54 protein-coding genes and 1 tRNA gene (1 of these 55 running past the window's edge) are annotated in these 57,671 nt (G+C 59.7%); 18 read left to right on the forward strand and 37 right to left on the reverse strand.

What is annotated here, in order from left to right; translation table 11 throughout:
* The 5 genes from NZ453_RS12690 to NZ453_RS12710 form a co-directional block, all read right to left on the reverse strand.
* The coding region (locus tag NZ453_RS12690) for an ATP-binding cassette domain-containing protein (protein WP_263770988.1) at positions 1-220 on the reverse strand (220 nt) is incomplete at its 3' end.
* Between the two features lies 1 nt (position 221).
* Positions 222-1,313, reverse strand: a complete 1,092-nt coding sequence (locus tag NZ453_RS12695; protein ID WP_263770989.1) for an ABC transporter ATP-binding protein — start codon at positions 1,311-1,313, stop codon at positions 222-224.
* 617 nt (positions 1,314-1,930) lie between these two features.
* Positions 1,931-2,920, reverse strand: a complete 990-nt coding sequence (gene dhaK, locus NZ453_RS12700; protein ID WP_263770990.1) for a dihydroxyacetone kinase subunit DhaK — start codon at positions 2,918-2,920, stop codon at positions 1,931-1,933.
* A 56-nt stretch (positions 2,921-2,976) separates the two neighbouring features.
* Positions 2,977-4,014: a LacI family DNA-binding transcriptional regulator gene (locus NZ453_RS12705; RefSeq protein ID WP_263770991.1), complete on the reverse strand. Its 1,038-nt coding sequence runs from the start codon at positions 4,012-4,014 to the stop codon at positions 2,977-2,979.
* A 26-nt stretch (positions 4,015-4,040) separates the two neighbouring features.
* On the reverse strand, positions 4,041-4,436 hold the full coding sequence (locus tag NZ453_RS12710; RefSeq protein ID WP_263770992.1) for a hypothetical protein: 396 nt from the start codon (positions 4,434-4,436) through the stop codon (positions 4,041-4,043).
* A gap of 221 nt (positions 4,437-4,657) precedes the next feature.
* On the opposite strand from NZ453_RS12710, the gene glpK reads away from it, so the two are divergent.
* A complete protein-coding gene (glpK, locus tag NZ453_RS12715) occupies positions 4,658-6,163 on the forward strand; it encodes a glycerol kinase GlpK (RefSeq protein WP_263770993.1) in 1,506 nt (501 codons plus the stop codon).
* A 77-nt stretch (positions 6,164-6,240) separates the two neighbouring features.
* On the opposite strand, the gene NZ453_RS12720 is transcribed toward glpK, so the two are convergent.
* The 9 genes from NZ453_RS12720 to yihU all read right to left on the reverse strand — a co-directional run bounded on the left by NZ453_RS12720 (position 6,241) and on the right by yihU (position 17,331).
* On the reverse strand, positions 6,241-7,029 hold the full coding sequence (locus NZ453_RS12720) for a DeoR/GlpR family DNA-binding transcription regulator (RefSeq protein WP_263770994.1): 789 nt from the start codon (positions 7,027-7,029) through the stop codon (positions 6,241-6,243).
* 130 nt (positions 7,030-7,159) lie between these two features.
* Entirely contained in the window at positions 7,160-9,553 is a 2,394-nt protein-coding gene (locus NZ453_RS12725; RefSeq protein ID WP_263770995.1) for a TIM-barrel domain-containing protein, read from the reverse strand.
* Positions 9,553-10,632, reverse strand: coding sequence for an ABC transporter ATP-binding protein (locus NZ453_RS12730; RefSeq protein WP_263770996.1), 1,080 nt, complete (start codon positions 10,630-10,632; stop codon positions 9,553-9,555). The genes NZ453_RS12725 and NZ453_RS12730 overlap by 1 nt, the downstream gene beginning before the upstream one ends.
* Positions 10,633-11,682: a carbohydrate ABC transporter permease gene (locus NZ453_RS12735; RefSeq protein ID WP_263770997.1), complete on the reverse strand. Its 1,050-nt coding sequence runs from the start codon at positions 11,680-11,682 to the stop codon at positions 10,633-10,635. It abuts the gene before it with no gap.
* Positions 11,679-12,596: a carbohydrate ABC transporter permease gene (locus NZ453_RS12740; RefSeq protein ID WP_263770998.1), complete on the reverse strand. Its 918-nt coding sequence runs from the start codon at positions 12,594-12,596 to the stop codon at positions 11,679-11,681. The genes NZ453_RS12735 and NZ453_RS12740 overlap by 4 nt, the downstream gene beginning before the upstream one ends.
* 187 nt (positions 12,597-12,783) lie before the next feature.
* Positions 12,784-14,073, reverse strand: coding sequence for an ABC transporter substrate-binding protein (locus NZ453_RS12745; protein WP_263770999.1), 1,290 nt, complete (start codon positions 14,071-14,073; stop codon positions 12,784-12,786).
* 175 nt (positions 14,074-14,248) lie between these two features.
* A complete protein-coding gene (locus tag NZ453_RS12750) occupies positions 14,249-15,595 on the reverse strand; it encodes an L-fucose/L-arabinose isomerase family protein (RefSeq protein WP_263771000.1) in 1,347 nt (448 codons plus the stop codon).
* A 60-nt stretch (positions 15,596-15,655) separates the two neighbouring features.
* A complete protein-coding gene (locus tag NZ453_RS12755) occupies positions 15,656-16,396 on the reverse strand; it encodes a sulfite exporter TauE/SafE family protein (protein ID WP_263771001.1) in 741 nt (246 codons plus the stop codon).
* 35 nt (positions 16,397-16,431) lie between these two features.
* A complete protein-coding gene (yihU, locus tag NZ453_RS12760; protein ID WP_263771002.1) occupies positions 16,432-17,331 on the reverse strand; it encodes a sulfolactaldehyde 3-reductase in 900 nt (299 codons plus the stop codon).
* 447 nt (positions 17,332-17,778) lie between these two features.
* On the opposite strand from yihU, the gene NZ453_RS12765 reads away from it, so the two are divergent.
* The 3 genes from NZ453_RS12765 (at position 17,779) to NZ453_RS12775 (ending at position 21,300) form a co-directional block, all read left to right on the forward strand.
* The gene (locus NZ453_RS12765; RefSeq protein WP_263771003.1) at positions 17,779-18,459 is read left to right on the forward strand and encodes a transaldolase family protein; all 681 of its coding nucleotides are present in this window, start codon (positions 17,779-17,781) and stop codon (positions 18,457-18,459) included.
* A gap of 118 nt (positions 18,460-18,577) precedes the next feature.
* On the forward strand, positions 18,578-19,255 hold the full coding sequence (locus NZ453_RS12770; RefSeq protein ID WP_263771004.1) for a DUF4867 family protein: 678 nt from the start codon (positions 18,578-18,580) through the stop codon (positions 19,253-19,255).
* Positions 19,256-19,275: 20 nt separating this feature from the next.
* The gene (locus NZ453_RS12775) at positions 19,276-21,300 is read left to right on the forward strand and encodes an alpha-glucosidase (RefSeq protein WP_263771005.1); all 2,025 of its coding nucleotides are present in this window, start codon (positions 19,276-19,278) and stop codon (positions 21,298-21,300) included.
* Positions 21,301-21,357: 57 nt separating this feature from the next.
* Here NZ453_RS12775 and phnE (NZ453_RS12780) read toward each other — a convergent pair whose 3' ends face one another.
* From phnE (NZ453_RS12780) to phnD, 4 genes are all read right to left on the reverse strand, one after another.
* The gene (gene phnE / locus NZ453_RS12780; RefSeq protein WP_263771006.1) at positions 21,358-22,173 is read right to left on the reverse strand and encodes a phosphonate ABC transporter, permease protein PhnE; all 816 of its coding nucleotides are present in this window, start codon (positions 22,171-22,173) and stop codon (positions 21,358-21,360) included.
* A complete protein-coding gene (gene phnE, locus NZ453_RS12785; RefSeq protein ID WP_263771191.1) occupies positions 22,166-22,981 on the reverse strand; it encodes a phosphonate ABC transporter, permease protein PhnE in 816 nt (271 codons plus the stop codon). The genes phnE (NZ453_RS12780) and phnE (NZ453_RS12785) overlap by 8 nt, the downstream gene beginning before the upstream one ends.
* Positions 22,978-23,736, reverse strand: a complete 759-nt coding sequence (gene phnC / locus NZ453_RS12790; protein ID WP_263771007.1) for a phosphonate ABC transporter ATP-binding protein — start codon at positions 23,734-23,736, stop codon at positions 22,978-22,980. Before phnC ends, phnE (NZ453_RS12785) begins: the two co-directional genes overlap by 4 nt.
* Before the next feature lie 92 nt (positions 23,737-23,828).
* The gene (phnD, locus tag NZ453_RS12795) at positions 23,829-24,836 is read right to left on the reverse strand and encodes a phosphate/phosphite/phosphonate ABC transporter substrate-binding protein (RefSeq protein ID WP_263771008.1); all 1,008 of its coding nucleotides are present in this window, start codon (positions 24,834-24,836) and stop codon (positions 23,829-23,831) included.
* A gap of 322 nt (positions 24,837-25,158) precedes the next feature.
* Between phnD and NZ453_RS12800 the strand changes: the two genes are divergently transcribed.
* The 6 genes from NZ453_RS12800 (at position 25,159) to NZ453_RS12825 (ending at position 30,347) form a co-directional block, all read left to right on the forward strand.
* Positions 25,159-25,860 (forward strand): response regulator, encoded by a 702-nt coding sequence (locus NZ453_RS12800; RefSeq protein ID WP_263771009.1) that lies wholly within the window; start codon positions 25,159-25,161, stop codon positions 25,858-25,860.
* A 1-nt stretch (position 25,861) separates the two neighbouring features.
* Positions 25,862-27,262, forward strand: coding sequence for a sensor histidine kinase (locus tag NZ453_RS12805; protein WP_263771010.1), 1,401 nt, complete (start codon positions 25,862-25,864; stop codon positions 27,260-27,262).
* 52 nt (positions 27,263-27,314) lie between these two features.
* A complete protein-coding gene (locus NZ453_RS12810; RefSeq protein ID WP_263771012.1) occupies positions 27,315-28,493 on the forward strand; it encodes an MBL fold metallo-hydrolase in 1,179 nt (392 codons plus the stop codon).
* Between the two features lie 117 nt (positions 28,494-28,610).
* Positions 28,611-29,081: a GNAT family N-acetyltransferase gene (locus NZ453_RS12815; RefSeq protein WP_263771013.1), complete on the forward strand. Its 471-nt coding sequence runs from the start codon at positions 28,611-28,613 to the stop codon at positions 29,079-29,081.
* A gap of 13 nt (positions 29,082-29,094) precedes the next feature.
* Positions 29,095-29,940 carry a helix-turn-helix transcriptional regulator gene (locus NZ453_RS12820; protein ID WP_263771014.1) on the forward strand — a complete coding sequence of 282 codons (846 nt, stop codon included), beginning with the start codon at positions 29,095-29,097 and terminating at the stop codon, positions 29,938-29,940.
* Positions 29,941-29,981: 41 nt separating this feature from the next.
* A complete protein-coding gene (locus NZ453_RS12825) occupies positions 29,982-30,347 on the forward strand; it encodes a VOC family protein (RefSeq protein WP_263771015.1) in 366 nt (121 codons plus the stop codon).
* Between the two features lie 182 nt (positions 30,348-30,529).
* Here the strand turns inward: NZ453_RS12825 and greB are convergent, their stop codons facing one another.
* A complete protein-coding gene (gene greB / locus NZ453_RS12830; protein WP_263771016.1) occupies positions 30,530-31,093 on the reverse strand; it encodes a transcription elongation factor GreB in 564 nt (187 codons plus the stop codon).
* Between the two features lie 38 nt (positions 31,094-31,131).
* On the reverse strand, positions 31,132-31,449 hold the full coding sequence (locus NZ453_RS12835; RefSeq protein WP_263771017.1) for a hypothetical protein: 318 nt from the start codon (positions 31,447-31,449) through the stop codon (positions 31,132-31,134).
* A 312-nt stretch (positions 31,450-31,761) separates the two neighbouring features.
* Between NZ453_RS12835 and NZ453_RS12840 the strand changes: the two genes are divergently transcribed.
* A complete protein-coding gene (locus NZ453_RS12840; RefSeq protein WP_263771018.1) occupies positions 31,762-31,977 on the forward strand; it encodes a YdcH family protein in 216 nt (71 codons plus the stop codon).
* Positions 31,978-32,121: 144 nt separating this feature from the next.
* Here NZ453_RS12840 and NZ453_RS12845 read toward each other — a convergent pair whose 3' ends face one another.
* From NZ453_RS12845 to NZ453_RS12865, 5 genes are all read right to left on the reverse strand, one after another.
* Positions 32,122-33,129, reverse strand: a complete 1,008-nt coding sequence (locus NZ453_RS12845; protein WP_263771019.1) for an inorganic phosphate transporter — start codon at positions 33,127-33,129, stop codon at positions 32,122-32,124.
* 12 nt (positions 33,130-33,141) lie between these two features.
* Positions 33,142-33,780, reverse strand: coding sequence for a DUF47 domain-containing protein (locus NZ453_RS12850; protein WP_263771020.1), 639 nt, complete (start codon positions 33,778-33,780; stop codon positions 33,142-33,144).
* A 251-nt stretch (positions 33,781-34,031) separates the two neighbouring features.
* The gene (locus NZ453_RS12855; protein ID WP_263771021.1) at positions 34,032-34,385 is read right to left on the reverse strand and encodes a DUF202 domain-containing protein; all 354 of its coding nucleotides are present in this window, start codon (positions 34,383-34,385) and stop codon (positions 34,032-34,034) included.
* Entirely contained in the window at positions 34,372-34,722 is a 351-nt protein-coding gene (locus tag NZ453_RS22205) for a YidH family protein (RefSeq protein WP_263771022.1), read from the reverse strand. Before NZ453_RS22205 ends, NZ453_RS12855 begins: the two co-directional genes overlap by 14 nt.
* Before the next feature lie 321 nt (positions 34,723-35,043).
* A tRNA-Ser gene (locus NZ453_RS12865) sits at positions 35,044-35,133 on the reverse strand.
* A gap of 34 nt (positions 35,134-35,167) precedes the next feature.
* Here NZ453_RS12865 and mltF point away from each other — a divergent pair.
* Complete coding sequence (gene mltF / locus NZ453_RS12870; protein ID WP_263771023.1) at positions 35,168-36,574, forward strand: membrane-bound lytic murein transglycosylase MltF; 1,407 nt, start codon at positions 35,168-35,170, stop codon at positions 36,572-36,574.
* A gap of 99 nt (positions 36,575-36,673) precedes the next feature.
* On the opposite strand, the gene serS is transcribed toward mltF, so the two are convergent.
* The 5 genes from serS to NZ453_RS12895 form a co-directional block, all read right to left on the reverse strand.
* Positions 36,674-37,954, reverse strand: coding sequence for a serine--tRNA ligase (gene serS / locus NZ453_RS12875; protein WP_263771024.1), 1,281 nt, complete (start codon positions 37,952-37,954; stop codon positions 36,674-36,676).
* Position 37,955: 1 nt separating this feature from the next.
* Complete coding sequence (locus tag NZ453_RS12880) at positions 37,956-39,278, reverse strand: replication-associated recombination protein A (RefSeq protein WP_263771025.1); 1,323 nt, start codon at positions 39,276-39,278, stop codon at positions 37,956-37,958.
* On the reverse strand, positions 39,271-39,906 hold the full coding sequence (gene lolA / locus NZ453_RS12885; protein ID WP_263771026.1) for an outer membrane lipoprotein periplasmic chaperone LolA: 636 nt from the start codon (positions 39,904-39,906) through the stop codon (positions 39,271-39,273). Before lolA ends, NZ453_RS12880 begins: the two co-directional genes overlap by 8 nt.
* The gene (locus NZ453_RS12890) at positions 39,906-42,245 is read right to left on the reverse strand and encodes a DNA translocase FtsK (protein WP_263771028.1); all 2,340 of its coding nucleotides are present in this window, start codon (positions 42,243-42,245) and stop codon (positions 39,906-39,908) included. The genes lolA and NZ453_RS12890 overlap by 1 nt, the downstream gene beginning before the upstream one ends.
* 64 nt (positions 42,246-42,309) lie before the next feature.
* The gene (locus NZ453_RS12895; protein ID WP_263771029.1) at positions 42,310-42,984 is read right to left on the reverse strand and encodes a Crp/Fnr family transcriptional regulator; all 675 of its coding nucleotides are present in this window, start codon (positions 42,982-42,984) and stop codon (positions 42,310-42,312) included.
* Positions 42,985-43,120: 136 nt separating this feature from the next.
* On the opposite strand from NZ453_RS12895, the gene trxB reads away from it, so the two are divergent.
* Positions 43,121-44,083, forward strand: coding sequence for a thioredoxin-disulfide reductase (gene trxB, locus NZ453_RS12900; RefSeq protein ID WP_263771030.1), 963 nt, complete (start codon positions 43,121-43,123; stop codon positions 44,081-44,083).
* A 48-nt stretch (positions 44,084-44,131) separates the two neighbouring features.
* Positions 44,132-44,704: a Smr/MutS family protein gene (locus tag NZ453_RS12905; protein WP_263771031.1), complete on the forward strand. Its 573-nt coding sequence runs from the start codon at positions 44,132-44,134 to the stop codon at positions 44,702-44,704.
* Positions 44,705-44,851: 147 nt separating this feature from the next.
* On the opposite strand, the gene NZ453_RS12910 is transcribed toward NZ453_RS12905, so the two are convergent.
* The 7 genes from NZ453_RS12910 to chvE all read right to left on the reverse strand — a co-directional run bounded on the left by NZ453_RS12910 (position 44,852) and on the right by chvE (position 53,026).
* A complete protein-coding gene (locus NZ453_RS12910) occupies positions 44,852-45,190 on the reverse strand; it encodes a P-II family nitrogen regulator (RefSeq protein WP_263771032.1) in 339 nt (112 codons plus the stop codon).
* A gap of 98 nt (positions 45,191-45,288) precedes the next feature.
* Positions 45,289-46,899 carry an NAD+ synthase gene (locus NZ453_RS12915; RefSeq protein WP_263771033.1) on the reverse strand — a complete coding sequence of 537 codons (1,611 nt, stop codon included), beginning with the start codon at positions 46,897-46,899 and terminating at the stop codon, positions 45,289-45,291.
* A gap of 89 nt (positions 46,900-46,988) precedes the next feature.
* A complete protein-coding gene (gene galM / locus NZ453_RS12920; protein ID WP_263771034.1) occupies positions 46,989-48,023 on the reverse strand; it encodes a galactose-1-epimerase in 1,035 nt (344 codons plus the stop codon).
* 38 nt (positions 48,024-48,061) lie between these two features.
* A complete protein-coding gene (gene araC / locus NZ453_RS12925; RefSeq protein ID WP_263771035.1) occupies positions 48,062-49,012 on the reverse strand; it encodes an arabinose operon transcriptional regulator AraC in 951 nt (316 codons plus the stop codon).
* Positions 49,013-49,135: 123 nt separating this feature from the next.
* Positions 49,136-50,332 (reverse strand): multiple monosaccharide ABC transporter permease, encoded by a 1,197-nt coding sequence (mmsB, locus tag NZ453_RS12930; RefSeq protein WP_263771036.1) that lies wholly within the window; start codon positions 50,330-50,332, stop codon positions 49,136-49,138.
* 1 nt (position 50,333) lies between these two features.
* The gene (gene mmsA / locus NZ453_RS12935) at positions 50,334-51,863 is read right to left on the reverse strand and encodes a multiple monosaccharide ABC transporter ATP-binding protein (protein ID WP_338051165.1); all 1,530 of its coding nucleotides are present in this window, start codon (positions 51,861-51,863) and stop codon (positions 50,334-50,336) included.
* Positions 51,864-51,961: 98 nt separating this feature from the next.
* A complete protein-coding gene (gene chvE, locus NZ453_RS12940; protein ID WP_263771037.1) occupies positions 51,962-53,026 on the reverse strand; it encodes a multiple monosaccharide ABC transporter substrate-binding protein in 1,065 nt (354 codons plus the stop codon).
* Positions 53,027-53,521: 495 nt separating this feature from the next.
* On the opposite strand from chvE, the gene NZ453_RS12945 reads away from it, so the two are divergent.
* The 4 genes from NZ453_RS12945 to NZ453_RS12960 form a co-directional block, all read left to right on the forward strand.
* Entirely contained in the window at positions 53,522-55,198 is a 1,677-nt protein-coding gene (locus NZ453_RS12945; RefSeq protein WP_263771038.1) for a ribulokinase, read from the forward strand.
* 1 nt (position 55,199) lies between these two features.
* Positions 55,200-55,904 carry an L-ribulose-5-phosphate 4-epimerase gene (araD, locus tag NZ453_RS12950; RefSeq protein ID WP_263771039.1) on the forward strand — a complete coding sequence of 235 codons (705 nt, stop codon included), beginning with the start codon at positions 55,200-55,202 and terminating at the stop codon, positions 55,902-55,904.
* A 64-nt stretch (positions 55,905-55,968) separates the two neighbouring features.
* Positions 55,969-57,468 carry an L-arabinose isomerase gene (gene araA / locus NZ453_RS12955; RefSeq protein ID WP_263771041.1) on the forward strand — a complete coding sequence of 500 codons (1,500 nt, stop codon included), beginning with the start codon at positions 55,969-55,971 and terminating at the stop codon, positions 57,466-57,468.
* 124 nt (positions 57,469-57,592) lie between these two features.
* A protein-coding gene (locus tag NZ453_RS12960; protein ID WP_263771042.1) for an ABC transporter substrate-binding protein crosses the window boundary here: on the forward strand, positions 57,593-57,671 show its 5' end (the start). The gene runs 872 nt beyond the window's last position; 79 of the gene's 951 nt are visible here — the first part of the coding sequence; its start codon is at positions 57,593-57,595; its stop codon lies off the right edge, out of view.

Genomic DNA, 57,671 nt, shown 5'->3' on the forward strand with positions numbered 1-57,671 from the left:
GCGTGACGTCGCGACCGTCGAACTTCACGGTGCCCTGCGAGGGCGCCACCAAGCCCGACATGATGTTGAGCATCGTCGTCTTGCCGCAGCCCGACGGCCCGAGCAACGCATACGCTCCCCCGTCTTCAAACGTCATCTTCAAGGGTAGCAAGGCGTAGTCACTGTCCTGCTTGGGGTTGGGCAGATAGGCATGCGCCAGATCGAGTTCAATGCACGCCATATCAGCACCCTCCTCCGCGCCGAGGAGATAACAGGAGTTCTCCCTCCTCGTCGAAAACGTAGATCTGCGCCGGGTCGAAATAAAGCGTGACCGGTGTACCTAGCTCGAAGTAATGAACGCCGGGCAACTGCGCGACCAGTTCCGTTGTTCCGATCAGTTCGCCAGCCAGTGTCTCGAAGTGAACGAAGGTGTCGGACCCAGAGATTTCCGCCAACTCGACCTTGGCGGGCAATGAGATATCGCCGTCCTGGTGGGCCACGCGCACGGCGCTGGCACGCAGGCCGGCGGTGAATTTTTGAGAGTTGGTTTTCGGTAGGCGAAGTGGAATCCGCGGCCCGCATTCCAGCTGTAAGCCTTCGGCGATGCCATTCGCCGCAACCAGATTCATTGGTGGGTCGCTGAATGCGCGTGCCACGCGTAGCGATTTTGGATTGTTGAAAACGTCGGCCGTCGGCCCGTACTGGAGCAACTCCCCTGCGTCGAGTACCGCCGTATAACCGCCCAGCAGCAAGGCTTCGCTGGGCTCCGTCGTCGCATAGACCACTGTCGAGTTGCCTTCAGCGAACAAGGCGGTCAACTCGTCACGCAGTTCTTCGCGCAATTTGTAGTCGAGGTTGACCAGCGGCTCGTCGAGGAGCATTAGAGGCGCGCCCTTCGCCAGCGCCCGTGCTAACGCGACGCGTTGCTGCTGCCCGCCGGAGAGCTCGGCCGGATAGCGGTCGAGAAACATCTCGATGTGCAGTTTTTCCGCAAGCTGCCTCACGCGCTGCCGCGCGTTCTTCTCGCCCCGCAATTTCATCGGCGAAGCAATATTGTCGGAGACTTTTAGGGAGGAGTAATTGATGAACTGCTGGTAAACCATCGACACATTGCGTTCACGTACGGGAACGCCAACCACGCTTTTTCCATCGACCAGCACATCGCCGCTCGACGGCTCGTCCAACCCAGCCATCACCCGCATAAGACTTGTTTTTCCCGCCTGGGTCGCGCCCAGTAAGACCGTCACCGCACCACTGCACGGGGAAATACTCATGTCATACAGCCAAGTTTGCGGGCCAACGATCTTGCTGATGCTATTCAGAGTCAACTGCATGACACCACCCTTTTCTATGATGTTTAAAGTCGAATCACGCTTCCCTTTTCAATTGAAACGGCTCAAATCAAGTACTCTGTCTTGCGGCAGCGGGGTCTAGCAGGGAAATTCACTGACGACGCTGAAAGAGCGCCCATGGCGAAACGTGAAGGCACAATGCGTCATTGAGAAGTACCCTTACCCTGATGTGATGTTTTTTTGATGTTGTTAATCTAACACCGGTTTTAAGTACAAATCAAGAAAATAAATCAATCAAATCAATGCGAGGGAATTTGGTAATTTTTCCATTTAAAATCATCGTGTTATTTTGTTTGGCACCAACCTTTAGTCACCAAGAGAACTCGGTTCTGACTCTTGAAGTACAAAGGCAAGCGCTTTTTTCTTGGTAAAGATGATCCTGTCCGGCGCGAAATGGCACACGGGCAAAGATCGGGAATCGGGCGGGGGACGCGCGGCACCCCGCCTTGAAGCGGGAAAACCCGAGCGCATTTGAAGCGGAGGGAACGTCCCGTCGACCTTCAGGCCGGCGGGACGCAAGGAGCGGGACTATCTACTTTGTCGGATGGCGCGGCCTGCCCTATGAAGGATCATCCAGACGTCAGGCCGGGATATGCGAACTACATCCCCCAACGCAAGGCGGAGGTGTGAACGGGAGCATCCCACAGTTCCAGGATTTCGTCGTCAAAAGCCGATACCGTGATCGAGCATCCGGCCATTTCGAGCGACGTCACGTAGGTTCCCGTCAGATAGCGGACAACATTGATTCCCGCTTTGGCCAGAATGTTACGGGCGCAGTTAACCATCAAGTACAACTCCAGCAGGGGCGTGCCTCCGAATCCATTGACCAGCAATATCACTTGCTGGCCGGATTTCAGGGACAGATCCTTCATGATGGCTCCCGTCAATTCGGCAGCGATTGCATCGGCGCTCGCCAATGGCACACGTTTGAGCCCTGGTTCGCCGTGAATACCGACTCCGATTTCCATGTCTTTCGAGCTGATCTGAAAGGTCGGCTTGCCCACAGCGGGTACCGTACACGACGTGAGGGCGACCCCCATGGATGCGATGGACTTGTTTACTGCATCGCCGAGCGCCTTGAGCTTTCTCAAGGGATAACCGCGTTCCGCAGCCGCCCCCAGGATTTTCTCAACAATCAGCGTCCCGGCAACGCCCCGCCTGCCCGTTGTGTGTAGAGAATCCTCCAGCGCCACGTCATCGTTAACGATGACAATGTCGCTGTCCTGATCAAGCATTTCGGCGGCCATCTCGAAATTCATCATATCGCCAGGATAGTTCTTGACGATAAAAAGTACGCCAGCACCCCCATCGACGGCATTGGCCGCGTTAATCATCTGGTTGGGAGTCGGCGAAGTGAAAATCTGCCCCGGACAAGCAGCATCCAGCATGCCATGGCCGACAAAACCGACATGCAGCGGCTCGTGTCCGGCCCCCCCTCCGGAAATCAACGCGACCTTGCCCGGCTGGATATGCTTGCGCCGAATATACTCACGCTCCGGCCCCAACACGACGATGTCGGTGTGAGCCGCCGCAAACCCGTCCAGTGATTCGTCACGAATCGTATCAACGTGATTCATGAGATTTTTCATAGGCCGCCTCGAGAAAAAATTATATTTAAACTAGGCCAATACATGAGTTCACCGCTTTAGTGGAGATTTTCGGCAGTGAGGATTTCAACGCGTGGCTGGACGACATTCAGGGCGCCGCGCACGTTTTCACACAAAGCCCTCAGTACCCGAGCTGCCGTCAGCACGCAGTAATGAATATCCTGATGCAGGACGTAAGACAAATCGCCACTTATTAGCAGCGATTGATGCAATTCGGTGAAGTCGTGCGCAACGAGCCCCGGAGAATCGTCGAGCCCCAATTCTTCAATCGCTCGCACAACACCGGCGGTTCCGGAACCGACGCTGTAGATACCGGCAAGGCGACTTGGTTCGATTTCATTCCGCAGAAACTCGCGCAATACCTCGTATGCGCCGTCATCGTCCGGCGGTAAATCCGGAGCACGCTGGACTTGCAGATGAGCGAAGCGTTCTTCGACGACCTGGGCGAAACCAATCGGGCGCTCGATCTCCGCCGACAGGCGAGTGGCTTGGGAAAGCACCAGGAGGGTATCGCGTGGCGGGGCGGACATGCGCGCCAGAAGCAGGCCCGCCGTCCTGCCGGCCGCACGGTTATCCGCCCCGACATAGACCTCGCGCATGGAACCCGCGACGTCGGAAAACAGAGTTACCACGTGCACGCCCGCACGGACTTTTTCATTGATCGCAAGCTTAATGGCGGGCAAGTCTGGCGCGAGCAATGCGATCCCGTCGCAGTCCGAGACCTGGGTGAGGTTAGCGGCGAACTCCGCCGGGTCATCGGAGTTGAAGCGGTAGGTCACCTCGGTCGTGTGCTTGTGGCGAAAATCGCCAGCGTTCAAGGCAATCTGACGTTCGACCTGATCGAAGAACTGCGAATCGCCAACCGGGAGCACGTACGCAAATCGGAAATTGCTTCTTTGTCGAGGGCGTCCGCGCAGCACCGGAGGTTCGCCAAGCGCTGCGACGGCCTGCATGACCTTTTGTATCGTTTCGTGGTTAACCCCCGGGCGTCCGTTCAGGACTCTGTCCACGGTGGCAGTTCCAACTCCGGCAAGGCGAGCGATATCAGCAATCGTTGATGCGGGAGGGACATTCATGGCGATAAGGTCTTGCTTGTTTTTTTTCAGTCTACCACTCTGCGCACGATCCTTGGTGCAGCAACGGGGAAGCGATCGGATAGCAGCGCCGTTCCCATCTGGACGTTTGCCAGGCAGTCGGCGCCATGCGAGTCGCCATCGACAAGGTCGCTGCCACGCGCAGATGCGGGCAGTCCGACGATTCGGAAATAAACAACAACAACTGTCTGTAGCAGAGAGAGGTTCCGTCGCATGCATCTCCCCCTGCATGTGCGTTTGTGGTTCAGGAGGTAAACGGCTTCCTCGACGGGTTGGCCGTCCTCGTGCCGGTCATCCCTGCCAGAACCTTCTGGCCCGCCAAAGGTCTGTATTCGTACCACATTCAGTTGATCGACGAGATCATGCGCGGGGATACGGCCGGCGAACGTTGTACGTTTGCTCATGAGTCCACCGCACGTATGTGGCCGATAAGCGCGTCTTTGGCAGCGAACTGACCGATTGCCCGTAAAAGCAGCAATAACCTGATCCGCTGGCTGGCTGCCCGGTGAGCGGGAAACGATACAATTCCCGATCGCAGAGTCCTGTCCAAGGAGCAGGCTCACGGGTGAGTTAGATGCGCATGCCGTGGAATGCGGAACGCCACCCGACACGAGAGCGCAGTGAGATGACAAAGAATTACGTTCTGGCACTTGACCAAGGTACCACCAGTTCGCGAGCCATCCTTTTCGACCGATCGGGCACGCCTGTCTGCGTAGCTCAGAAAGGGGTCACCCAGTTCTACCCCAAGGCCGGCTGGGTCGAACATGACCCAATGGAAATCTGGGGCACGCAGAGTGGCGTTGCCAACGAAGTTCTCGAGAAGGCAAGCGTCCGCCCGGAAGAGATCATCGCGATGGGTATCACCAACCAGCGAGAGACGGCCATCGTTTGGGAGAAGGCCACGGGTAAGCCGGTGTACAAAGCGATCGTCTGGCAATGCCGCCGCACGGCAGGTGTTTGCGACGAACTTAAGGCACGCGGACTCGAACCCTACATCCGCGAAAACACCGGTCTCGTTGTCGATGCCTATTTTTCCGGAACCAAGGTCAAGTGGATCCTGGATCATGTGGCGGGTGCGCGCGAACGCGCCGAACGCGGCGAGCTCCTGTTCGGCAACGTCGACACTTGGCTGATATGGAACCTGACCCGCGGCCACGTACACGCCACCGACTACACCAACGCCTCGCGCACGATGCTGTTCAACATCAAGACGCTGGAGTGGGACTCGAAGATCCTCGGCGAACTTGGCATCCCGGCCGCCATGCTGCCGGAAGTCAAACCATCGAGTCACGTCTATGGGCACACCGATCCGCAGATCTTCGGCGGCGCCGCAATTGCCATCGCGGGCGATGCGGGCGACCAGCATGCCGCGCTCTTCGGACACGCCTGCTTCGCCGACGGGATGGCGAAGAACACCTACGGTACGGGATGCTTCATGCTAATGAACACCGGGGAGCGCCCGGTGCCTTCGCGCAATGGACTAGTGACGACGATCGCCTGGGGAGTGGACGGGAAGATCGAGTACGCGCTGGAAGGCAGCATTTTCGTCGCCGGGGCAGCGATCCAATGGCTGCGCGATGAACTGAAGCTCATCGATAACGCGGCGCAGTCCGAAGAACTCGCCATGGCGGTTCCGGACACCAACGGAGTCTATTTCGTCCCGGCTTTTGTCGGGCTCGGCGCACCTTACTGGGACATGTACGCTCGCGGCATCATCGTCGGTCTGACACGAGGCGCGAACCGCAACCATATCGTCCGAGCCGCCCTCGAATCGATTGCGTACAAAACGCGCGACGTCTTGCAGGCCATGCAAGATGACTCCGGCATCACGCTGAAAGCGCTCAAGGTGGATGGCGGCGCCGTGGCCAACAACTTCCTGATGCAGTTCCAGGCAGACATCCTCGGCGTGCCCGTGCACCGCCCACAAGTCACCGAAACGACGGCGCTCGGCGCAGCCTTTCTCGCCGGCCTTGCCGTCGGCTTCTGGAAGAACAAGGCCGAGATCGCCGAGACATGGCACGTGGACCGGACCTTTGCGCCGTCGATGTCCGCCGCGGACCGCGACAAGGCCTATGCGGGCTGGAGAAAAGCCGTCGATCGGTCCCGGGGCTGGGCAGACGCTGAACCGTAAGAACGGTCGGCGCGGCGACCGAACGTGCCGGACACCGGATATGCAGAGCGACTGACCGGGCAGATGATGAGGAACGTTTAGAAGACGACCTCGACCTGTTGCTGTGAAAGCAACGAAGCCAATGGCTCCGGCGGCGCCTCGTCGGTGAACAAGACATCAAGGCAGGACGTGTTGCCGAGCTCGACCGATGCCGATGCGCTGAATTTCGTGTGGTCGATGGCCAGGAAGGCCTGCTTCGAGTTGGCCATCATGATTTTCATGACCGCCACCTCATTGAAATCGTACTCGAGGATCGTTCCCTGATCGTCGATCGCACCGGCGCTGCTGATGTAGTAGTCGGCACGGAAGCGATGCAGGAACTCCTGCGCACTCGGGCCAATGATGCCGCTGTTTTGTGGGCGCAATGACCCGCCCGGGATCATGACGTCGAAATCACGGCGCTTGTACAGCAGGTTGGCGACGCGCAAGCAGGACGTAATGATCCTCAACTCACGCCGGGCGCAGAGTGCCTTGGCGACGGCCTCTATCGTCGTGCCGGCGGCCAGGAATACGGTACTGCGATCGGGAATGCGCTCAGCAAGCGCCTGAGCGATCTTCCACTTCTCCGTGGTCTGCGAAACCTCGCGCTCTTCGAGTTCCCGATTGATGGCGCTCGATGCCTGGCTCGCGCCGCCGTGATATCGGGAAAGAATACCGTCTTCGCTCAGACGCTTGATGTCACGGCGCACGGTTTGCGCCGACACGTTGAGCTGCGCCGCGAGTTCGTCAATGCGCATATGTCCGTTCGCCTTGACGAGCGAAAGGAGCTGATCGTAACGCGGGTTTCCGGTAACGACGGGAGCGAACGGTGGAGTGTCGGTACTCATGGGTAGATCAAGAAAGAAACGCCGAATGAATCGGGGCGCGGTCTCGCACCAAACGCCCGGTTGATGTTTGCCACGCACCGGTCGACGGGGAAGCAAGTATCCCGGCAACGAAGCGTGCGGTCAATCATCGTCATCCTTCGAACAAGGTGACGCCGACCGCCGGCTCCGCACGTAACGCCAGCAAACGCTTGTCGCCACCCGGCCGGACGACGCGAACGCGCGTGTAGGGCAAGGTCCACGCACCTTCCCGGGTCACATCCAGTTCGAGTTCTTCCCTACGCCAACGCGCCGAGAACGCCAGCCATGCGCAGGTCGCGTCGGAGAATGAGGCTTGCAGGCCGTCGTCTTCGAACAGCACGGTTTGCATTTCCGTGTCGCCGGCGTCCGCCAAGGTCGGAAAGACATAGAGACGACGCGATGCCTCTTCCGTTTTTTCTGAGTCGCTCCAAGTGTCGGTCGCCGGCAGCAATGCGCCGGCGCGCACAAACAAAGGCAATCGATCGAGCGGCACATCGACGGCGATCGTCTGGCCACCAGCATAGTAAGCTCCGGACCAGAAATCGTACCAACCGGTCGCATGTTTGCCGCGCGGCAGATAAAGCGTCCGCTGACGCACACCGGGCTCGAACACGGGGGCGACGAGCAAATCCGGACCGACGAGCATCTCGTCGTTCTCATTCCAGCACGCGGCGTCGTCCGCGAAATGGAAGAAGGTCGGTCGCAAGACCGGGACATGCTGCCTGCTTGCCTGCCACATCAAGGTGTAGAGGTAGGGCATGAGGTGCAGACGCAACCCGATTGCCGCCCGGATCGGTGCCGTGGCCTCGGAATGCAACCATGGCGAATTGACACTGCCGTCAGGCTTCCACGAATTCATGATCATACGCGGGACGAGGCAACAAGCCTGCGACCACCGTATCAGCATTTCGGCGTCGGGAACCGGGCCGGCAAAGCCGCCGATATCGTGGCCCACGTTGAATAGCCCGGAGAGACTCATCGTCAGAGCCATGCGCTGATTCCAACGCACCGTGTGCCAGCTCGTCGTATTGTCGCCGCTCCATGTCTGAGCGAAACGCTGAATGCCAGGCGGACCCGCACGTGTCACGGTAAATACTCGCTCGCCGGGTTTTGCAGCGGCCTGTTGTGTCGCCGTGGCCCGTGTCATGAGCAGGGCGTGCAAAGCACGTGAGCGATGGATGGGAATGGCTTGGCCTCCACCGCAGGAAACGCCCGTTTCGCTCCAGATTTCGTACTCGTTGTTGTCGTTCCATCCGGCGTCGATGCCGACGTCGAGAATCTGTTCCTGCAGATTGGCCTGCCACCAGGAACGATCGCTATCGCGCGTGAAATCGAGATGCGCGCCCCAGCCGTCCCAGAACTGGTCGAGGCACGGCTTTCCGTCTGCGGCGTCGCGGATAAAACCGCCATGCTCCGCGAGGCCGGCATAGGCCGGGTGATCTTCAAGCAGGCAGGGTTTGAGGTTGGCGACGGTACGTACACCGGCCTCCTTAAACGACCGCATGAGCGCCGGCGCATCGGGGAACTTTTCGGTATTCCATGTAAATACGTAACGCCGCTTGCCGCGGCTCGAATAACCTGAGCCAAAATGATAACTGGAGAGCGGGAAGCTTTCAGTTTTTGCCCGTTCGAGGAAGGCGGCGATTCTCACCTGCGCGTCGGGGAAATCGGTCAATGCCATCGTCGTGTTCGCGTAACCCAGTGTCCACCTGGGCGGCATGGCCGTGCCACCAATCGTGCCCACGTAGCGTGCCAACGCGCTTGGTACGTCGGGCCCAGCGATGACGTAGTAATCGAGATCGCCGTCGGCGATTTCGGTCGAGCGAAAGAATCCGTGGTAGTTGTCGAACTCCTGACCGAAATCGAAGGTGCATTCCGCCAAGGTGTCGTAGTAAACGCCATAGGCGCTGCCCGTATCGGCACGGCGTCCAAGGAAGAACGGCCAGTGCTTGTACAAGGGATCGCTGGCCTCAGCGTTGTAGCCGAGGGCATCGAGTTGCCGCGTGCGCATCCGGCGGCCGCTTTTGTCGAGACGCCCCGTCTTGTCGCCGAGGCCGAAGTATTGATCGTTCTCGTCCCGCGCCTGCCAGTGCATCAATGCGCCGCTACGCCCCGCTGCTGCATAGGCGTAGGACCCCCGGTCGGCACAGCATGCCTGCCACGCAGCGCCATCCCATTGTTCCCATGTCAGGCCAAAAGGATCAAGCGCGACATGCACGCGCAGGCCATGGCCCGTGAGCGTCGGAGAATCGGGCGAACCTGAGATCGCCCCTTGGGCGCCCGGAAACAACTGCAGCCGGTCGATGCCGTTCCATGCGGATTCCTGCTCGGCCTTCGCTCCGATCACCCACGTCCGCGGCTCACGCAGCCCGCCAGGCGGGACGAACAGCACGCGCCCGATACCCTCGCCGACCATCGTCACTCGGCAGGTCCAACCAAGGCCCAATGAAAGATCGATGCCGCTCGCGCGGCTGGACAGTATTCTGGCAACGCGTAGCGGTGTCATCAGCGTATCGTCCTTTCCTCTCCGTCCTTCTCGAACAGATGACAATTCGCCGGCGGTGCATAAACAACCACCGCATCGCCGATTTGCGTCGACTGCTGGCCTTCGCAATGGAGCGTGATCCGTGTGTTTCCATCGGGCAACATGCCGTAGATCAGGCAATGTCCACCCAGTTGCTCGACTTCGACGACCTTAAGGGCGAGCGACAGGGCTCCCGGAGACTCTTCGAGACTCAAGTGCTCGGGGCGGACACCGAGCATATAGGTCTTTCCCTCGGCAAGACCACTCTCGATATCTAGCGAGAACGCTGTCCCAAAGGTGGTCGCCAAGCGGCTGCCCGCCTCACTCCTGACAGGCAGGAAATTCATCTGCGGCGATCCGATGAAACCGGCGACGAAACGATTGGCCGGCCGGTTGTAAAGCTCGAGCGGCGACCCGACCTGCTCGATCCTCCCCTGGCGCAGGACGACGATCTTGTCGGCCATCGTCATGGCCTCAACCTGATCATGAGTCACATAGATCATGGTCGAGCCGAGCCTGCGATGCAGACCGGTAATCTCACTGCGCATCGAGACGCGCAGCTCAGCATCGAGATTCGATAGGGGTTCGTCGAACAGGAATATCTTCGGCTCACGCACGATGGCCCGACCGATCGCTACGCGCTGCCTTTGCCCTCCGGAGAGCTGGGTGGGTTTTCTTTCGAGCAGCGTGTCGAGACGCAGCAGCTTCGCGGCTTCGCCCACTTTTGCTTTGATCGCGGCTTTCGGCAGCCCCATGTTTTCCAACCCGAAGGCCATGTTCTGGTAGACCGTCATATGCGGATAGAGCGCATACGACTGGAAAACCATCGCCAGTCCGCGGTCGGCGGCGCGGACATCGTTTACGCGTTCGCCTTCGAGAAAAATGTCGCCGCTCGATGCGTGTTCCAGCCCGCAAATCAGGCGTAACAGCGTCGACTTGCCGCAACCCGACGGGCCGACGAAGACGACGAATTCACCATCGTCCACCTGCAGGTCGACCCCGTGGATTACGCGCGTCTCGCCAAAGTCCTTGATGATTTTCTTCAGTTCCAGTGACGCCATTTATTTGACTCCCGCCGAGGCGATGCCCTGAGTGATGTGTTTTTGCAAGAAGGCGAAGACGACCGTGACCGGCAGCAAGGTGATTACGGTCATGGCCAACAGGTAATTCCACTGGGTAATGAGATCGCCCTGGAACGCGTTGAGCGCGAGCTGTAGCGTGAATTTCTCGGCCTTGGAAAGCACGATCAGAGGCCACAGGAAATCGTTCCAGCGCCACATGATCGAGAAGATGGCAAGCACGGCAAGCGCGGGGGCCGACAACGGCAGCATGATGCGCCAGTAGATTTGCCATTCGCTGGCGTGGTCCATGCGCGCAGCCTCGAGCAGCTCGTCGGGAATGGTGAGCATGTATTGCCGCAGCATGAACACGCCTGTCGGCGTGGCAACGGCCGGCCAGATCACCGCCCACAGGCTGTTCAGCAATCCGAGTTCGGTCACGACCAGGAAGTTCGGCACAAGCACGATCGCCGGCGGCACCATCAGTGTGGCGATGATGAAGAGGAAAACACCGGAGCGCCCCCGAAACTGGTATTTCGACAATGCGAATGCGGCCATCGAGTTGAACAGCAACGTGATCACCGTGGCCACGATCGTGATGAATACCGAATTCCAGAGGTATTTTCCGAAGTCGAGCTTCCTCATCAGGTCGGAGTAGTTCTCAGTCGCCAGACGGAATTCGCGCACCGGCTGGCGATCCTTGATGTTTACGCGGATCGGTTCTTCGGGTTTCGCCGGGTCGACATACGTAGCCATCAGGCCGATACGCCGTATTTCCGGCAACTCCTTCATGGTGCCGTCGGGCAGCTTGACGCGAAAAACCGGTTTCGGTTTCTCTTCACCTGGCACCATGACTGACTTCTGCCCGTAGGGAAGGAGCGTCGGCGGGAATTCACTCAAGGCGGCTTCGGTCTTGAATGACGAGGCAACCAGCCAGAGGACGGGCCCGAACATCAGGAACAAGCCGACGCAGAGATAGGCGTAGGTGAGCCAGTCGGTCCAATGCAAGCGGCTGCGGCCCCGGGTGGCAGTGAGGTACGAGACGAGCTTCATTTGGCACGCTCCCCGGCTGATTCGGCCTTCGTGACCCGCAGCTGCAGTAGCGTTAGCACGATCAATGCGAGCGCAAGCAGAAGCGAACCCGCCGCCGCAATGCCGTAGAGGCGGATCTGCTCCTGGAATGCCGTCTGATAGATGTATTGGACGACGAACATGGTCGCCGAGCCCGGACCACCCCCGGTGAGCACGAAGACGTTGTCGAAGGTCTGTACCGCACGGATGGCGCCGAGGACGCCGACGACGATCATGTTCGGCATCAAAAGAGGAAGCGTGATTCGCCACAGTGTTCGCCACGGCGAGGCGCGATCCATTTGCGCCGCCTCGTACAGATCGGCTGGGATAGCCTGCAGACCGGAAAGCAGGATCAACGTGTAAAACCCCATTTGCGACCAGATGCTGACGAAGGTGACCCAAAAGAAGGCCCATTCGGGCTCGCCGAGCCACAGTACGGGCTCGCCGCCGATCGCGACGACGATGGCATTGAGCAGTCCGTCACGTTGCAGAATCCACTTCCAGATCAGGGAAACGACCACCGGCGAAAGCAGGACCGGATAGAAGAAAACGCCGCGCCAGAATCCACGACCGATGATCTTGCGGTTAAGCACGAGCGCAGTGATGAGACTGAAGAGGATCATCAGCACGACCTGCAGCACCGAAAAATAGGCGGTGTTCCAAACGGCCCGCCAGAACAGGTCTTTGCGGCAGGTGGAGACGTCCCAATAGTTCTTGCAGTCGAGCAGGGTCGCCATATTGTCCCAGCCGACGTAGGGACGGTCTTGCGGATAGAGCTGAACTCCGCCGGTGAAGGCGTAGTAGAAGTTGATGACGATCGGCAAGAACGTGAAGACGCCGAAGATCACCAGATTTGGCGTGAGGAAATACCAGGGAGTACGCGCCGCCTTATTCATCGAGCCCTCCCCTCGTTGGCAACAAGATGCATCGCTAATCCTTGCAAGGCGACCGGTAAGGTCCGGCCGGCAGTTCCGTAGCCCGGCTCATCGGCCAATCTCACGGATACCGTGGCCGGGTAAAGGGACCGGGACTCCGGCCCCCGGCGCCGCGCGGCGCCCTTCCCGCACGGCTTGTTCGAACGAGTTATTTGGCGGCGCCTTTCACCTGTTCGTCCATGTCCGCCGCAAGACGCGCGATCGCATCGTCCGCCGATAATTCCCCGGCAACCGCTTGTCCGAGACGCTGCGCCGTGGGCAGAAACACGGCCCGGTTGAGCCCGTAGCCTTGAAGCTCGTAATTCGCCTTGGCGATCTTCGGAACGTCGGCGACAAAAGTGTTCAGCGCGGTCTTGGCCGCCGGCGACACGTCATAGTTCACACCGGCTTTCGCGACGCCAAGATGTGCCGGAATGTTCTCGGTCTTGGCCATCAGCTCGGCATAGACGGCATCGCCCGCCAGGAAGTCGAGGAACTTGGCCGCCGCCGCCGGGTTCTTCGTGCGCTTGAAGGCAACATACGCCGCTCCACCCGGCATCGCCGTACACGCCGCCGGACCACAAGGTGCCGGAATGACGGCCCAGTCGAAGGCCTTGCTTGCCTGGGAGCTCATCCGCCTGACTTGCCAGGAGCCCGAGTAGTACATGACGACGCGGCCGTTGACGAATTCGTCAAAAGCGTCGCGATACTGGGAACCGCCGACACCACCCCAGACCTCTTTCGGCATCAGGCCGTTCTTGTGCCAATCGATGAATTTCTTGGCCGCCGTCTTGTATCCCTCGTCCATGATCGGCTTGCCTTTGTCATCGAAGATCTTTGCGCCATAAGCAACGGCCAACGGAGCGAAGCGGTGACCGCTACGATCCATCGCCATAGCGAACGGCGTCTTCGTCGCGTCAGCCACCTTCTTGGCCGCGGCCATCCAATCATCCCAGGTGGCCGTTGCGGGCGGCAACGGAATGTTTGCCTGCTCGAAGAGCGTCTTGTTCACGAAGCCGCCGGTGACCGTGAGTTGCGACATCAAGCCATAGATGCCTTTGCCCGCCGCCTTCTCTTCCGGCGAGCGGAACCAACTCAGCGTCGAGGCGAGGTTATCCTGCCAGTACTTGACGCGCGCTGCGCCAAGGTAAGGCGTAAGGTCGAGGTAGTACTTGTTGAGCCCGCCGAGGTCGGTTACACGCCCGATATCCGGGCCTTCACCCGCCGCCAGCTGCACCGGCAGCTGCTCGACGACGGCTTTGTAAGGAACCTTGTCGATCACGACCTTAATGCCCGGGTTCGCCGCCTCGAAGCGTTTGGCGATGTCGCCCGTGACTTCGCATTCGTTGCCGTCGGAGTAACACTGCACGCGCAGTTCCTGTGCAACCGCCTGGGAACCGATGCCTAGAAGGACGCCGACTGACATCGCCACGATAATTCTGTTTCGCTGCAATTTCATAACCAGACCCCCGTTTGAAGTTGAACGAACGACCCGATCCGGCCGCCAAAGCTCCGTATCAGAAGAACACGCTACAGCGCCTGATGCCTCACCTCACTGGAAAAACCCTCTCCATCCCAACCACTTTCCATATGGACTGGCCCGCTTTCCCTGGTTGGCGGGCGCCCATACCTGCTTATGTCAGCTCGACCAGTTCCAGACCGAGATACTTGGCGATCTGGCGCAAAACCGGGCGGTGCTCACCATACGTCAATGAACAATGGTGTTCCATGCCGGCGTCAAGAAGGCGTTGGCGGAACACATCGGCATTCGCGTCTAGCCGCGCTACGCCCGACGTACCAGAATAGGCCAGCGGCGCTTTTTGCATCTCCCCCCCCGCCAGCATCATGCGCAATTTACCCTGCCCCTGCGTAACCCGGCACAGCGTGATGCGCCCTGGTTTAAGCGGAAACTGCGACAGCAAGGGCAGCTTCCGGTTCGAGTGAATCGTCGCTATCGGCTGCACGTCGGGATCGGCCATTTCGATAGGTGCCTGTCCACAATGCCAGAAGACGACCGTGTCGCTTTGAGCATCGATATCGACGAGGTCCGTATTAAATACGCCCTTCTCCGACGTCCACTGCAGAATCAGCGAGGAAACGACGCCGTACATATCCGCCTCGCAACCACCGGGCCGGCGATCCTCGTTCATAAGCGCGATCGCACCGCACGCCGCACAGCCGTACTGAGTGAAAAACTCCGGCCAGCACCGCACGGCGATGCCGGCAAAGCCTTCGCTCTCGGCTCGCGAACGCAATTCCGCATAGACCTTCAGCGTCTTATGTGTCGCAGCCTGATCCATCTCCGCGAGGTTCGGGAAATCGGCGGCGCGACGCGCGAACGCCTCATCGGCGGACGAATCGGGAAGACGCTTGACGCTCTCGATGAATTCGTCGACAGCCACTCGCTCCGACCGCACACCGAAACGCGACTCAAGCATATGGCCGTCGTAATTGCAGGCATCGAAACCCACCGGATGCTCACCGACGACAAGAATCCGGGCTTCGGCGAGCTTCCGCACGACGGCTGCGGCGCGTGCCAGTTCTTCGATCTTGGCCAGGGTTTCGGTGCTCTCCGGCGCCCCGTGGACGTTATCCAGCGTCTTCCCCAATCGGCTCAATGCATGGCTGGCGAGGTTTACGCCGCAAAAGGAATTGAGGCGTAGCCGCCCGCCCGTACGCGCTTCCGGAAACGTCCATACGATCAGCGGAACGCCCAGATCGCGGGCAATCGTCGCGCAAACGGAAGCATCGGTGAACGTCACCTGCAGGAGTAACAATACGTCGATACCCCGGGCATTGACCGCTGAGAATGCCGCGAGCGCCGGATCGCTATCGAAATGCAGAACCTTTTCCCCGACGATCTCGATTGGCAGGCGGCTTAACCCCGCCCACGCGGACTCGAAGACTTCTCGGGCGTAGTCGACGTCGAACGTAGAACGGCCAACGGCGATGACGCCAATTCTCGGTCTCTCTGAGTTCATCAGTTTCCTCGCATGGTTTGCGGCACCTCGCCGCGCATTTGTGTCATTGCATCATCCCCCTCAAGAAAACAGGTGGCGAATAAAAAGATAGGAACCGATGCAAAACAGGAATCCATGCACCAGCGCGTGATAGTTGATACGCCTTGCCTGCAATCGGTCCCAGGCTTTCACCCCGGCGTATAGGCCAAGCAAGAAGCTCGGCACTCCCCAGGCGAAGAGCGAGAACACTTCACCGGTCAGCAAGCCTTTGCTCCAAAAGCCGGCCATGGCCCCCACCATCTGCAGCATGAAGAAGAACACCAGGCTCGCCTTGACCTGATCCGCGGTCCACGACTGCATTGAGGCGAACGCAATGGCCGGCGGTCCCGGTTCGCCGACGCTCGCGCCCAATGTTCCCGAACAGAAACCGGCCAGCGCCGACGAAAGACCGGCCGGCTGCCCGCCTCGCGCAACGGCCATTCTTCCCCGCAACGCATGGACCGACGAGACGACCAGGACGGTCCCCATGGCGACGAGAATCCAGCGTGCCGGCATCAGCTTGAGTACGTTCGCACCCAGCAACGAACCAGGCAACGAAGCACCGGCCATGATGAAACCCGTCCGCCATTGCACATGCTGGCGCATGCGGATGACGAGTGGGAACGTGATCAACCAGCCGAAAAGGCCGGCAACCGGAACGGCCAACTTGACGTCGAGCAGGAGTGAAAGCAAAGGCACAGACACGAGCGCGAGTCCGAATCCGGTTAGTCCCTGAACGAACGTCCCGAGCAGAATCACGGCGGCTACCCAGGCAGCTTCCATTGCCTTCGTTCTCTCTGAAGACTCGCGTAGCCGGTTCAGCGTATGCCCGTCGGGGTCCGCAGCCCCGACGCGTCACGCAGGTGCTCTAGCACGGCAGTCCAATCCTGCCGCCCCCTCCCCTTGGCGCGTGCCTGATTGTAAATTTCCCTGGCCGCGGCCCCCATCGGAAGCGTCGTATGCAAGCGGTTCGCGACGTCGAGCGCTAGTCCGATGTCCTTATGGGCGTGGTCCACCATGAAAGCCGGCGAAAGATCACCCTTGAGCACTTTGCCGGGCCATGTCGTCGTGAAGTGCCCCTTGTTGGCAGGCGTCCCCTTCATCACCGTCAACGCCACGTCGAAATCCAGGCCAAGGGCTTCGCACAAGGTGGCCGCCTCGGCCGACAGCGCGTTCAGCGCGATGCTCATGTAGTTGTTGACGATCTTGACGCGGATGCCCATGCCCGGACCACCCGCGTTGACGAGTTCGTTCCCCATTAGCATCAGGACAGGTTTGGCGCGCTCGATCTGCAATTCGGTTCCACCTGCCAGCAAGAGCAACGACCCCGTCACCGCGTGATCGGAGGTGCGGCCAACCGGCACGTCCATCATCTCAATCCCGATCTTCGCCATGCGGGCAATCAACTGGTCGGTCTGCAGCGGATGAATGGTCGACATGTCGATGACAAGCGCGCTAGACGCAAGCGTCGTGGTGGCCCCCTGATCGCCGAATAGAACGTCCTGAACCAAGTCGCCGTTGGGCAGCATGGTGATCAGGAACTCGGCACCCCGCGCCGCTTCGGCAGGACTGGCGCACCCCTTCGCGCCTGCCTGCGCAAGAACGTCCACCGCCGTGCGGTCGACGTCGAAAACCTGGAGCGTGTGCCCGCCCTTCATCAGATTGAGCGACATCGGCCGTCCCATTTGGCCGAGCCCGACAAACGCGATGACCGCCATGACCTCTCCTTTTTGCCAAGCTTCGGAGCAGATATCCGAGGCAATGCTGGTTGTTTGTAGGCAATTTATACCAACCACCGAAAAATAACAATCATAAACGCTCATTTTTTTACAAAAACCTCGCCAAGGGGTAGCCAACGAGCGACAAATTTTAAGTTAACATGTATTTTCAAACAGTTACAATAAAACCACTCTTGTGCAAACAAAGGTGAAGGCCACCGCCTCTCAGTAAAGTCAGTAAGAAATCAGCTGTTTCGGTCCAATACGGCGACGCTCGTTGTTGTTTAGTGTTTATTTCTGTTGTTTTTTGATTTATTCAGCGTAGAATGATTTCGTCGCTGGACTCGAACGAATCGCGCCGCTGGCTTTGCGCCGTCGCGCAGCCGGAAGTGGCCGCAACGAGGATGGCGCGTACCGGTTTCGATCAATCAGAGAGGAGTGACGGCCATGAAGTATTTTCTCGACAGCGCGAAGCTCGACGAAATCGACCTCGCTTACAACACGTTTGGCATCGATGGCGTAACGACGAATCCGCGCCACGTTCAGGCCAGCGGCAAACCGCTCCGCACGGTGCTGAAGGACATTGCGGCATGGGTCGATAAACAAGGGCTCAACGGCTACGAGAAATTTCCGGTCTCGGTGGAAATCAATCCGCATCTGGCACTGTCGGCCGAAATGATTGAAGCGGCCCGCCCCATCGCAGCCCTCTGCCCCAACTTTGTCATCAAGCTTCCATGTACCGAACAGGGATTGACGGCTTCCCGCAAACTCGAAAAGGAAGGTATCCGGACCAACGTCACCCTGGTCTTTTCGCCATCACAAGCCATACCCGCCGCCAAGAACGGTGCGCTCTTCGTATCCCCGTTCGTCGGCTGGAAGGAGGAGCACGGCGACGACTGCGGGCAGTACCTGGCCGACATCATGGCGATCTACCGCACCTATGGTTTTGCGACGCAGATCATCATCGCCGCCTTGCGTAGCAGCAAGCAGATCGTTGACGCGGCTCGGCTTGGGGCCCACATCGTCACCTGCGGACTGGCTGTCTATCAGGGCGGTTTCGAGCACCCCTACACGAAGAAGGGGCTGGAGATCTTCCAGAACGCGTGGGACGGCACAGCCACCGACTGAACATCGAAGGACAGGAAAAGCGCGCGTCGCAGATGCCGATAGAGCGCTCAGGCCACCGATTGTGAAGCGGCGTCGAAACCTGAACAACGCCGTATCTGCCTTCGAGGAAGCGACAGACATGAAGGAAAAACTGCAAGCGCTCAATCCGCATCTCCCGGTACACCACGTGGCCGACGCCGCGTTTGCGCTGTACGGCCGCGTTTTGCCGGGTTATAACTTCACGGGTTGGCTCCGTTATCTCGAGAAGCAAACGCTCCTTCCCGCCGAGGGCAACATCTACATCCCGGGCGATCCGGAGCTCGAGGCACTGCCGCCGTTCGAGCAGGTGCGGGACACGCTGTTCGCCGGCATGCCGATCCAGGCAGGCTACTGCAATGGGAACAGCAGCCTTCTCAATGGCCTGGAGTACCACAAGTCGATCGAGGTGGTCGTGGCACAAACCGACCTCGTACTGCAACTCGCCGATTACGGTCACCTGGTCAACTTCACGATGGACGTAAAACACGTCGAGGCCTTCTTCGTTCCGACGGGGACAGCGCTCGAACTTAAACCGACGGCGCTTCATTTGGCACCGAGCCGGGTCAGTGATGCAGGCTTCAAGGCGGTGATCGTCCTGCCACTCGGGACCAACACCGATCTTCCGCCGCAAGCTCAGATCCAGCGGGAAGACCCCGAGTCGCGGCTGCTATTCCGCAAGGGGAAATGGATGCTGGCACATCCTGACAATCAGGTAGCTCTTTCACGCGGCGCGGTGGCCGCACTGATCGGCCCCAACCTGCGGATAAACTACCAATAACGACAGCAGAGGGGACCGCCGTGCCTGAAGAGGATTGCCTGGTTTTCGCGTCCACAGGCGAGAGCTTCATTGTCTCGTTGGGTGGGAACGTTCTGATCCGGCACGAGCCCGACGCGCCGGCGTTCTTCGCGGGCAAAGGGGAACCGGAGAGCCATCTGTATCGTGGCAATTTCAAAGTGCACGACCGTGTGCTCGCGCGCGCGCCGCTCACCGTCATTGCCGTGCAAAACGGCGCTTCGCAAACTTTTCTGACGCTTCAGGGAAAGGACAGCGAGCAGCGGGTTACGCTCACCATCGACAAGGCCCGCCGGACCATCGGCGTATGTCTAGGGGGCGGGCTGAACCGCTTCTGGATCCGACTGCAGAACGAACCAGGCGAACACCTGTGGGGAGGTGGGGAGCAGTTTTCGCACTTCAGCCTTGCCGGCCGGCGTTTCTCAATGTGGGTACAGGAACCGGGCGTCGGGCGCGACATGACAACGCGCATGACGATGCTTGCGGAAATCCAGGGACAAGCCGGCGCGCATGAAGCGGCCACGTACTACCCACAGCCCACTTTCATTTCCAGCCGGCACTACGCCTTGCACATCGATTCGTCGGCGTATTCCGTGCTCGACTTCACCTCGCCGATGTTCCATGAGCTCGAGGTGTGGGACGCCGATTTCCGCTTTGAACTGTTCGCCGGCGTCAGCCTGAAGAACTTGGTGCAGCAGCTTGCACAGCGTTTCGGGCATAGCGGACATATCCCGGAATGGGTGTACAACGGAGCCATCCTCGGCCTGAAACGCGGTCTGGAGCGCAACCTCGAAATCCTTGAGCAAGCCCTGAGTGCCGGGATAAACGTGTCCGGCCTGTGGTGCGAAGATTGGTGCGGACTGCGCCAGACATCCTTCGGCGCGCGCCTGTTCTGGAATTGGCAATGGAACGCACAGCGTTACCCGGAACTACCGGTGCAAATCCGGCGGTTGAGGGAACGCGGCATCCGCTTCCTCACCTACAACAACCCGAACCTCTGCTCCGACGGCGAACTGTTCAAGGAAGCGGCGGCAAAGGGGCTGCTGACGAAAAATCCCGACGGCTCGCTTTGCACCATCGACTTCGGCGAGTTCGATTGCGGTTTTGTCGACCTCACGAGCGAGGCAGGCCGGCAGTGGTACAAGGACCGGATCATCAAGCGCAACATGCTCGATCTCGGCATCTCCGGCTGGATGGCCGACTTCGGCGAATACCAGCCGACCGACATGCGGGTGGCATCGGGCGAGGACGGCTGGAAGGTCCACAACCGATGGCCCGAGCTCTGGGCACGCGTCAATGCCGAGGCGATAGCGGAAGCCGGGCTGAGCGACGACATCCTGTTCTTCATGCGTGCCGGCTACACGGGATCGCAACGCTACTGCAAACTGCAGTGGGCAGGTGATCAGTGCGTGGACTTCTCGCGGCATGACGGCATGGAGACGGCGATTTGCGCCGCGCTTTCCGCCGGTTTGCTGGGCAATGCCGTCAGCCACAGCGACGTCGGCGGCTACACCACGCTTTACGGCAACGTACGCACCGAGGAAGTGTTCATGCGCTGGGCAGAGATGAGCGCCTTCACCCCGGTGATGCGCACCCATGAGGGTAACCGGCCGGACGAATCGTTCCAGTTCTACCAGTCCGAACGCGCCCTCGCTCACTTCGCCCGCATGACGCGGATCTACAAGACGCTTGTTCCTTACCTCAAGACGCTTTCACAGGAGGCAGCAAGCACCGGCCTGCCGATCCAGCGCCCGCTCGCGTTGCACTTCGAAGACGACCGCAACACCTGGGCGATCCACGACCACTACATGTACGGGCCCGATCTTCTCGTCGCCCCGGTCCACAAGTCCGCCGTCACCCGTTGGCGTGCGTATCTACCCGCGGGAGAAACATGGACGCATCTATGGAGCGGTAAGAGCCATCTCGGCGGGCAGACGGTGGAAGTCGACGCGCCGATCGGCGAAATTCCGGCGTTCTACCGATCCGGGACGCCATGGGAGGCGGTGTTTCTCGCCGCCGCGCGCGCCTGACCGGCAGGACCCGAAGACCAGTTCCCGGCGCCTGTCTGACGCCGGGAACCACCGTTTTCAGATGAGTCGACGACGGAAGTACGTCACCACCACCTCGCCGATGACGACGACGGCGAAGATCGTAAGCAAAATGACGGCGACACGGTCCCACTCGAAGGTGTCGATCGCCGCGTTCATGGCCATTCCCAGGCCCCCGGCACCGACGAGCCCGAGTACCGACGACTCGCGGATATTGATATCCCAACGCAGGAGCATGATCGACCAGAAGGCTGGCTTCACGGCCGGCCAGTAGCCGTAGAGAATCTGGCTCGTCTGCGATGCGCCTGCCGCCTTGAGCGCTTCGATGGCGCCGAAATGCACTTCTTCGAGCGCCTCTCCGAGCAGCTTGCCGACGAAGCCGACCGAGCGGCATGCAATCGCCACTGCCCCGGCCAGTGGTCCCGGCCCAAAGACCGCCACGAAAAGCAGCGCCCAAACCAACGAGTTTACCGACCGGCTCGAAACCAACATCGTTTTCGCAAAGAGGTTAAGCCCTTTATGCGGCGTAATGTTGTGAGCCGCCAGGATCGACAGCGGCAGCGCAAACACCATCGAGAAAATCGTCCCCAGCGTCGCAATGTGGAACGTCTCCATAAGCGCCGCATGCACGGTCTTGGGGTAGTACGCGAGATCCGGCGGCCACATGCGCCGCCCCATGTCCATCATTTGTTCCGGCGCGTCCCAGAGAAATTCCCAAATGACGTTGATGCTTTGGACCGACAAAGCGACGGCTACGGCGATCAGCAACCAGAGCGCCGTGCGCGCAAGCTTCTGACCGACGGTGTGCCGCTGCCAAGTTCGGGAAGCCGGCACGGTGGCCATCGCGTTAGACATGAAAAATTCGCTTGACATAGTTGGATGCAAATTCGCCGAGCAGAACGACCGCGATGATCGTGATCAGAATGGCGAGAACGAAGTCGTATTCGAAACGCTGGAAACCGGCGAAGAGCGCCGCCCCGATCCCGCCCGCGCCGACGATGCCAACCATCGTCGAATTGCGCAGATTGGCGTCGAGCTGGTATGTGCAGAAGCCGACCAGACGCCCGATCACCTGCGGTAACACCCCATACGTAACCACGCTCAGGAACGGTGCGCCGGTGGCCCGCACGGCCTCAATCTGCTTCATCGAGATTTCCTCGATGGCTTCCATGAACAACTTGCCGACGAACCCGACCGAAGCGACGATAAGCGCGAGCACCCCCGCCAGCGCACCAAAACCCACAGCCTTGATGAAGACGATGGCCACGATGACCGGGTTGAAAGCCCGGCAGAGCGTAACGATGAGGCGCGCTGGCCACGTTGCCCACGCCGGCATCAGGTTGCGGGCACCGAGGACCGCGATCGGTAGCGATAGCATTACGCCGAAGAACGTGGCCAGCACGGCGATCTGCATGCTCTCGACAAACCCGGTAACGATCTGGTCGCCGTTGCGATAACTCGGCGGAAACATGCGCGCGAGAAAGCGCGCGCCATTGTCCAGCCCTTTGACAAAGCGTTCTGCGGAGAACTCGAGCTGGCCGAGCGCATATACGGCGTAGGCCGCCACGACAATCGCCAGAAGCTTTGCCTGCCAGGACGAATGGAACGGCCGGATCCCGGAGCGCTTACCACGCGCGGTTGGCCCTAGCCGGGCGCCACTCATTGCAGCCACCCTTCGCCTCCGTAGATCATTTTCAAATGGTCGTCGGTGAGTTGCGCCGGTGGTCCGTCGAAGACAACCCGCCCACCCGTCATGCCAACGATACGGTCGGCAAAACGACGAGCCAGTTCGACGTCATGGATGTTCACGACAACGGGAATCCCGTTAGTCACGCCCTGCGATTTGAGCAGTTCCATGATTTCGACAGAAGTCTTCGGATCAAGCGACGACGTCGGCTCGTCGGCGAGCAGGATTTCAGGACGTTGCATCAATGCGCGGGCGATGCCTACACGCTGCCGCTGCCCTCCCGACAAGCTGTCCGCGCGCTGATGCGCGAAATCCGACAACCCGATGATGTCGAGCAGTTCATAAGCATGCGTGACGTCTTCTTCCGGAAACTTGCGCCGCCAGGCGTCGAGAGCACTCACGTAGCCCAATCGCCCGGTGAGCAGGTTTTCCATCACCGAAAGCCGCTCGACGAGGTTGTATTCCTGAAAGACCATGCCGATACGCCGGCGCACTTCGCGCAACTGCCTCCCCTCGATGCGGGAAAGCTCGACGCCCTTGAATAGGATCGATCCCTCCGTCGGATTAACGAGCCGGTTGATGATCCGGATCAGCGTCGACTTGCCTGTCCCGGAAGAGCCGATGATCGCGGTCAGCCCTCGTTCGTCGAAATCCAGGTCGATACCCTTGAGGACCGGCATGCCGGGCTTGTACGCCTTCGTCAATCCCCTGATGTTGAGAACAGCCGCCATGCTGTGACAATTCCTTGAATCGATAGGTTGGAAACGGTTCTGCTTTTCCGGCGCGCCGGGAATGCACCCCGGTCGCCGGAAAAAAATGGCGCTTACTTCTTCGCCTTGGCCTGCTCGGCTTCGTAGCCGGCACGGCTCAGATTCTGCCCTGCCGCCAACGACACCTTGCGCACGATGTCCCAATCCTTCTTGTAGTTCGCAGGAAGGAAGCGGTCGCCGCCCAAACCCTTGGCCATTTCGGCCGGAATCTTGTAGTCGAAGAAGCAGTTCTTGATCTTCTCGACGAGCTTCGGCTCAAGGTCGTGCGCATAAGCGTACGAGTCGGTCGGGAACTTCTCGCTCGTATAGAGAATGTTGAAGTCGTCGGCCTTCACGACACCCCGCTCGATCATGTGCTGGAGGACGTCGCTCGCCACCGGTGCGGCATCGTAGTCTCCCGATTTCACGCCGAGGATCGACTGGTCATGCTTGCCCGAAAAGACGACTTGGTAATCCTTCTCGGGCGTCAACCCAAGGCCGGGGAACAATGCGCGCGGCGCGAGATTGCCAGAGTTCGAAGACGGCGAGGTGTGCGCGACCTTCTTGCCCTTGAGGTCTGTGATCTTCTTGTACGGGCTGTCCTTACGCACGATGAGCTGGATCGAAACGCCTTCGGGACCGTTCGCCGTGCCACGGATCGCGAAGGGGACCGCGCCGGCGATATTCACCGCGAAGTTGGTCGGACCTGTCGAAAACGCCGCCAGGTGCAAACGCCCGGACCGCATCGCCTCAATTTCCGCCGAATTCGACTGCACGGCGAAGAACACAGTCTTTTTGCCGACGCATTGCGAGAGGTGAGCCATGAAGGGCTGGAACAGCTTTTCGTAGACCGAGGGGTCCTCCACCGGAGTGAAGGCGAAGACCAACGTGTTCGGGTCGCGGAATTTCTTCGCGTCGGTGGGTGGATCAGCAACGAGGTCGTTATTCGCATCGCAGTACATCGTGTCGAGCTCACCGCGATTCGGACAATTGTCCTGCGCCAGAACAGCGTTCGATGCCGCCGTACTCGCCAGCGCAAGGCCGAGCAGGCAACGCTTGATATTTGTGGACATCTTGATCATCTTCTTGCTCCAGAATTAAGCCGAAAACGCCCCGTGCTTCGCTGACTTTCCACCACGCAACACGCTCCCACTTCTCGTTCGTTTGGACGGCACACATCGCGATGTCGGCTTTTTCATCGCGATACCATCACCGTCCGGCCAGCGATTCTAATCGCCTCGATCAGTCGTTCGGGCGCCATCCCGTGCCGAGCCTTGCGATTGCCTTTCCGCTCCCTTTCAATCAGCTTTCACGATCGCCGGAGTATGGGGACAAGGGCGTTCGGCACTTTCCATCTACCCCTCGGTACATTAAGCTGCCTAGGTTCGAACTTAGCGGCACGCCATGAGAATCCTGGTTGTTGAAGACGATCCCGACCTATCGAAAGCGCTCTTGCGAGCGCTGGAAAAACGGGGATACACAGTCACAGCGTGCTTCGACGGCGTCAAGGCCTTCCAGGTCATCCGGCAACGAATCCACGACATTGTCATTCTCGACCTTTCGATTCCGGGAGAAGACGGCTTGCATTTGCTGCAGCGCATGCGTGCCGCAAAAATCCTCACGCCAGTCCTCATACTCACCGCGCGCTCGTCGATCGGTGACCGCATCGCGGGGCTCAATGCCGGCGGCGACGACTATCTCTCGAAACCCTTCGACCTCGACGAACTCGAAGCCCGCATTCGGGCGCTGTCCCGTCGCATTCGGGGTTACGAGGAGAGCCGCCTCGTCTGCGGGCAGCTTCGACTCGAGCGGGACTCCGGAGCCTTCTATGTCGGCGACGAACCGTTCCCCCTCCCCCCGCGCGAGAAGTCGATGCTGCAGGAACTTATCGCCAAACCGGGGCATGCAATCACCAAGGAACGGCTGTTCCGCATCGTTTTCGTCGAAGAAGATCAAGTTCATTTCGAGGCGATCGAAGTTGTCGCCCATCGATTGCGCAAGAAGCTCGTCGGGACAGGCACGGTACTCATGACGTTGCGCGGCCTTGGCTACCTTTTGCGCGAGGAGAACGCTGCAGCGGAAAAAGTGGCAGGGGCGGAGGTCTAGCGTGCCTATCCCGTGGCGGCGGTTTTCAGTGCGCAGCTATGTGCTGGCCTGGATCATCGTACCGATTTTCGCCATTCTCATCGCCGATACGTACTTCCTCTACGAAAGCGCGTTGCACTCTGTCAACGTAGCCTACGACCGTACTTTGCTCGCAACCACGCACTCCGTCGGCGATTCCGTGCGTTTCGAGAACGGCAGCTACCGGCTGTCGTTGCCCCTCGCACTCTTCGAGGTTTACGAGGCCGACCAGTCGGGCCGGTATTTCTATCGCGTCAGCAATTCCAACGGCGAATTGGTTTCCGGGGACGAGGACTTGCCTCCCTTTCACGGTTCTCTGCCGAAGAACGCCGCGTATCCGGCGATCGTTCAGTTTTATGAAGACGTCTTCCGCGGCGAACCTATCCGTGTCGCGGTGCTCTTCCAGCCCGTGTTCTCCAACGACGATTCCGGCACCGTCATCATTCAGGTTGCCGAGCCGATGAAGATTCGCGAAGATTCCGCCCGCGACATTCTGCGTAACACCCTCTTCCGGCAGGGCATACTGATCCTCGTCATCTGCCTCGCCGTTTATGTCTCTGTCACGCGAGCACTCAAGCCGCTGAATCAACTGCGCCATGAGCTCGATCGGCGCTCGGCAAGCGACCTGTCGGAGCTGACGCTGCGCACCAATTTGCTTGAATTACGCACCGTCACCCATGCCATGAACAAGCTGATGGAGCGCCTATCGCTGCTGATCAACCAGCAAAAACGTTTCATTGCCAATGCTTCGCACCAGTTGCGCACACCACTCGCCGTACTGAAGACGCAATTGCAGTCGGGCCTTCGCGGCGATGCCCCGAGCGACGAGGTGTTAAACGAGATATCCGGGACCGTCGAACGAACCATCAATCTCGCCAATCAGATGCTGCTGCTGGCCAAGATCGAACAGCGCCGCAGCCAAGGCATGACCGATCGCTGCCATCTCGGAAACCTGGCGCGCGAGGCAGTATTGGAGCTATCGCCACTCATCGCCGACAAGAACCTCGACTTCGAGATCGACCATGACGACAGCCTCATCCACGGCGACGCGTGGCTGGTGGGCGAACTCATCCGTAACTTACTGAGCAATGCCATCCGGCATACGCCTGAAGGGCAAAAACTTGGAATCGACATTCGGGGCCATGGCGGCAGCGTCCGGCTGCTCGTCTGGGACACCGGAGGCGGTTTGCCGGCTGAACAACTGGGTCAAGTGTTCGAACCGTTCTCGTCCAGTTTTTCAACGCAAGGGAGCGGCCTGGGTCTCGCCATCTCACGAGAAATCGTCACCTCGCTCGACGGGCAGATCGAGCTCGCCAACCGTGATCATGGGGAAGGCATGGTTGGTCTCGACGTAATCGTGACGTTCGCGGCCGCACGGAGCTAAATCTCTGTCCACCGGGCCAGGAACCGTATGGGTTTAGTCGGGTCTTCTCCAAATGAGCAGCGGGAAGGTCGGCGAACCGCACGTTTTCCACCAAGACCGCGGCCTGCGCAATCACGCCTTATCCTCGATCGCCATGCCCAAAGCAAAACGTCTCCGCCGGTTTCTCGCCCTGTTCGCATTCTTCGCGCTGGCTGGGTGCGCCACCCAAAATACCTACTTCGATCCTCTGAAGTCGCACCATCGCCCTGACGGCTTCGCCAATCCGGGCAGCGACCGGACGGCGGCAAGGACACCTTGGTACGAGGTGCTGTATCGTCGAATGCGAGGGGACTTCGAGCCCGCGAGAGAACCTGAAGGTGGCTATTCGGCGTTCAATACAACGTGGCGAGCCGACGTTGATCGCCAGCTCATCGGAGAGCGGCACGAGCGCCCCGTCGTCACATGGCTCGGCCATGCGGGCATGCTGCTCCAGGTCGGCGGCAAGAATATTCTGATCGATCCGCACCTTGGGCCTTACGCAGGACCGATCTCCTGGCTGGCATCAAAGCGTCGGGTACCGGCGCCGCTTTCGGTCGCCGAGCTGCCTCCGATCGACGTCGTTCTCATCTCCCACAATCATTACGATCACTTGGACCGCGGTACCGTCCTCGCCCTCGCCGAGCGCTTCAAACCGCAGTGGATTGTGCCGCTGGGACTTAAGGCGTGGTTCGAGGACCAAAGCATCTCCAATATTTCCGAACTCGACTGGTGGGATATGCTCAGCGCTCTCCCACTCAAGATCACTCTCGTCCCTGCGCAGCACTGGAGCAAGCGCACGCTATTCGACGCCAACAAGACCCTGTGGGGCGGCTTCGCGATCGAGTGGAAGCGGTCGGACAGCGCCCCTGTCTGGCGCTTCGTCTACACGGGCGATACCGGATACTCGCCTATCTTCGAGGAAATCAGGCGCCGCCTAGGGCGCACCGATTTCCTTGCCGTACCGATTGGCGCCTACCTGCCGCGCGACTTCATGCGACCGCAGCACGTCAATCCCGACGAAGCCGTCCAGATCATGCTCGATCTGGACGCCCGGCAAGCACTTGGAGTGCATTGGGGCACCTTCGAACTGACGCAGGAAGCATTCGATCAGCCGCCGAGGGATCTTGCCGCTGCCTTGCAGAATCACCAAGTGGCACCAGAGCGATTTTGGCTGCTCAAGCACGGTGAAAGCCGCCGCATCGATGTGCCATGAATACCGCGTGACCTATCATCGCCGTTGCAGAATGGCCACGGCGCGGTTGATCGAGGGCCAGGGGAGGGTTAATCTGGTTGACTTCCGCCCATCACCACGTTCTTCAGAGTAATCGTCATGGATTCGCCGTTTCAAATCGTTCCCCCCGAAATGCAAGACGCTGTGCAAATCTCCGGTCTTTCTCTTCAGCTTGGTTATCCCGCGACAATCGAGCATGTGCGAGAGCGGCTGCAGCGCCTTCTGAGTTCGCCCAATTATTTCGTCGCAGTCGCCGTGGCCGGTGATCGCGAAGTGCTTGGTTGGGTGGCGGCCGAGCGCCGGCTTTCCCTCGAATCCGGTGAGAAAGCAGAACTGACCGGCTTGGTTGTCGCCACCGCAGCGCGGCGTACGGGCGTCGGGCAGGCTCTCGTGCACGCCGCTGAACATTGGGCACGCGAAGCCGGCTTCGCCTCCCTGCATGTGCGGTCGAACGTGGCGCGCGAGGAATCGCACCCGTTCTATCGCAAGATAGGTTTCCGCTTCAAGAAAACGCAACACACTTACGAAAAGGTCATCTCCCCGGCGGAGGTCACCTTCGCGCCTTCTTAAGAACGCGAAGACAATGCCCTCGATTGCCATCCTCCATGAGGGCTCAATCACCGCCGTTGACTACCGTTGTACGGCAACCTCGAACGATAAACCGTACATCGAGGTCCACGGTGATCATTCGGTTTCCTACGTCCGGCGCGGCAGTTTCGGTTGCCACGCCCAGGGTAAATCGTTCGACCTGGTTCCTGGCTCGATTCTCGTCGGGCACCCGGGCGACGAATACTGGTGCACACACGATCACCATGATGGAGGCGACGAGTGCCTGTCGTTTCATCTGAGTCCCGAACTCATTGCCGCTGCGGACCTCGAATCCAACGCTTGGCACACAGGTAGCCTTCCACCGCTGCCACCGCTAGCCATTCTCGGGGAACTCGCCCAAGCCGCCGCCGACGGCCGAAGCGATCTGGGGCTCGACGAAATCGGCCTCTTGCTCGCGAAGAGGTTCGTCGATCTGGTTTCCGGGCGTAAAACGGGCATCAGCCGAGGTAACGCGCGAGACCGCCGACGCGCTGTCCTTGCCGCCGACTGGATCGAATCCAATGCGGTGCAGCCGATCGACTTGGCTTCCGCCGCCGAGCAGACAGGCCTGAGCCCATTCCACTTCCTTAGGCTGTTCCGCGAGGCGCTCGGTGTCACTCCCCACCAATACCTTTTGCGATGCCGTCTGCGGCATGCTGCCCGTCTATTGGTCGACAGCGACGCCCCGATCACGGATATCGCGGCCGATGTGGGTTTCGTCGATCTCTCCAACTTCGTCCGGACATTCCACCGCGGAAGCGGATTAAGTCCGCTTCGCTTTCGCTGCGCCGCGCGCGGAAACCGCAAGATTCTCCAAGAAGCTGGCACAGCGCTTCGTTAGCATCGCTTTCGTCTTCAACCCGATGACGAAAGGAAACGACGATGTTCGACCATATCGGTATCAAAACGAAGGATTTGGACGCCAGTGTCCGCTTCTACACGGCGGCCCTCGCTGGTCTTAAGTACGAACTCTGTTCGCACGACACGTCAGGCGCCGGGTTCGGCCCCAAGAATGCGCCCGCACTCTGGCTCTACGCAGCGCCGGCCGACGAACCGATCTCGTCCACGCACGTCGCCTTCCAAGCCGCGAGCCGGGCAGCCGTCGACGCATTTCACAAGCAGGGGCTCAAATCTGGAGGGCACGACAACGGCGCCCCCGGTCTGCGCACGGATTACGCGCCCAACTACTACGCCGCGTTCCTGATCGATCCGGATGGCAACAACGTGGAAGCCGTTTGCTATGTGTAATCTGTGATCGAAGGGCAACACCGTGCGGTACGTTGGAGTTTCCCTCAGGTCCCGCATCGGTGCTGCGTGTGGTGTTTGGTCCACGCACCGGCCGGGCGCGGCATGACAATTGAGATTGGTAGCGGCTTGACGCCCTTACTGATTCGCTTCTTGAGGCTCGCGCTCAACCGACGTAACGAGCCTTAAGGTTCGATCGCGATATATTCGACGCCAATGACTTCAATTTCGCGCCAGCCGGCTGGGCTTTGGAAGCGCACCTGATCGCCCTCTCGCGAGCGAATCAGAGCGCGTGCCAACGGCGAGATCCAGCTGATTCGCCCCCGTGAAAAATCGGTCTCGTCGACACCGACAATTTGATACATCTGTTCGTCGCCGGACTCGTCGCAGACGGTCACCGTCGCGCCGAAAAATACCTGATCGCAGTTTTCCTGGCGCGCCGCCGGGTCTACTACCTCAGCCAAGTCCAGGCGCTTGGTGAGGAAACGGATTCGCCGATCGATTTCGCGCAACCGCTTCTTTCCGTAGAGGTAGTCACCATTCTCGGAACGGTCGCCATTCGAAGCCGCCCAATGGACCACCTCCACGATATGCGGGCGCTCCACGCGCAGCAGATGATCGAGCTCAGCCTTGATGCGCCCGTATCCACCGGGCGTGATGTAGTTGCGCGTCCCCTGCGGCAAGCTCGGCGCCGCTTCGGCCCCTTCGTCCTCGTCGTCTTCCGTTTCGCGTGTAAAAGCCTTGTTCATGGTCACCCAGCGTGCAATGGCATTTGGGAAGCCGGGGCTCAGTAGCCGATGGTCCCGGCTTCGACATCAACGCGTACCGTATCGCGACCAAGAACCAGCGCGGTATAACGCGCAAACTGAGTCGTCCAGGTCTTTCCGTCAATGAAACGCTGCTCGCCGCCGCAGCGGGCAACATCAAGAATCTTGTCGATGATCAGCACTTTTCCGACCGGGCTGCTCGGCTCGCACTGCAGTTCGGCGTACTCCTTGTCGAACCAACGGCGTGCCTCTTCAACCGAACTATCCGCGAGTTCGGTATCCGCAAACTCGAATTTGTATTCTCTTTTGCCGAACGAAACGACAACGTGGTAGAGCATGTTTCTCTCCTTCTACGAGCCGAATAACGGGTGCCGGATTCGCCATTCTATGCGTAAATCCGCTTCGCGATCACGGCCCTCAAACGCGGCCCGCGAGAAGCTTTGGAAGCACCAAGAACCTCGCTTTCGCTCGTTGTGTTTTTCAGGCAGCACGCCTACCATAACTCGGGACATGCGGCGTTGCGATCGGGGTCATCCCTGTGCAGCTCCGTCGTCGATAACGCGGTGTGTCGGATTCGTCGTCCCCACGACGTGCCACAGGGGGACACCGCGGCAGGACGTTAGCCAAACCAATTAACGGGAAACCGAAAGATGCTGACCGAAGATGAAGTGATTCACGCCCGCGCCACCTTGAACGAGCTTCAGGTGGAGCACCGCGACCTCAATCTGATCATCGACCATCTCGCAAGTACGCCGCTGCCCGACCAGGATCAATTGCTGATCCACCGTCTGAAGAAAAGAAAGCTTCTGATCAAGGACAAGATTTACCAACTCGAGAAGATGCTGGTTCCCGACATACCAGCCTAAGCTTGGCCCAGGGCCGCGCTGCTCCAAGCGTGGCCCTCGGAGAATGGTGCAGCCACTGTGCTTTGCGAAGCACGGATGGCGAATCCGTTATTTCTTTTCGCGGCTGAGAGGAATTCAGCCGCCGGCTTCCGTTACGTCACATAGTCACATAACGAGGCGCGCGAAGTACCACGCCAGCGCGGCGATGACTGCGCTTCCGGGTATGGTCAAGACCCAAGCCCAGACAATCGTCCCCGCAATACCCCAGCGCACCGCGGACATCCTCTTGGTTGCGCCAACGCCGACGATGGCACCGGTAATCGTATGCGTGGTCGACACCGGAATCCCGAGCGCCGTGGCGAAGAAGAGCGTTGCTGCGCCTCCCGTCTGCGCGCAAAAGCCACCTATCGGACGCAGCTTGGTGATCTTCTGTCCCATCAACTTGATGATCCGCCAGCCGCCGAACACCGTTCCCAAGCCAATGGACGAATAACAGGAGATGACGACCCAAGCAGGGACGTGCTCGCCCGGGTGCATGATCCCAGCCGAGATCAATAACATCCAGATAATCCCGATCGTTTTCTGCGCGTCATTGCCGCCGTGGCCGAGCGCATAGGCCGAGGCGGAGATGAGCTGTAGCCGCCGCGACCAGCCGTCTACCCGACGTGGCGTGCTGTTACGAAAGACCCAGGACATCGCGATCATCATCGCCGTGCCAAGCACCATGCCAAGCAGCGGCGAAATAACGATGAAGGCAACGACCTTGATCACTCCCGAATACACCAGCGAGCTCGGGCCGGCCTTGACCAGCGCGGAGCCGATCAGGCCTCCGATGAGCGCGTGCGAGGAGGACGACGGAATACCGTAATACCAGGTGATCACGTTCCATGCGATCGCCCCGACCAGCGCCCCGAAGACCACGTAATAGTCAATCACGTCCGGATGCAGCGTTCCTTTGCCGACGGTCGCGGCGACCTTCAGCTCGAATACGAAAATGGCCGCGACGTTGCACAAAGCCGCCATTGCTACGGCGGTGTGCGGCTTCATAACTCGGGTTGAGACGACGGTTGCTATCGCATTCGCCGCATCGTGGAACCCGTTCATGAAATCGAACACAAGCGCCATGGCGACGAGCAGGATGACGACGCCCAGGCTGATGCTAGCTGATTCCATCAGGGCGTCCGATCAGGAATTTTCGAGGACGATGCCTTCGATGATGTTTGCCACATCCTCGCATCGATCAGTCACCGTTTCGAGCAGCTCGTAGATCGCCTTGAATTTGATCAATTGACGGACGTCTGGCTCTTCCCTGAACAGACGCGACATCGCGCCGCGCATCTCGCGGTCCGCGGCGGACTCGAGTTGGTCGATCTCATGGCAAATCTTCAAAATCTGCGCACCATTGTCCATCGACGGCAACAGCGCAACCGCTGCTTTGACGCGTTCGCAACTTGAGCGACACAGTTCTCCGAGATTGACTGCCTCGGCCGTTGTTTGTTTGATGTCGTACAGGGCAACGGTATGGGCGACGTCCTGGATCAGGTCGAGGATATCGTCGAGCCGGGTGATCAGCTGGTGGATTTCTTCCCGGTCAAGGGGAGTGATAAACGACTTGTGCAGTTGCCGCATGGTTTCGTGCGTAATTCCATCCGCACGGTTCTCGATCGCGTCAATGATTTCGCACTGCCGAGTCGTCGCTTCGTCGGATTGACCTAATGCCGCAAGCAGTTGGACCAACGCTTCGCTGCCGAGCACGACCTGTTCAGCATGCGAGTTGAAAAGATCGAAGAACTTGCCCTCCTGGGGCATAAAGCGCGCAAACATAAGCTCGTTTTTTCAGGAATGTGACAACGGCGCGCATTTTATCACCTGAGCGTCCCACCACGGCGGTGGCGGAACAAAAAGGGAACGCCTGTACTTTAAGCGCCGAAGCCATCCGCTGCCCGGTAGCCCATGGTTTGGCTTCCTCTTTCGAGACGCGCGAAGACTATTCCTTGCACCTCGACACTGGGAAAATTTGCTGCACTAACAAGCCCCCGTTACTTCTCTTCTCGCCGCAGAAAAACAGCCGCAACCTAAAAAAACCTTTCGAGCAAACGCATGGCGATGGGGAAAGCGCAAAGGGCAATCAATCCTAAAACTGCAAATGAAAGCGCGCCCTTGAGGCGACCAGATGCGGTCACCTGGGAAGCGATGAGAGTGACATCCTGCAAACCACGCCGACGTGCGCTTGCATAAAGGATAGCTATGCTCCCCACGGCAATGGCCATTGCCAGGCAAAGGCCAAGGTCGAGTTCACCGTGGTGAGTCCTCAACGAGAACGCTGCCAGGGAACAAAAGGCGAGCACCGTTCTGAACCAAGCCAACGACGTACGTTCCGGCTGAAGCCCGCCATCGGCAAGACGGCGCCGTTCGCTAAGGCTTTCCACCGAAAAGGCACCACATGATTGCAAGAACAAAAACCACCATGGCAAACGCGAGGAGACCTTGCGCGCCCGTATAGGACAGGTCCCGGTTCAATCGCATGGCCTCTTCGTTACTACGCCATCGTTTATACCCATATATGGCAAGCAAGGCAGAAACGAGGCACAGAAAGAGCGCCAGAACGGCCCAAAGGGTGCTACTAGGGCTGTTTAGAGACAGCTGATCGAGCGCGACGCCCCCAGCCAGAAAGGCCAGCGAAGTTCGAATCCAGGCCAAGTAAGTTCGCTCGTTGGCCAATGAAAACCGGTAATCGGGCGCTTGTCCTATTTTTGAAAGATCCACAGGTCAGTTTCCTCTTTCTTGAGCGACCGACGCAGGACTCCACGGAAACGTATCCAGGCCCCTGCAATGTTACGGGACTGGTCTCCAGAAGCGGTCACAGGACTGCAAGTCGCCCCAGCCATCCGCAGTCATGAATGCTCTACGGGATACGAACAGCATCTTTCCTAATCGCTTGACTGTATCCTGACATTCCTGTGCGGGTATTCTAGAATCGCCGCACCGCAAAGAATTCTACGGACACAACACAGGGGGACACGCCATAGCACGCAGGAAATGCAGATGTAAAAAAAGCCATTGATCCACAATGGCTTCCTATATTACTGGCGGAGAGGGAGGGATTCGAACCCTCGGATGCCGTAAGACATCGCCTGATTTCGAGTCAGGTACATTCGACCACTCTGCCACCTCTCCGTCGGGGCAGGATTCTAGCACGACTCGCCCGTAGATGCGCCTGATCCTACTCATTCTTGTCGCTTTATTTTCCGGATGCGGTGACGACGTTCGGCAGCCGCTGGGAAAGACGAAAGAGTTCGTGGTCCTGACCCGCGGGAGCTCGACGGTATCGCCGGGCAACGAGAAAAAGGGGCTTAGCGGTTTCGACGAAGAACTAACTCACCGACTGGCCGACGAACTCGGATTGAAACACCGCGTGGTTGTCGCCAACTCCGATGACGACATCCTGAGCCGGCTGCGCAAGGGCGAAGCGCACATTGCCGCTGCGTGGCAAACACCGAGCGATGACCCCGACATACGCAGCAGCGTCCCATACTTCTACAGCCACGACATCCTTGTCACCAATGGCACGGGGCAGAACCCAGGCAAACACAGCGCAGCTCCGCGCACGGCCAAGGCGATAGCGAAAACCAGTTCCATCGCTCCAAGAAGAGGAGCTCAAGGAACACCGTACCGCGAGCCTTTCCTTGGTCTATCGGTCCCGCGTGGCAATCAGCACAACGATCTCGACCTGATGCATGGCGTCGCAACAATGGACCATGACGCCGTACTGGTTAATGACACGGCGTTCGGCCTAGGCAGCTATCTCTATCCTGAACTCCAAGGCGTGCCGACTGAAGGACCGCCCCGGCCAATAGTGTGGCTCTTCGCGCCGGGAGTGGACCCCGAACTGATTCACCGCGCCAACGCCTTTCTGGAACGCATCGAGCGGAGCGGCGAACTCGACCGACTCAAAGACCGGTATTTCGGCCATATCGATCGCCTGGCACAAGCTGAGACATTGCGCTTCCTTGAGCGCATGCGCACGATCCTCCCCCGCTACCGACCGCTATTCCAGGCGGCCGAGGCAAGCACCGGCATCGACTGGCGCATCCTCGCCGCACTCGCTTACCAGGAATCGCAGTGGAACCCGCTGGCCACCAGCCCGACCGGCGTACGCGGAATGATGATGCTGACCGACGAGACAGCCGATCGGCTCGGCGTCCGCAATCGTCTTGATCCTGAACAGAGTATTCGCGCCGGTGCCGAGTACTTGAGCGATTTGCGTGACGCGTTGCCGCGGAGTGTCTCCGAACCCGACCGCCTGTGGTTGGCGCTCGCCGCTTACAATTTGGGCATGGGACATCTGAATGCCGGGCGCTATATCGCCACGACCCTGCAAGCGGACCCCGATTCCTGGTACGAGATGAAGAAGGTGTTGCCGTTGCTCGCACAACCGCGTTACTACAGCCGGCTAAAATCCGGAAAGGGGCGCGGTGGCGAGGCCGTCATCATGGTGGAGAACATCCGGGTTTATACGGACATCCTGTACCGCTATGAGAAGCCATACCGCCCGTTCGACGGGTTCGCTGCACCTGAGGCAAAACCGGCGCAACGGTTGGAGGCCGGAGAAGGCTGAGCAAAGGAGCGAGGGCTGACCCTTGCCGCGGCATACGGTGTGTCGACACGACAGCTCACGACCCTCTCTACGCTCGCCTCCCCGAGGCCGTGGTGGGCGTTACGCCGAGATACGCTCTTGCCCACCGAGGTAAGAACGTAATGCCGCCGGGATGGTGATACTGCCGTCGGCATTCTGCCCATTTTCCATAACCGCAACGAGCGTACGTCCAACAGCGAGTCCCGATCCGTTCAGGGTGTGGACGAGTTCGGTCTTTCCCTTCTCATTGCGGCAACGCGCTTGCATGCGGCGGGACTGGAAAGCCTCGAAATTCGAGCACGACGAAATTTCGCGATAAGCGTTCTGCCCCGGCAGCCACACTTCAAGGTCGTACGTCTTGGCCGACGAGAATCCCATGTCGGCCGTGCATAGCACAACCCGGCGATACGGCAATTCGAGTTTCTCCAGAATAACCTCAGCGTGGCGCGTAAGCTGCTCGTGCGCCTCGTTGGATTTCTCGGCGGCCACGACCTGCACGAGTTCAACCTTGTCGAACTGGTGCTGACGAATCATGCCGCGCGTGTCCTTACCGTACGACCCCGCCTCGGAACGAAAACACGGCGTATGGCAGACAAGTTTCAGAGGCAATGCATCGCCGGCAAGAATCTCATCGCGGACGATATTCGTCACCGGAACTTCGGCCGTCGGAATCAGGTACAACGGTTCGGCCTCGGGTCGCAGAATCTTAAAGAGGTCTGCCTCAAACTTCGGCAACTGCCCTGTACCAAACATGCTGGCTGAATTGACAAGATAAGGGGCGTAAATTTCGGTGTAACCATGCTCCTGCGTGTGCACGTCGAGCATGAACTGCGCAATGGCACGGTGCAGGCGGGCCAACTGGCCTCTCATCAGCGAGAAACGCGCCCCAGAGATTTTCGCGGCCGCGCCAAAATCCAGTTGCCCGAGCCCTTCGCCAAGATCTACGTGGTCTTTGACCGTGAAGTCGAAATTGCGCGGCGTTCCCCAACGGTGGATTTCAACATTGTCTGCCTCGGAATTGCCGGCCGGCACGCTCTCCTGCGGCACGTTCGGGATCGTAGCCACGAAGGCGTCAAATTCCTTGAGCAGCTCGCCGAGACGCACTTCATTCGAATCCAGTTCCTGCTTGAGCGCCGCGACCTCCGCCATTACTGTCGAGGCGTCCTCTCCTTTGCCCTTGAGCAAGCCGATCTGCTTCGAAAGGCTGTTGCGGCTCGCCTGCAGGTCTTGAGTGCGGGTCTGTAGCGTCTTGCGCTCGGCCTCAAGTTTCTGGAATGTCGCGGTGTCGAGCGTGTAGCCGCGTGTAGCGAGGCGTGCCGCGACGGCGTCGATGTTGTTGCGCAGCAATTGGATATCGAGCATGTCAGTCCTTTGGGTCTTTTGAATTCTTTGCCTGGCGGTCGAGCGCGCGCAGGTGAGCGAGTTTCTCGCCGATTTTAATTTCTAGTCCGCGATCGACAGGCCGGTACCAGTCGACGGACGGCATACCTTCGGGAAAGTAGTTCTCGCCGGCCGCATAACCATCGGCTTCGTCATGCGCGTAGCGGTAGTTCTTGCCGTAGTCGAGTTCCTTCATCAGGCGGGTCGGGGCATTGCGCAAATGCAGCGGCACCGGCCGAGAACCGTCACGGGCGACGAAATCACGCGCCGCATTATACGCGACGTACGCCGCGTTCGATTTTGCCGCCATCGCCATATAGATCACGGCTTCCGCCAGAGCGAGCTCTCCCTCGGGCGATCCGAGCCGCTCGTAGGTTTCCGCAGCCGCCATGGCGACTTGCGCCGCACGCGGATCGGCCAGGCCAATGTCTTCCCACGCCATGCGCACGATACGCCGCGCCAGGTACCGCGGGTCGGTGCCGCCGTCGAGCATGCGGCAAAGCCAATAGAGCGCCGCGTCCGGGTTCGAACCGCGTACCGATTTATGCAAAGCGGAAATCTGATCGTAGAACGCCTCGCCGCCCTTGTCGAAACGCCGCAGACTTTGCGCCAACGTATTGTCGATGAACGCACCGTCAATGTGGGCACGCCCCGCCGTGGCGGCTGCCGTCCGCGTCTGCTCAAGCAAGTTAATCAGTCGCCGCGCATCGCCGTCGGCTTGGCCGATCAAGCGCGCCCGCGCTTCGTCGTCGAACGCAAAACCTTGCAAAGCCTTCGCGCACGCGCGTTCGAACAATTGTCCCATTTCCTCGGCGGACAGCGGGTTAAGCACATAGACCGAGGCGCGTGAAAGCAGCGCCGAGTTCACCTCGAACGACGGGTTTTCGGTCGTGGCGCCGACGAAGGTCAGCAACCCGCCTTCGACGTACGGGAGGAAGGCATCCTGCTGCGCCTTGTTGAAACGGTGAACTTCATCGACGAACAGGATCGTCCGTCGGCCATTTTGGGCACGGGTAATTTCCGCACGGGACACCGCTTCGCGGATGTCCTTCACGCCCGAGAAAACCGCCGACAAGGCGATGAACTCGGCATCGAAGGCGTCAGCCATCAAGCGCGCCAGCGTCGTTTTTCCGACACCGGGCGGTCCCCAGAGAATCAGCGAGTGCAGCGTGCGCGCCTCGAAGGCAAGCCGCAACGGCTTACCAGGCCCAAGCAAGTGCTGCTGCCCGATGACTTCGTCGAGTGTGGCCGGCCGCAACGCTTCCGCGAGCGGAACCGGATGGTCCTGAGCGAAAAGGTCACTCACCGATGACGTCGGCGCCGGCCGGCGGCGTAAAGCGGAACAGGCTCGCGGCGAGCGACGGGTTGCGTTCGATGCGCGAGAAGGCAAGCGAGGTCGTCTGCCCAAAATTGTCGGAGAGTTCCATCGCTTTCAACTCGTTGCCCTCGAAACCGAGCTGAAGTTTCTCAAAGCCGCTCTCGGCCGATTTCGGCGTCGCCTCAAGCCATTCGAGCCCCTCGCGTTCGCCGGCTTCGCGCAGGGTGAAATTCTTCTCAAGCGCACTGCGACCGCCGTCCTTGCCGTTCGCTTCCCCGACGAGCAATGCCGCCGGCGTGCTGCCGAGCGCAGCATCAACCTTCTTCACGGTCACTTGACGCAGGTCCGGATCATAGATCCAGACCTTCTCGCCGTCGCCGACGAGAAGTTGGTTGTACGGCTTGTCGATCTGCCAACGGAACTTGCCCGGGCGGGAGAACATCATGACGCCTGACGATTGCTGCGGCTTCTTACCGTTCTTCGCCACCACAATCTGGGTGAAGTTCGCGCGCATAGTTTTCGTGCCATCGAGGAAAGCGCCGAGCTTGTCGAGCGCTCCGGCGACGGCGGATTGGACGGCAAGAAGACACGCCGCCAGGCAAAGGATCTTTCGCATCAATTTTCTTCCCTACGCGCGAGGACTTCGCGGCCGCCGCGACCGTCCATCGCCGAAACGAGCCCGGCCTTTTCCATCGCCTCGATGAGGCGGGCCGAGCGGTTGTAGCCAATGCGCAGATGGCGCTGCACAAGCGAGATCGAGGCCCGGCGGTTCTTGAGCACGACCTCGACGGCCTGGTCGTACAGCGGGTCGGACTCGGCATCGCCGCCGTCCCCGTCACCACCGCCGTTGCCGCCTTCTGCATCGTCGTCTAAGCCCGCGCCGGTAAGTACGCCTTCGACGTAATCCGGCGCTCCCGCCGTTTTCAGATAATCGACGACGTGATGAACTTCCTCGTCGGCAACAAACGCGCCGTGCACCCGTGTCGGGTAGCCGGTTCCGGGCGCGAGGTACAGCATGTCGCCCTGGCCGAGCAGCGCCTCGGCGCCCATCTGGTCGAGAATCGTCCGCGAGTCGATCTTGGAAGACACCTGGAACGACATGCGCGTCGGAATGTTCGCCTTGATCAGCCCGGTGATGACGTCCACCGAGGGCCGTTGGGTGGCAAGGATCAGGTGGATGCCGGCCGCACGCGCTTTCTGCGCGAGCCGCGCGATGAGTTGCTCGACCTTCTTGCCGGCCACCATCATGAGATCGGCGAGCTCGTCGATGACAACCACGATGTGCGGCATACACAGCAGCGGCTCCGGCGCTTCCGGCGTCAGCGAGAGGGGGTTCGGCAACTTGTTCCCGGCCTTCTCGGCGTCTTTGATGCGGTGGTTGAGGCCGGCGATGTTGCGCACGCCCATCGCGGACATCAGCTTGTAGCGCCGTTCCATTTCCGCGACGCACCAATTGAGCGCGTTTGCCGCCTGCTTCATGTCGACGACCACCGGCGCCAGCAGATGCGGGATGCCTTCATAAATCGAGAGTTCAAGCATCTTCGGATCGACGAGGATCAGCCGCACCTGATCGGGCTCGGACTTGTACAGCAGCGACAGAATCATCGCGTTGATACCGACCGATTTACCCGAACCCGTCGTACCGGCGACGAGCAGGTGCGGCATTTTCGCGAGGTCGACGACCACAGGGCGCCCACCGATATCCTTGCCCAGCGTCATCGCCAAGGGCGAGGACATGTTGTGGTACTCGTGGCTGGAGATAATCTCGGACAGGCGCACGATCTGGCGCTTGGCATTCGGCAGTTCGAGCGCCATACACGACTTGCCGGGAACGGTCTCGACGACACGGATCGACACCATCGACAGCGCACGTGCGACGTCCTTGGCAAGATTGACGATCTGAGCCCCTTTGACGCCAACCGCCGGTTCGATCTCGTAACGCGTAATCACCGGGCCGGGATAAGCGGCCAGCACTTTGACCTGCACACCGAAATCGGCCAGTTTGCGTTCAATCAGGCGCGACGTGTATTCGAGTGTTTCCGGGCTGACTTGATCCGTTTGCTCAGCCGCCGGTTCAAGCAGGTGCAGCGGCGGCAACAACCCGCCGACAACGGCTTCTGGGAAGAGCGGGGCCTGTCGTTCGCGCTCCTTGCGCTTTTCGAGCTTCGGCGGCGGTGGAGGCGGCGGCTCCGGGGGTTCAATGACGATCGGCTCGTACGTCTCAACGCGTTTCTTTTCCACTTCGACGACGGCGTCGCGCTCACGAGCCACCTCGCGCCCGATACGCCGATCCTGCCAGCGATCAAGCAGGCCGCGACCGGAAGCCCACGCGGCTTCGAGCAGGGCGCCAACACGCTCCATCGCCGAAAGCCACGACATACCGGAAAAAACGCTCCAGCCGAGCGCAAGCCCCGCCAGCAAGGCCAGCGTCGCACCGGTGTAGCCGAGATAACGCACGAAAAGGCGGCCGATTTCGAACCCCAAGACGCCACCGGGGAGCATCGGAAGCTGAACTTTCAGCGAATAGAAACGGAGCGATTCGAGCGCGCTGCTGGCGATGATCAGAACAAGGAAGCCGATCAGGGCAATGTAGAGCGGGCGCCTGTCGGCGGCCCGGAATCCGTCCAGACGGCGGTAGCCCCACCACACGACGGCGACCAGAAGAACGACCCACCACCAGGCGGAAAGGCCGAAAACGTAAAGCAGCAGATCGGCGAGCCAGGCGCCACTGCGCCCCATCGGGTTGTGCAAGACGCCGAACGGCGCCGAGTGCGACCAGCCCGGGTCGCCCCGGTGGTAGCCCCACAAGGCCAAGCCGACGAAGGCCGCGAGAACGATGAACGCAAGCCAGCGCGACTCTTGCAGTACAACCGCGATTTTTTCCGGAAGTGGGCTGGGAGCCGTGGTGGCGGCGGCGCCACCGCCCCTGCCCGTTGTCTTGCGCAGCAAAGCCATCAATATCGGTAGAAGCCGGACAAAAGACGATTATAACGGGCGACCGGCGGCGCGCAGTGCGGCGTCAAGCTTCGTTGAGAACAATACGCCCCGGCTCGACTCGAATGTATCCGCTGGTCTCCAGGTCCTTCATCACCCGGCTGACCATCTCGCGCGACGCGCCGACCATCTTGGCGATGTCCTGTTTCGTCACTTTGCGCCGGATGCAGCGGACCGCGCCCTCCTTTTCCGAAAAGTCGAGCAGGAGCTTCGCGACGCGCCCATAGACATCCATTAGCGCCAGACTCTCGATCTTTCGGTTGGCTTCCCGCAGACGCAGCACAAGGCTCTTCATGATGTTCAGGCAAAGATCGAAGTTCTCGGCGAGTGCGTGCGTGAAGTCGCTCTTCGCGATTACGAGCAGTTCACAGTTCTCGGTCGCCACAACGTCCGCCGAACGTGGCGAGCCGTCGATCAGACCCATCTCGCCGAAGCACTCTCCGGCGCCGAGCAGCGTGAGGATGACTTCGCGGCCCTCTTCGTCGCGATTGAGCACCTTAGCGCTACCTTGAACGATAACGAACAACGAGTCGGTACTGGCCCCAACGTGCACAATCGTCGTATTGCGTTGTACCTTGCGGCGGACAGCCATCCGCGCGATCTGTTCGCGTTGAGCCTCCGTCAGCCCGGCAAACAGCGGAATGTTCTGCAGCAAAGCCTCGCTCGTCTTGCCTCGTGCCGGTATCTGCGTCGCTTGCATGGTCTCCCTCGGGCTTCGATTTTGCTTCAACGGGTTCTCGGCAATTATAGACAGATGGCGGGCCTCCGGACCAATATTAGAAAATACTAATCAATTTCGCGCTATAATCGAACGTCGCTACTAAGGAGGAAGAGAAATGTCGCAAACATCACGCCATAGCCGCTTGATCATCCTTGGTTCCGGTCCGGCCGGCTACACGGCGGCCGTTTATGCGGCTCGCGCCAACCTCAAGCCGTTGCTCATTACCGGCCTCGCCCAAGGCGGACAATTGATGACCACGACCGATGTCGACAACTGGCCGGCTGACCCTAACGGAGTCCAGGGCCCCGAGTTGATGCAGCGCTTCGAGGAGCATGCACGCCGTTTCGAAACGGAAATCGTCTTTGATCAGATTCACACCGCCAAACTCCGGGAGAAGCCCTTCACGTTGATCGGGGACTCCGGAACCTATACCTGCGACGCCCTCATCATCGCCACCGGCGCGTCTGCGCAATACCTCGGACTGCCGTCGGAAGAGGCGTTTTCCGGTCGCGGCGTCTCCGCTTGCGCCACGTGCGACGGGTTTTTCTATCGTAATCAGCCGGTCGCGGTTATTGGCGGCGGCAACACCGCCGTGGAAGAAGCACTCTACCTGGCGAACATCGCCCGCCGTGTCACCGTCGTCCACCGCCGCGACAAGTTCCGCGGCGAGAAGATCCTGCAGGACAAGCTTCTGGAAAAGGCCAACTCGGGCAATGTGACGATCAAGTGGAATTCGGTGCTCGAGGAAGTCCTGGGCGACGCCAGTGGCGTCACGGGTATCCGGATCAAGAACGTCCACGATGGCGCTACCGAAGTGATCCCGTTGATGGGAGTTTTCATCGCCATCGGCCACAAGCCGAATACCGATCTTTTCGTCGGCCAGTTGGAGATGGAGAACGGCTACCTCATCACCGAGGGAGGACGGCGCGGGAATGCCACGGCGACATCGATCCCGGGCGTCTTCGCGGCGGGTGACGTACAAGACCACATCTACCGTCAGGCTTGCACCTCGGCAGGATCTGGCTGTATGGCCGCTCTTGACGCCGAGCGTTACCTGGACGGCTTAGTCAATAGCTGACCACGCTGTGCACCACCCGAACGGGCGGTGCACGACTTCTCTAGCACGATGGGAAAACGGCACGAACCGACGGCGGAAGAACAAGCCGCCTTTCGCGCTGCAGTGGAAGGCGCTATCCCACTGCGCGCGCCGGCCAAGGTCGTCCACGAACCGCCAAAGCCCAGTGCGCGACCACGGCAAAGCGAACTCGACGAAGCCGCCGTAATCACCGAGTCCCTGCACGGCCCCTTCGAAATCGACGACCTTCTGGCCATCGGCGAGGTTGATGCGTTTTTGCGCCCCGGGGTACCGCGTAATGTGCTGCGCGATCTGCGCCGCGGACGCTGGTCCATCCAGGGACATACTGACCTCCACGGACTCAATCGCCATGAAGCACACGAGGAGGTGTGGCGCTTTCTCGCAGAGTCGTCGCTCGCCGGCAAACGTTGCCTGCGTATTGTGCACGGCCGCGGCTATGGATCGCCGGGCCGTGAAGGCATCCTGCGGCAGTTCGTCAAGGCGTGGCTGGCCCGACGCAAAGATGTGATCGCGTTCTGCCATGCGCCATCGTTCGACGGCGGCGAAGGCGCACTTTGGGTGCTGCTGCAACCGACAGGGAAGAAGAATCCGGCGAAAGGGTAACTACTCCTATCGCGTATAACCACGCGCAGAACCAGAAACAAATGGCCCATTAACAAACACTGGGCGCCAAGAGGCGCCCAGTAGTCTGAGAAGAAGCAGGTCTCCGCGCCCCTTACATTGGCGCGAAGAACAGGCAGGCAGGGAAGGCTAAACCGCCGCCTCGCCGGTCTCTCCAGTACGAATACGAACGATCTGATCGACCGGCATAACGAAGATCTTGCCGTCACCGATCTTGCCCGTACGCGCTGCCTTGATGATCGCATCGATGGCGGGCTCGACGGCCGACTCCGGGACCACGACCTCGATTTTGACCTTCGGCAGAAAGTCGACCACGTATTCCGCCCCGCGATAGAGTTCGGTGTGACCTTTTTGGCGGCCAAATCCTTTGACTTCCGTGACCGTCAGGCCGGAAACACCGACTTCGGAAAGCGCTTCCCGAACTTCGTCGAGTTTGAACGGCTTGATGATAGCTTCGATTTTTTTCATTGTGATGGCTCCAAATTGAGGCTGTCGCAAAAGGTGATCAAGCCTTTCAAATGCCGCGCCAAGTCTTCCTGGAGCGGGATCGTGTCATGTTGCTCGGTTCAGTAGGGGTCGCGGTAACGGTTGGTAATCGGATAACGCCAATCTTTGCCGAAACCACGTTGCGTCACGCGAATTCCGACCGGCGCCTGGCGCCGCTTGTACTCGCTGATCTTCAGCAGGCGGACGACGCGGCGCACGTCGGCTTCGGCATATCCTTGGGCAATAATCTGCCGCGGACTCAGGTCCTTCTCCATGTACCCCTCAACGATCGCGTCGAGCACGTCGTACGGCGGCAGGCTGTCCTGATCGGTCTGCCCTGGCTTCAGCTCGGCTGACGGGGGTCGCGTGATGATGCGTTCCGGAATGGCATAGGACACCGAGTTGCGCCAGCGCGCGATCCGGTACACTAACGTTTTCGCGATGTCCTTAATCACCGCAAAGCCGCCGGCCATGTCGCCGTAAAGTGTGCAGTATCCAACCGCCATCTCGGACTTGTTGCCGGTGGTCAGGACCAGCGATCCCGTCTTGTTGGATAGCGCCATCAGCAGCATGCCGCGAATACGCGCCTGAAGGTTTTCCTCGGTGGTATCTGCCGATAGCCCAGCGAACTCTTTCTCCAGCATACCGGCAAACGTCCGCATGGCGGGTTCGATGGGAATTTCGTCGTAGCGGACGCCGAGCAGGCGGATCATCTCGCGTGAATCCGCAAGGCTCATTTCGGCAGTGTACGGCGAGGGCATCATCACGGCGCGCACCTTGTCGGGCCCCAACGCGTCCACCGCCACGCACAACGTCAGCGCGGAGTCGATACCACCAGAGAGGCCGATAATCGCGCCAGGAAAGCCGTTCTTACCCAAGTAATCACGCACGCCGACGACGAGCGCTCGATACACCTCGGCCTCGACCGCCTGCTCCTCGACCATAACGCCCGGACGCAATGCGCCGTTTTGGAATTCGACGATTTCCAGCGTCTCATCGAATTTCGGCAACTGGCAGCGGATTTCGCCGTGGGCGTCAAGGGCAAAGGACCCGCCATCGAATACCAACTCATCCTGCCCGCCAACGAGGTTGGCATAGACGACCGGCAGGTTCGTCGCGGCGATGCGATCCCTGAGGATTTCGGCCCGCAATTGTTGCTTGCCGATGTGGTAGGGAGAAGCATTGAGCACCAGCAGGATTTCGGCACCTGCCTCGCGGGCCATATCCGCCGCCCCCGGTTCCCACACGTCGGCGCAAATGTTGATGCCGCAACGCACGCCTTCGACCGACACGACGCAAGGCTCGGCACCTGATTCGAAGTACCGCTCTTCGTCGAACACTTCGTAGTTCGGCAAACGCTGCTTGAAGTAAGTGGCGATGCGCTGGCCGCCGCTGATTACGGTCGCGGCGTTAAAACGCTCATCGCCCCGCATTGCCGGGTGCCCAACGACGATTGTGATGCCGTCGACGGCTTTGGCCAGAGCTTCGAGTTCCCGCTCGCACGCGGCGTAAAAATCATCGCGTAACAGCAGGTCTTCCGGTGGATACCCACAGAGCGCCAACTCTGGCGTAAGAAGCAGGTGCGCCCCACGGGCTTTGGCGCGTTGGGCAAAGTCGACGATACGAGCCGCATTGCCCGCAAGCTCGCCGACCGTGGCATTGATTTGAGCGATCGCTATCTTCAGTGACATAGCCGCTACTATAAACGATCGCGCGGCCCTTCAAAACCGGCGCTGCAAGCGAGGACGGGGCCCGCCCCCCGCAGCGAAGTCAGACGCAGTTACTTCGTGCGGAACGCAAGGACCGTCCCGTACTTGTAGGTCTCACCCGGTTTCAACCAGCAATCGGGTTGCGGCCACTCGGGATGGTTCGGGCTGTCAGGCAGGAACTCCGTCTCGAGGGCAAAGCCCTGATGCGCGGCATATGGCCCGCTGCGCCCCGGAACGCCCGCAAGATAGTTGCCGCTGTACAACTGCAGCGCAGGCTTCGTCGTATACACGTCCATCGCCAGACGCCCGTCAGCGGACACGGCGGTGGCGGCTACGGCAGCCATTTCGCGGCATTCCGGGTCAAGCAGATAGGCATGATCGTAGCCGCGCGCAATCCGTTGCTGCTCATCAGCCAGAAAATCGCGACGGATAGCCTTCGGCGTGCTGAAGTCGAAGCTCGTACCTCCAACCTCGGCCAAGGGACCGACGGGGATCAGGTCCTCTCCGATCGGAAGGTATTTCCGGCCGCGGATGAAAAGGCTGTGTTCCCGGATATCGGTCGCATCCCCGTCAAGGTTGAAATAAGCGTGGTTGGTTAAATTGACCGGACACGGCGCATCGACGGTGGCGATGTATTCCAGCGCAATACGCGCGCCGGGATCGAGACGATAGGTTAGCGTCGCCTTCAGGTTACCTGGGAACCCCTGGTCGCCATCGGGCGACTCTATGCCGAACGTAACGTGCGAGCTTCCCTGTTCGAGCACTCGCCAACGTTGCTTATCAAAGCCGCCCGGGCCGCCATGCAACTGGTTACGCCCCTCGTTCGGCGTTAGGACATACTCCTTCCCGTGGTAAGCCATTCGCGCCCGCCCGATGCGGTTCGCATACCGGCCGATCGCGGCGCCAAGAAAAGCCTTTTGAACGAAGAAGTCTTCCAGCGGGGAACAGCCCAGGAGCACTTCGCGTTCCTCTGTTCCGACAGCGACGCGGCAAGACAACCAAGTCGCGCCCCAATCCATCGTCGTAAGGCGCACTCCATCGGAATGGGTGAGCTCGATCAAGCGTGCAGGACGTCCGTCGGGACAAAGGGGGGCCGTGCTACTCATCGCGGTCTCCAGGACAGTGGTTGCAATGGTTGACTGATCTATTCGAGTGATTTCTTGGCGCTTTGCGCCTCCCCCAGTATCGCAGGCACGATGCCGATATTGGACGGGACTTCGCAAAAGGCGGGGGGCGCCTCGCTGCGCTTACGGAAATCCGTGGGGCTCGTTCCCACGCGCTTGCGGAAAACACGGGAAAAGTACATCTGATCGTCGTAGCCGACGAGGCTCGCGATCTTGGCAATCGGCGAACAGGTGCTCTGCAGCAGGTGCTTGGCGAGAATCATGCGCTGATCCTCGCGCCAGCGGACGATGCTCACCCCCAGTTGCTCGCGGAAGAGATGCGCCAGACGCGAAGGCGAAAGGCAAACGTGGCGGGCAATTTCGACGAGATTCACGTCTTCGGCGAGATTGCGGGAAAGAAACTGGCAGGCCTGTTCAATACGATCGTCGATGGGCGTCGTGCGGTGCTCGGGCGTTTCCTCGAAGCAACGAATCAACAAGCGTTCGAGCAGGTTGATGGCCAGCTCTTCCGACGAGCGGCGCCCCTCCTTGTACGTCTGTTCGATCTGCTGGAACAACTCCTCGAATTCGGTGAACAGTGCGTTGTCAGGCAAGGTTAAGCGCCCGACTTTTTTCACCTGATTCGTCCAGTCGAGCCAATGACTCCAGTAAGCCCGTGGGCGAAAGTAAACCCAGCGGTGATACCAGTCCGGACTGTCGGGCGCACGGCCATAAAAGTGCGAGACACCGGGCGGGAATAGCAACAGGTCTCCAGGATTACAGAAGAACGCGTCGTTGCCATCGAACACCTTGCCGCGGCCCTTCACCGTCATGTTGATGATGTATCCGCTCATGCCGTTCTTGCGGTCGATGAAGAAATCGAGCGGGCCGTTCTCGATGATCGGCGTCGTTCCTGCCACGAGGTAGATATTGAAGGAATAGCCAGGCAGCAGCGGATTGAGTTGTTGCTGCTCGTCCTCGTGTTGACGCATTTTTCTTCCCATGATTACCCGACGCCACTCCTACTTGCAACAGGCAGACACTTGCTCACGAGCATTGCAGGCCACGGTACCGGCGGCGATACGACGGGCGCGCCTGCAGGCGCGCCCAGCTTGCTACTTGTTCTTGTTGTAGACATCCACGAACACGGCGGCGACGAGGACGATGCCTTTAATGACCTGCTGCCAGTCGATGCCGATGCCAAGGATCGACATGCCGTTGTTCATGACGCCCATGACGAAGGCACCGATGACTGCGCCCATGACCTTGCCGACGCCGCCGGTCGCTGACGCGCCGCCGATGAAGCACGCCGCGATGACGTCAAGTTCGAACCCGACGCCCGCTTTCGGCGTGGCGGAATTCAGACGCGCCGCGAAAACGAGCCCGGCAAGAGCGGCAAGCACCCCCATGTTGATGAAGGTGTAGAACGACAGCCGGTCCGTCTTGATGCCGGACAGGCGCGCCGCCTTCTCGTTGCCGCCAAGCGCGTAGATGCGACGCCCGATCGTCGTGCGATTGGTGATGAAGTCGAAGATCATCATCAGCACGAACATGATGACAAGCACGTTGGGCAGCCCCTTGTACGAGGACATCAGGTAGCAGAAGTAGATAATCACGGCGGAGAAAACAACATTCTTGCCGATCAGGAATCCGATCGGCTCGGCTTCGGCTCCGTAGAAGACCTTGTTCGCTCGTTCGCGCCAGTTCATGTAGGAAAATGCCACCGCAACCGCACAACCGAGCAGCAACGAGGTCATCCGCAGGCTTTCGCCACCGAGCGGATCAGGAATGAACCCCGAACTGAGCAATTGGAATTCACGCGGGAACGGCCCCACCGACTGACCGTGCAACAACCAAAGCGCCAATCCCCGGAAGACGAGCATGCCACCCAGGGTCACGATGAAGGACGGTATGCGGTGGAAGGCGATGAAATACCCTTGCAGGCCACCAATCAACGCGCCAGCGGCCAAGCAAGCGAGCGTTGCTGGAACGTAATGCCATTGGTACTCGACCATGAGCACCGCCGCCAACCCGCCGATAAAACCGGCGACCGACCCGACCGAAAGGTCGATGTGCCCGGCGACGATCACCAGCAGCATCGCGAGTGCCATGATGACGATGTAGCTGTTCTGCAGTACGAGGTTGGTCAGGTTGAGCGGCTGCATCAACGTGCCTTCGGTCATGTACTGGAAGAACACCATGATGACAGCCAGCGAGATCAACATCCCGTACTCGCGGATGTTCTTCTTGACAAAGGTCGCCACCGATTTTTTTTCGGTGATCGGCGCCACCGCTTCTACAGTGCTGTTCATCCTAGTTTTTCCCCGCCTTGACAATCGCACGCATGATCTTTTCCTGGCTCGCTTCGGCCGTAGCCATCTCGGCCACGAAGGAGCCCTCGTTCATTACATAAAGCCTGTCCGTCATCCCGAGCAACTCAGGCATTTCCGACGAGATCATGATGATGCACTTGCCCTCCTTCGCCAGTTGAGCGATCAGGCAATAGATCTCGTACTTGGCACCCACGTCGATGCCGCGCGTCGGCTCGTCGAGGATCAGGATGTCCGGTCCCGCAAACAACCATTTGCTCAGCACAACCTTCTGCTGATTGCCGCCGGAAAGATTGCTGACGTACTGAAAGACGTCCGGACAACGGATGTTGATCTTCTTCTGATACTCCTTGGCCACCGAGAATTCGCGCCCGTCATTTATCACGCCGCCCTTGGAGACGCCCCCGAGGTTGGCGAGCGAGATGTTGTGCTTGATCTCGTTCTCCAGCACAAGGCCGTAACCCTTACGGTCTTCGGTCACATAGGCGATGCCGTGTTTGATCGCCTTCTGCACCGTACTGACATCGACTTCCTGACCGCGCAGGAGCACCTTGCCCGAAATGTGGCGTCCATAGGTGCGACCGAAAATGCTCATCGCCAATTCGGTACGGCCCGAACCCATAAGGCCCGCAATGCCCAGGATTTCGCCGCGCCGCACGTGGAAATTGATACCTTTGATGAACAGCCGGTCTTCATGCTGTTCGTGATACACCTTCCAGTCGCGGACCTCGAAAACCGTTTCGCCGATATCAGGCTCATGATGCGGATATCGGTCGGCCATCTCGCGGCCGACCATCGCGCGGATGATCACATCTTCGTCGACCGGCTGGTCGCGGCAATCCATCGTCTTGACCGTCGCGCCGTCGCGCAGCACAGTCACCGAGTCGGCGATGCGAGCGATCTCGTTGAGCTTGTGCGAGATCATGATCATCGTCATGCCTTGCGACTTGAACTCGAGAAGAAGGTCGAGCAGCGCTTGGCTGTCGTTCTCGTTCAGACTCGCTGTCGGCTCATCGAGGATCAGCAGCTTGACCTTCTTCGACAACGCCTTGGCGATCTCGATAAGCTGCTGCTTGCCGACACCAAGGTTGGTAATCAGTTCTTCGGGCGATTCGTTCAACCCGACCTTCTTAAGCAACTCCACCGTCCGCCGGTGGGTCGTCTCCGCGTCTATGACGCCGCGCTTGGCTTGTTCGTTGCCGAGAAAAATGTTCTCGGAGATGGAAAGCAAGGGCACCAGGGCGAGCTCCTGGTGGATGATGATGATTCCGTGCTCTTCGCTGTCGCGGATCGAATCGAACTTGAGTTCGTGACCCTCGAAATGGATTTCGCCTTCGTAGGTACCGTGTGGGTAGACACCACTGAGTACCTTCATCAAGGTCGACTTCCCGGCGCCATTTTCGCCGCAGATCGCGTGTATTTCTCCAGGCTGGACCACCAGATTAACGTCTTTCAGAGCGATGACGCCCGGAAAGCGCTTAGTGATCCCTTTCATTTCCAGGATGGGACCCACCGATTCACCTCTGTTCCGAATCGCCGGAGGAAGACCCTCCGAGGCTTGCAAAAAAGGGCGCGCTCCGCCAAACGGAGCGCGCCAACACCCCTAATTCGTTACTTCAACTGGGCTTCGGTGTAGTAGCCGCTGCCGACGAGGACATCCTTGTAGTTGGTCTTGTCGACGAGGATCGGCTTGAGCAGGTACGACGGCAGAATCTTGACGCCGTTGTTGTACGTCTTGGTGTCGTTGATCTCGGGTTTCTTGCCGGAGAGGACGGCATCAACCATATTCACGGCGACCTTGGCGAGTTGCCGCGTATCCTTGAACACCGTCGAGTATTGCTCGTTGCGAATGATCGACTTGACCGACGGGACTTCGGCGTCCTGACCGCTGACGTACGGGCAGGGTTGCTGCGCCGTGCAATAGCCGACGCCCTTGAGCGACGAGAGGATGCCGATCGAAAGGCCGTCATACGGGGACAGAACGGCGTGGATCTTTTCCTTGCCGTAGAACGCGGACAGCAGGTTGTCCATACGGGCTTGCGCGACCGCGCCATCCCAGCGCAGCGTGCCGATCTTGTCCATGCCCATCTGCTTGCTGCGTACGACGAGCTTGCCCTTGTCGATGTAGGGCTTCAGCACTGACATGGCGCCGTCATAGAAGAAATAGGCGTTCGTATCGTCCGGCGAGCCGCCGAACAGTTCGATGTTGTACGGGCCCTTGCCTTCCTTGAGTTTGAGCGCGCTTTCCAACGACGAGGCCTGCAGCACGCCGACGGCAAAATTGTCGAACGTTGCGTAGTAGTCGACGTTCGGCGTCTTGGTGATCATACGGTCATAGGAGATGACCTTCACGCCCTTGTCGGCGGCCTTCTTCAGCACGTCGGAGAGCGTCGAACCGTCGATGGCGGCGATGATCAGGACCTTGGCACCCTTCGTTACCAGGTTTTCGACCTGTGCGAGCTGGTTCGGGATGTCGTCTTCGGCGAACTGCAAATCGGCCGCATAGCCGGCTTCCTTCAGATACTTGACCATGCTTTCGCCGTCGGAAATCCAGCGGGCGGAAGACTTCGTGGGCATCGATACGCCGACAAGCCCCTTGTTCTGTGCCTGAGCCAGAGGCGCAAGCCCCAATGCACCGATGATCAATGAAGCGATAAGCACTTTCCTTCTGTTCATGGTCCAGTCTCCGAAAATATAGAAATTGTCAGCGCGCGTGCGCGCCCGTTAGCTACGCCACCCTCAACGACCCTGCTTCAACCGGCCATGGCGCATGCGTATCCTGCTCTCTGATCGGCGCCCTGCATTGCAATGGTTTGCCGGGCGGCCGACCTGCCGGAAACGGAGATCCGATCGTCGTCGGAAACGACAGGGCCGGCTGGTTTCGTGACGACTGTCATCAGTCACAGACAGTCACAAACAGTCACACAACAAAGTTACAACTAACGCCGATCCATATGGAAGTAGTTACCGTCCAAAAACATCAATAAAAGCCGTTTTATCCATATCAACGACTTTTTGCTCTAGGAGAGTGCAAAACAGCACTTGATTTTGCTCCAAATATGAGCTGTTCTGTACATATTTACGGCATCCCAATCCTAACCGGGATAAATGGAAAATCCATATTGTTCCGTCCATACCTGCCCCGGATTTTCCATCTCAAGGACAAGCCATATGTCGGAAAAAATCGTTCTTGGACTCGATTTCGGCAGCGATTCCGTGCGAGCGATCGCCGTCGGTTGCTCGGACGGAACCGAGCTCTCGTCGGCCGTTGCGTACTACCCCCGCTGGTCGGAAGGTCGCTACAGCGACGCGATGGTCAACCAATTCCGCCATCATCCGCTCGACTACATCGAGTCCATGACACAAAGCGTGCGCGAAGCGGTCGCTGCGCTCAGTCCCGAACAGCGCCAAGCCATTGTCGGTATCGGCGTCGATACGACAGGCTCTACCCCGGCGCCGATAGACGGCGACGGCCAGGTGCTCGCACTGCGCCCCGAGTTCGCCGACAACCCGAACGCGATGTTCGTGCTGTGGAAAGATCATACCGCTATCGCCGAAGCGGAAGCCATCACCGCCCTCTGTCATAGCGGCCGCTTCCCGGATTACAGCCGCTACATCGGCGGCGTGTATTCGTCCGAGTGGTTCTGGGCCAAGCTCTGGCACGTATCACGGCAAGACGCCGCCGTGCGTTCGGCGGCCGTCAATTGGATCGAACTGTGCGACTGGGTTCCGGCGTTGCTCAGCGGTACCACGAAACCCGAGCAGATCCGCCGCGGACGCTGTTCCGCCGGTCACAAGACGATGTGGCATCCCGAATGGGGCGGACTGCCGGGTAAGGATTTCCTGGCCGCCCTCGATTCGTGCCTGATCGAAGACCTGCCTTACCCATTATTCACTGAGACCTTTACCGCCGATCTTCCGGTGGGCCGCATTACCAAGGAATGGGCCGACCGCCTCGGCATTCCAGACACGGTGATGATTTCCGGCGGAGCATTCGATTGCCACATGGGCGCCGTCGGCGCCGGTGCCGACGAGCATGCGCTGGTCAAGGTCATCGGCACCTCGACATGCGACATTCTGATTGCCGACGAGTCGCTGATTCAACAGCGAGCGATCGAAGGCATCTGCGGCCAAGTCGACGGCAGCGTCGTACCCGGCAAGATCGGCATGGAGGCCGGGCAATCCGCGTTCGGCGATATGTACGCGTGGTTCTCCCGCCTGCTCAGCTGGCCGCTACAGTTCGCCGCGCAGCAGAATCCCAACCTCGCCGGATCGCTCGAAAAGGTCGAGGAATCCCTTCTCCCGGCGCTCACGGAGGCGTGGGCCAAGAACGCCGACCTCGCTCATCTACCGGTCGTGCTCGACTGGTTCAATGGCCGACGTACCCCCTTTGCCAACCAGCGCCTGAAGGGCGTCATTACCGACCTGAATCTGGGCACCGACGCACCAACGATTTTCGGAGGCTTCATCGCCTCCACCGCCTTCGGCGCGCGCGCCATCATGGAGTGCTTTGTCGACCAGGGCGTCCCGGTACGCCGCGTGGTCGCTCTCGGCGGTATCGCGCGCAAGTCGCCGACCGTCATGCAAGTGTGCGCCGACGTGATGAACCGCTCGATCGAGGTCGTCGAATCCGACCAGTGCTGCGCGCTCGGTGCGGCGATCTTCGCCGCCGTGGCCGCCGGTGCTTACAGCAATGTAGCGACGGCGCAGCATGCGATGGCCAGCCGCATCGAACATGTCTATGAACCGAACCCAAGCGCGGTAGCCCACTTCGAGACGATGTATCAGCGTTATCGTCACTGGTGCGCTCAGGCGGAACCGATGTACGCGGCGCAGGAAGGAGCCTGAGATGTTGCTCAAATCGCTACGCGAAGAAGTTCTATGCGCCAACTTGGCTCTGCCCAAACATGGTCTCGTCACCTTTACCTGGGGCAATGTCAGCGGCGTTGACCGCGAGCGCAATCTGGTAGTCATCAAGCCGAGCGGGGTAAGCTACGAAAAGATGACGATCGAGGACATGGTCGTCGTCGACATGGACGGTAAGGTCGTCGAAGGTAGCTGCCGGCCATCGTCGGATACGCCTACCCACGTGGTGCTCTACCGGCACTACGCCAAGCTGGGCGGCATCGTGCACACGCACTCCACGCACGCCACCGGTTGGGCACAGGCCGGACGCGGCATCCCGGCCTTCGGTACGACGCATGCCGACTATTTCTACGGCGAGATTCCCTGTTCGCGCCCGCTCTCGGCGCGCGAAGTTGAAGAGGCGTACGAAACGAATACCGGCGCCGTGATCGTTGAAACGATCGGCCACCGCAACCCCCTCGAAATCCCGGGGATTCTCGTTTCGGAGCATGCGCCATTCGCCTGGGGCAAGACTCCGGACGACGCGGTACATAACGCGGTTGTGCTGGAAGAGGTTGCGCGCATGGCGCTCTTCACAGTCATGCTCAATCCAGCGCAGCGTCCCATCGCATCGTATCTGCTCGACAAGCACTATCTGCGCAAGCACGGCACCAACGCGTACTACGGTCAGCCCGACAAACCGGCCTGAACGCCCTCCCACTCATTAGACGTTGCAACAGACGCAACCGCATCATCAGGAAAGGAATCGGATTATGGAATTGTTCAAGCAACTCGAAGTGTGGTTTGTCGTCGGTAGTCAGCACCTCTACGGTCCCAAAACGCTGCAACAGGTGGCCGACAACAGCCGCGCGGTCGTCGAAGGCCTCAATGCCGAGGCCGGCCTACCCATCAAGATCGTGCTCAAACCGACGGTGAAGACGCCCGACGAAATCCAGGCGTTGTGTCGTGAGGCGAACCATACTGACAACTGCGTCGGCCTGATCGCCTGGATGCACACCTTCTCGCCGGCCAAGATGTGGATCGGCGGGCTCAACGTCCTCGAAAAGCCCTTCGTACAGTTCCACACGCAGTTCAACGCGACGATCCCGTGGGACACGATGGACATGGATTTCATGAATCTGAACCAGACGGCGCACGGCGGCCGCGAGTTCGGGTTCATCGGCGCCCGCATGCGCAAGCAATACAGCGTCGTCGTCGGCCATTGGCAGGACAAGAAGGCACACCAGCGTCTGGAGGCGTGGATGCGTGTGGCGGCCGCGCTGTACGACAGCCGCCACATGAAGGTAGCGCGCTTCGGCGACAACATGCGTGAAGTCGCGGTCACCGAAGGCGACAAGGTTGCCGCGCAAATCCAGTTCGGTTATGCGGTTAATGGCTACGCGCTGGGCGATCTCGTGAAGGTTGTCGAAGCCGTTTCGGAAGCTGACGTCAACCGACTCGTCGATGAATACGAAACCACATACGAACTATCCGCGGCAGTACGCGCCGATGGCGAGAAGCGCAAACAGCTTGTCGATGCCGCGCGCATCGAACTGGGGATGAAGAACTTCCTGGTGCAAGGCGGCTTCAGTGCCTTCACGACGACGTTTGAGAACCTTTACGGTCTTGCGCAACTGCCGGGTCTGGCCTGCCAGCGCCTGATGCAGCAAGGTTATGGTTTCGGAGCCGAAGGCGACTGGAAGACCGCCGCGCTGCTGCGCACGGTCAAGGTGATGGCCGACGGCCTGCCCGGCGGCACGTCGTTCATGGAGGATTACACCTACGATTTCACGCCGGGCAACGAACTCGTAATCGGCGCCCACATGCTGGAGGTTTGCCCATCAATCGCCAGCGGCAAGCCGGTGCTCGACGTGCAGCCATTGTCGATCGGCAAGAAGGACGACCCGGCCCGCTTGCTTTTCGGTGCCCGGCCCGGCCCGGCGCTCAACGCCAGCCTGATCGACATGGGCGACCGTTTCCGTCTGATCGTTAACGCGGTCGAAGCCGTGGAGCAGCCGCGTGCGCTGCCCAAGCTGCCGGTTGCCCGCGTAGTATGGAAGGCGCTGCCCGATCTCGCCACGGCGGCAGAAGCCTGGATTCTTGCCGGCGGCGCGCACCACACGGTCTACACCCAGGCCGTCGGCGCCGAGCACCTGCGGATGCTGGCCGAGTTGTTTGGCATCGAGTACCTGCTCATCGATGGAAAAACGGAGATTCCTGCATTCAAGAATGAGATTAACTGGAACAGCATTGCGTATCGCCTGAATCGCTAGGCGCTGCGCGTGCGGTTCCTCCCGCTTCTTGCAGTACTTCCGGGCAAAGCGGGGTGAGCCCCGTACCAACGGGAAAAGAGACCGGACGATCCGGCGTTCGGCAAAACCTGAGAGGAGTGTCAACATGTCGAAATCGAGAAAAACCTTGTTGTCCACCGTTGCAGCTGGCCTGATCGCAGGCGCAATCGCCCTGCCGGCCTCCG

Origin of the sequence: Propionivibrio soli (assembly GCF_025770765.1) — a bacterium.
Classification (GTDB): Bacteria; Pseudomonadota; Gammaproteobacteria; order Burkholderiales; family Rhodocyclaceae; genus Propionivibrio; species Propionivibrio soli.

Bases quoted from the DNA above. Each gene is read 5' to 3' on its own strand.
- chvE (WP_263771037.1), bottom strand. From the start codon at position 53,026: ATGAACAGAAGGAAAGTGCTTATCGCTTCATTGATCATCGGTGCATTG.
- NZ453_RS12740 (WP_263770998.1), bottom strand. From the start codon at position 12,596: ATGAATAAGGCGGCGCGTACTCCCTGGTATTTCCTCACGCCAAATCTG.
- NZ453_RS12745 (WP_263770999.1), bottom strand. From the start codon at position 14,073: ATGAAATTGCAGCGAAACAGAATTATCGTGGCGATGTCAGTCGGCGTC.
- greB (WP_263771016.1), bottom strand. From the start codon at position 31,093: ATGAACAAGGCTTTTACACGCGAAACGGAAGACGACGAGGACGAAGGG.
- mltF (WP_263771023.1), top strand. From the start codon at position 35,168: ATGCGCCTGATCCTACTCATTCTTGTCGCTTTATTTTCCGGATGCGGT.
- araD (WP_263771039.1), top strand. From the start codon at position 55,200: ATGTTGCTCAAATCGCTACGCGAAGAAGTTCTATGCGCCAACTTGGCT.
- phnD (WP_263771008.1), bottom strand. From the start codon at position 24,836: ATGATCAAGATGTCCACAAATATCAAGCGTTGCCTGCTCGGCCTTGCG.
- NZ453_RS12845 (WP_263771019.1), bottom strand. From the start codon at position 33,129: ATGGAATCAGCTAGCATCAGCCTGGGCGTCGTCATCCTGCTCGTCGCC.
- NZ453_RS12695 (WP_263770989.1), bottom strand. From the start codon at position 1,313: ATGCAGTTGACTCTGAATAGCATCAGCAAGATCGTTGGCCCGCAAACT.
- NZ453_RS12705 (WP_263770991.1), bottom strand. From the start codon at position 4,014: ATGAATGTCCCTCCCGCATCAACGATTGCTGATATCGCTCGCCTTGCC.
- glpK (WP_263770993.1), top strand. From the start codon at position 4,658: ATGACAAAGAATTACGTTCTGGCACTTGACCAAGGTACCACCAGTTCG.
- NZ453_RS12910 (WP_263771032.1), bottom strand. From the start codon at position 45,190: ATGAAAAAAATCGAAGCTATCATCAAGCCGTTCAAACTCGACGAAGTT.
- NZ453_RS12840 (WP_263771018.1), top strand. From the start codon at position 31,762: ATGCTGACCGAAGATGAAGTGATTCACGCCCGCGCCACCTTGAACGAG.
- NZ453_RS12725 (WP_263770995.1), bottom strand. From the start codon at position 9,553: ATGACACCGCTACGCGTTGCCAGAATACTGTCCAGCCGCGCGAGCGGC.
- NZ453_RS12895 (WP_263771029.1), bottom strand. From the start codon at position 42,984: ATGCAAGCGACGCAGATACCGGCACGAGGCAAGACGAGCGAGGCTTTG.
- araC (WP_263771035.1), bottom strand. From the start codon at position 49,012: ATGCGTCAACACGAGGACGAGCAGCAACAACTCAATCCGCTGCTGCCT.
- NZ453_RS12835 (WP_263771017.1), bottom strand. From the start codon at position 31,449: ATGCTCTACCACGTTGTCGTTTCGTTCGGCAAAAGAGAATACAAATTC.
- NZ453_RS12850 (WP_263771020.1), bottom strand. From the start codon at position 33,780: ATGTTTGCGCGCTTTATGCCCCAGGAGGGCAAGTTCTTCGATCTTTTC.
- serS (WP_263771024.1), bottom strand. From the start codon at position 37,954: ATGCTCGATATCCAATTGCTGCGCAACAACATCGACGCCGTCGCGGCA.
- dhaK (WP_263770990.1), bottom strand. From the start codon at position 2,920: ATGAAAAATCTCATGAATCACGTTGATACGATTCGTGACGAATCACTG.
- NZ453_RS12730 (WP_263770996.1), bottom strand. From the start codon at position 10,632: ATGGCGTCACTGGAACTGAAGAAAATCATCAAGGACTTTGGCGAGACG.
- NZ453_RS12755 (WP_263771001.1), bottom strand. From the start codon at position 16,396: ATGGAAGCTGCCTGGGTAGCCGCCGTGATTCTGCTCGGGACGTTCGTT.
- phnE (WP_263771006.1), bottom strand. From the start codon at position 22,173: ATGTCTAACGCGATGGCCACCGTGCCGGCTTCCCGAACTTGGCAGCGG.
- NZ453_RS12945 (WP_263771038.1), top strand. From the start codon at position 53,522: ATGTCGGAAAAAATCGTTCTTGGACTCGATTTCGGCAGCGATTCCGTG.
- phnC (WP_263771007.1), bottom strand. From the start codon at position 23,736: ATGGCGGCTGTTCTCAACATCAGGGGATTGACGAAGGCGTACAAGCCC.
- NZ453_RS12890 (WP_263771028.1), bottom strand. From the start codon at position 42,245: ATGGCTTTGCTGCGCAAGACAACGGGCAGGGGCGGTGGCGCCGCCGCC.
- NZ453_RS12915 (WP_263771033.1), bottom strand. From the start codon at position 46,899: ATGTCACTGAAGATAGCGATCGCTCAAATCAATGCCACGGTCGGCGAG.
- NZ453_RS12765 (WP_263771003.1), top strand. From the start codon at position 17,779: ATGAAGTATTTTCTCGACAGCGCGAAGCTCGACGAAATCGACCTCGCT.
- NZ453_RS12710 (WP_263770992.1), bottom strand. From the start codon at position 4,436: ATGAGCAAACGTACAACGTTCGCCGGCCGTATCCCCGCGCATGATCTC.
- NZ453_RS12815 (WP_263771013.1), top strand. From the start codon at position 28,611: ATGGATTCGCCGTTTCAAATCGTTCCCCCCGAAATGCAAGACGCTGTG.
- mmsB (WP_263771036.1), bottom strand. From the start codon at position 50,332: ATGAACAGCACTGTAGAAGCGGTGGCGCCGATCACCGAAAAAAAATCG.
- NZ453_RS12820 (WP_263771014.1), top strand. From the start codon at position 29,095: ATGCCCTCGATTGCCATCCTCCATGAGGGCTCAATCACCGCCGTTGAC.
- NZ453_RS12720 (WP_263770994.1), bottom strand. From the start codon at position 7,029: ATGAGTACCGACACTCCACCGTTCGCTCCCGTCGTTACCGGAAACCCG.
- NZ453_RS12800 (WP_263771009.1), top strand. From the start codon at position 25,159: ATGAGAATCCTGGTTGTTGAAGACGATCCCGACCTATCGAAAGCGCTC.
- yihU (WP_263771002.1), bottom strand. From the start codon at position 17,331: ATGGCGGTCATCGCGTTTGTCGGGCTCGGCCAAATGGGACGGCCGATG.
- NZ453_RS12770 (WP_263771004.1), top strand. From the start codon at position 18,578: ATGAAGGAAAAACTGCAAGCGCTCAATCCGCATCTCCCGGTACACCAC.
- lolA (WP_263771026.1), bottom strand. From the start codon at position 39,906: ATGCGAAAGATCCTTTGCCTGGCGGCGTGTCTTCTTGCCGTCCAATCC.
- NZ453_RS12905 (WP_263771031.1), top strand. From the start codon at position 44,132: ATGGGAAAACGGCACGAACCGACGGCGGAAGAACAAGCCGCCTTTCGC.
- araA (WP_263771041.1), top strand. From the start codon at position 55,969: ATGGAATTGTTCAAGCAACTCGAAGTGTGGTTTGTCGTCGGTAGTCAG.
- NZ453_RS12750 (WP_263771000.1), bottom strand. From the start codon at position 15,595: ATGAACTCAGAGAGACCGAGAATTGGCGTCATCGCCGTTGGCCGTTCT.
- galM (WP_263771034.1), bottom strand. From the start codon at position 48,023: ATGAGTAGCACGGCCCCCCTTTGTCCCGACGGACGTCCTGCACGCTTG.
- trxB (WP_263771030.1), top strand. From the start codon at position 43,121: ATGTCGCAAACATCACGCCATAGCCGCTTGATCATCCTTGGTTCCGGT.
- NZ453_RS12825 (WP_263771015.1), top strand. From the start codon at position 29,982: ATGTTCGACCATATCGGTATCAAAACGAAGGATTTGGACGCCAGTGTC.
- NZ453_RS12735 (WP_263770997.1), bottom strand. From the start codon at position 11,682: ATGAAGCTCGTCTCGTACCTCACTGCCACCCGGGGCCGCAGCCGCTTG.
- NZ453_RS12810 (WP_263771012.1), top strand. From the start codon at position 27,315: ATGAGCAGCGGGAAGGTCGGCGAACCGCACGTTTTCCACCAAGACCGC.
- phnE (WP_263771191.1), bottom strand. From the start codon at position 22,981: ATGAGTGGCGCCCGGCTAGGGCCAACCGCGCGTGGTAAGCGCTCCGGG.